Annotated in this window: 38 protein-coding genes, 2 tRNA genes, 1 other RNA gene and 1 pseudogene; 18 read left to right on the top strand and 24 right to left on the bottom strand. The window is 34.0% G+C overall.

What is annotated here, in order from left to right; genetic code table 11:
* Positions 1-744: 744 nt before the first annotated feature.
* Positions 745-2391, bottom strand: a pseudogene (gene metG, locus ERCILAFE3058_RS02985) (methionine--tRNA ligase); the annotation flags it as partial.
* A gap of 1191 nt (positions 2392-3582) precedes the next feature.
* On the opposite strand from metG, the gene trpS reads away from it, so the two are divergent.
* The 4 genes from trpS (at position 3583) to ERCILAFE3058_RS02965 (ending at position 7474) form a co-directional block, all read left to right on the top strand.
* Positions 3583-4587: a tryptophan--tRNA ligase gene (gene trpS / locus ERCILAFE3058_RS02980; RefSeq protein WP_157989958.1), complete on the top strand. Its 1005-nt coding sequence runs from the start codon at positions 3583-3585 to the stop codon at positions 4585-4587.
* 1402 nt (positions 4588-5989) lie between these two features.
* Complete coding sequence (gene rpmB, locus ERCILAFE3058_RS02975; RefSeq protein WP_157989957.1) at positions 5990-6244, top strand: 50S ribosomal protein L28; 255 nt, start codon at positions 5990-5992, stop codon at positions 6242-6244.
* 1 nt (position 6245) lies between these two features.
* On the top strand, positions 6246-6413 hold the full coding sequence (gene rpmG / locus ERCILAFE3058_RS02970) for a 50S ribosomal protein L33 (protein ID WP_157989956.1): 168 nt from the start codon (positions 6246-6248) through the stop codon (positions 6411-6413).
* Positions 6414-6496: 83 nt separating this feature from the next.
* Positions 6497-7474: a DNA polymerase III subunit delta' C-terminal domain-containing protein gene (locus ERCILAFE3058_RS02965; RefSeq protein ID WP_157989955.1), complete on the top strand. Its 978-nt coding sequence runs from the start codon at positions 6497-6499 to the stop codon at positions 7472-7474.
* 1979 nt (positions 7475-9453) lie between these two features.
* Here ERCILAFE3058_RS02965 and lptG read toward each other — a convergent pair.
* The 4 genes from lptG to alaS form a co-directional block, all read right to left on the bottom strand.
* On the bottom strand, positions 9454-10542 hold the full coding sequence (lptG, locus tag ERCILAFE3058_RS02960; RefSeq protein ID WP_157989954.1) for an LPS export ABC transporter permease LptG: 1089 nt from the start codon (positions 10540-10542) through the stop codon (positions 9454-9456).
* Between the two features lies 1 nt (position 10543).
* Positions 10544-11650 (bottom strand): LPS export ABC transporter permease LptF, encoded by a 1107-nt coding sequence (gene lptF / locus ERCILAFE3058_RS02955; protein WP_157989953.1) that lies wholly within the window; start codon positions 11648-11650, stop codon positions 10544-10546.
* 1185 nt (positions 11651-12835) lie between these two features.
* Complete coding sequence (csrA, locus tag ERCILAFE3058_RS02950) at positions 12836-13009, bottom strand: carbon storage regulator CsrA (protein WP_157989952.1); 174 nt, start codon at positions 13007-13009, stop codon at positions 12836-12838.
* Positions 13010-13502: 493 nt separating this feature from the next.
* Positions 13503-16136 (bottom strand): alanine--tRNA ligase, encoded by a 2634-nt coding sequence (gene alaS, locus ERCILAFE3058_RS02945; protein ID WP_157989951.1) that lies wholly within the window; start codon positions 16134-16136, stop codon positions 13503-13505.
* A gap of 1647 nt (positions 16137-17783) precedes the next feature.
* On the opposite strand from alaS, the gene prfC reads away from it, so the two are divergent.
* Positions 17784-19373, top strand: a complete 1590-nt coding sequence (prfC, locus tag ERCILAFE3058_RS02940) for a peptide chain release factor 3 (protein WP_157989950.1) — start codon at positions 17784-17786, stop codon at positions 19371-19373.
* Between the two features lie 1664 nt (positions 19374-21037).
* On the opposite strand, the gene ERCILAFE3058_RS02935 is transcribed toward prfC, so the two are convergent.
* Positions 21038-21304: an RnfH family protein gene (locus ERCILAFE3058_RS02935; RefSeq protein WP_157990078.1), complete on the bottom strand. Its 267-nt coding sequence runs from the start codon at positions 21302-21304 to the stop codon at positions 21038-21040.
* Positions 21297-21734, bottom strand: a complete 438-nt coding sequence (locus ERCILAFE3058_RS02930; RefSeq protein ID WP_157989949.1) for an SRPBCC family protein — start codon at positions 21732-21734, stop codon at positions 21297-21299. Before ERCILAFE3058_RS02930 ends, ERCILAFE3058_RS02935 begins: the two co-directional genes overlap by 8 nt.
* Positions 21735-22468: 734 nt before the next feature.
* Here ERCILAFE3058_RS02930 and smpB point away from each other — a divergent pair.
* The 5 genes from smpB to ERCILAFE3058_RS02905 all read left to right on the top strand — a co-directional run bounded on the left by smpB (position 22469) and on the right by ERCILAFE3058_RS02905 (position 25929).
* Positions 22469-22954, top strand: a complete 486-nt coding sequence (gene smpB / locus ERCILAFE3058_RS02925; RefSeq protein WP_157989948.1) for an SsrA-binding protein SmpB — start codon at positions 22469-22471, stop codon at positions 22952-22954.
* Between the two features lie 39 nt (positions 22955-22993).
* Positions 22994-23375: a transfer-messenger RNA gene (gene ssrA, locus ERCILAFE3058_RS02920) on the top strand.
* 1240 nt (positions 23376-24615) lie between these two features.
* Complete coding sequence (gene purU, locus ERCILAFE3058_RS02915; protein ID WP_157989947.1) at positions 24616-25464, top strand: formyltetrahydrofolate deformylase; 849 nt, start codon at positions 24616-24618, stop codon at positions 25462-25464.
* Positions 25465-25774: 310 nt separating this feature from the next.
* A tRNA-Val gene (locus tag ERCILAFE3058_RS02910) sits at positions 25775-25850 on the top strand.
* A 6-nt stretch (positions 25851-25856) separates the two neighbouring features.
* Positions 25857-25929, top strand: a tRNA-Lys gene (locus ERCILAFE3058_RS02905).
* Between the two features lie 796 nt (positions 25930-26725).
* On the opposite strand, the gene ERCILAFE3058_RS02900 is transcribed toward ERCILAFE3058_RS02905, so the two are convergent.
* From ERCILAFE3058_RS02900 to degP, 5 genes are all read right to left on the bottom strand, one after another.
* Positions 26726-27907 carry a glycosyltransferase family 4 protein gene (locus ERCILAFE3058_RS02900; protein ID WP_157989946.1) on the bottom strand — a complete coding sequence of 394 codons (1182 nt, stop codon included), beginning with the start codon at positions 27905-27907 and terminating at the stop codon, positions 26726-26728.
* Positions 27885-28868, bottom strand: coding sequence for a lipopolysaccharide heptosyltransferase RfaC (gene rfaC / locus ERCILAFE3058_RS02895; RefSeq protein WP_157989945.1), 984 nt, complete (start codon positions 28866-28868; stop codon positions 27885-27887). The genes ERCILAFE3058_RS02900 and rfaC overlap by 23 nt, the downstream gene beginning before the upstream one ends.
* Entirely contained in the window at positions 28869-29921 is a 1053-nt protein-coding gene (gene waaF, locus ERCILAFE3058_RS02890) for a lipopolysaccharide heptosyltransferase II (protein ID WP_157989944.1), read from the bottom strand.
* A gap of 20 nt (positions 29922-29941) precedes the next feature.
* Entirely contained in the window at positions 29942-30874 is a 933-nt protein-coding gene (gene rfaD, locus ERCILAFE3058_RS02885) for an ADP-glyceromanno-heptose 6-epimerase (RefSeq protein ID WP_157989943.1), read from the bottom strand.
* Between the two features lie 241 nt (positions 30875-31115).
* Positions 31116-32558, bottom strand: a complete 1443-nt coding sequence (gene degP / locus ERCILAFE3058_RS02880; protein WP_157989942.1) for a serine endoprotease DegP — start codon at positions 32556-32558, stop codon at positions 31116-31118.
* Between the two features lie 1101 nt (positions 32559-33659).
* Between degP and queC the strand changes: the two genes are divergently transcribed.
* Complete coding sequence (gene queC, locus ERCILAFE3058_RS02875) at positions 33660-34391, top strand: 7-cyano-7-deazaguanine synthase QueC (protein ID WP_157989941.1); 732 nt, start codon at positions 33660-33662, stop codon at positions 34389-34391.
* A gap of 526 nt (positions 34392-34917) precedes the next feature.
* Here the strand turns inward: queC and suhB are convergent.
* Positions 34918-35700 (bottom strand): inositol-1-monophosphatase, encoded by a 783-nt coding sequence (gene suhB, locus ERCILAFE3058_RS02870; protein WP_157989940.1) that lies wholly within the window; start codon positions 35698-35700, stop codon positions 34918-34920.
* A gap of 432 nt (positions 35701-36132) precedes the next feature.
* Here suhB and ERCILAFE3058_RS02865 point away from each other — a divergent pair, with 432 nt between their 5' ends.
* Both ERCILAFE3058_RS02865 and ERCILAFE3058_RS02860 read left to right on the top strand, forming a co-directional pair.
* Positions 36133-36270, top strand: a complete 138-nt coding sequence (locus tag ERCILAFE3058_RS02865) for a hypothetical protein (protein ID WP_157989939.1) — start codon at positions 36133-36135, stop codon at positions 36268-36270.
* A gap of 112 nt (positions 36271-36382) precedes the next feature.
* Positions 36383-36601, top strand: a complete 219-nt coding sequence (locus ERCILAFE3058_RS02860; protein WP_157989938.1) for a DUF2116 family Zn-ribbon domain-containing protein — start codon at positions 36383-36385, stop codon at positions 36599-36601.
* Between the two features lie 423 nt (positions 36602-37024).
* On the opposite strand, the gene kdsB is transcribed toward ERCILAFE3058_RS02860, so the two are convergent.
* From kdsB to cyoA, 9 genes are all read right to left on the bottom strand, one after another.
* Positions 37025-37765, bottom strand: a complete 741-nt coding sequence (gene kdsB / locus ERCILAFE3058_RS02855; protein ID WP_157989937.1) for a 3-deoxy-manno-octulosonate cytidylyltransferase — start codon at positions 37763-37765, stop codon at positions 37025-37027.
* 8 nt (positions 37766-37773) lie between these two features.
* A complete protein-coding gene (locus ERCILAFE3058_RS02850; RefSeq protein ID WP_157989936.1) occupies positions 37774-37950 on the bottom strand; it encodes a Trm112 family protein in 177 nt (58 codons plus the stop codon).
* Positions 37951-38139: 189 nt separating this feature from the next.
* Entirely contained in the window at positions 38140-39078 is a 939-nt protein-coding gene (mdh, locus tag ERCILAFE3058_RS02845) for a malate dehydrogenase (RefSeq protein WP_157989935.1), read from the bottom strand.
* A gap of 475 nt (positions 39079-39553) precedes the next feature.
* On the bottom strand, positions 39554-40912 hold the full coding sequence (locus ERCILAFE3058_RS02840) for an MFS transporter (protein ID WP_157989934.1): 1359 nt from the start codon (positions 40910-40912) through the stop codon (positions 39554-39556).
* Positions 40913-41027: 115 nt separating this feature from the next.
* Complete coding sequence (gene cyoE / locus ERCILAFE3058_RS02835; RefSeq protein ID WP_157989933.1) at positions 41028-41936, bottom strand: heme o synthase; 909 nt, start codon at positions 41934-41936, stop codon at positions 41028-41030.
* 10 nt (positions 41937-41946) lie between these two features.
* Positions 41947-42282 (bottom strand): cytochrome o ubiquinol oxidase subunit IV, encoded by a 336-nt coding sequence (gene cyoD / locus ERCILAFE3058_RS02830; RefSeq protein ID WP_157989932.1) that lies wholly within the window; start codon positions 42280-42282, stop codon positions 41947-41949.
* Positions 42282-42869 (bottom strand): cytochrome o ubiquinol oxidase subunit III, encoded by a 588-nt coding sequence (cyoC, locus tag ERCILAFE3058_RS02825; protein WP_157989931.1) that lies wholly within the window; start codon positions 42867-42869, stop codon positions 42282-42284. Before cyoC ends, cyoD begins: the two co-directional genes overlap by 1 nt.
* Positions 42859-44850, bottom strand: coding sequence for a cytochrome o ubiquinol oxidase subunit I (gene cyoB, locus ERCILAFE3058_RS02820; protein WP_157989930.1), 1992 nt, complete (start codon positions 44848-44850; stop codon positions 42859-42861). The genes cyoC and cyoB overlap by 11 nt, the downstream gene beginning before the upstream one ends.
* 92 nt (positions 44851-44942) lie before the next feature.
* Entirely contained in the window at positions 44943-45875 is a 933-nt protein-coding gene (cyoA, locus tag ERCILAFE3058_RS02815; RefSeq protein ID WP_157989929.1) for a ubiquinol oxidase subunit II, read from the bottom strand.
* Between the two features lie 1549 nt (positions 45876-47424).
* Here cyoA and brnQ point away from each other — a divergent pair.
* A complete protein-coding gene (gene brnQ, locus ERCILAFE3058_RS02810; protein ID WP_157989928.1) occupies positions 47425-48759 on the top strand; it encodes a branched-chain amino acid transport system II carrier protein in 1335 nt (444 codons plus the stop codon).
* Positions 48760-49572: 813 nt separating this feature from the next.
* On the opposite strand, the gene ERCILAFE3058_RS02805 is transcribed toward brnQ, so the two are convergent.
* Positions 49573-50517 (bottom strand): DMT family transporter, encoded by a 945-nt coding sequence (locus ERCILAFE3058_RS02805; protein WP_157989927.1) that lies wholly within the window; start codon positions 50515-50517, stop codon positions 49573-49575.
* A 110-nt stretch (positions 50518-50627) separates the two neighbouring features.
* Between ERCILAFE3058_RS02805 and ERCILAFE3058_RS02800 the strand changes: the two genes are divergently transcribed.
* Genes ERCILAFE3058_RS02800 through ERCILAFE3058_RS02790 form a run of 3 tightly spaced genes read left to right on the top strand, consistent with a single transcriptional unit; the run spans position 50628 to position 54678 of the window.
* Positions 50628-51101, top strand: coding sequence for an Lrp/AsnC family transcriptional regulator (locus ERCILAFE3058_RS02800; RefSeq protein WP_157989926.1), 474 nt, complete (start codon positions 50628-50630; stop codon positions 51099-51101).
* 48 nt (positions 51102-51149) lie between these two features.
* Positions 51150-52919, top strand: a complete 1770-nt coding sequence (locus ERCILAFE3058_RS02795; protein ID WP_157989925.1) for a SmdA family multidrug ABC transporter permease/ATP-binding protein — start codon at positions 51150-51152, stop codon at positions 52917-52919.
* Complete coding sequence (locus ERCILAFE3058_RS02790; RefSeq protein WP_157989924.1) at positions 52912-54678, top strand: SmdB family multidrug efflux ABC transporter permease/ATP-binding protein; 1767 nt, start codon at positions 52912-52914, stop codon at positions 54676-54678. Before ERCILAFE3058_RS02795 ends, ERCILAFE3058_RS02790 begins: the two co-directional genes overlap by 8 nt.
* 160 nt (positions 54679-54838) lie before the next feature.
* On the opposite strand, the gene sstT is transcribed toward ERCILAFE3058_RS02790, so the two are convergent.
* Complete coding sequence (gene sstT, locus ERCILAFE3058_RS02785; RefSeq protein WP_157989923.1) at positions 54839-56104, bottom strand: serine/threonine transporter SstT; 1266 nt, start codon at positions 56102-56104, stop codon at positions 54839-54841.
* A gap of 1000 nt (positions 56105-57104) precedes the next feature.
* Between sstT and ERCILAFE3058_RS02780 the strand changes: the two genes are divergently transcribed.
* The gene (locus tag ERCILAFE3058_RS02780) at positions 57105-57275 is read left to right on the top strand and encodes a hypothetical protein (RefSeq protein WP_157989922.1); all 171 of its coding nucleotides are present in this window, start codon (positions 57105-57107) and stop codon (positions 57273-57275) included.
* Positions 57276-57671 lie beyond the last annotated feature (396 nt).

Below are 57671 nucleotides of genomic sequence, written 5' to 3'. Positions count from 1 at the left end.
AAATAAATATGTATAGTAATATTATCTCTTGTCAAGAGAGTATCTGTTACAGTTTTGATGATTATTATATAGTACTAGATATAATCGTTATTATATAGATCACTAGTATAATTTGAATGTATGGTGTGAGCAGACATATCGTGAATAAATATATTCACTGGCTTACGAGGAACTTTCAAACTACAACTAAATTTTTTAAAATATAAATTTTTCTCATCATAAAGAATGTATAAATTTTGTAGTATTATATTGTTATATTATACAAGTTTATAACAGGAAGATAGGGCGATATATATCTCATAGCGATAGGTGAAATCAAAATCTATTTAATGATGTATGCGATTGATATGATCAGAGATATTATAAGTCGATGGTAATGTTTTTACTGTTGTGATGTTATTTAATTGTTTATTTAATAGGACTTTAGTATATATACACATCTCATATGCCTCGTATCTTAAGTGAGAAGAAGCGCAGTACTACCAGTACCAAGTACATGATCACAATATAAAATATTATTGTGCGCATCTCACGGTTCTTTACGATATCGACTATGTCAGTAACAACATTTTTAATTTAATACATAAAGATACTTTTATGTAATACATACTTGAAGTTCATACGTGGATAATAAATCTTAACTAGGTTTTCTCGTTTAGTATATATAGTACACACGGTGCTGTGTATTTATATATTCATAACATATATGAGATGAGTAGTATACAGCTATTGATTTTTTAGGTTTTCTTCTTTTACAGATGCCATAAGGTGATTAATTTGGCTTATATCAATGCGATTATATAAATTTGTGAATTGGTTAATCTTATGATTGAGCAATGGCCGTCCAATATTTTTCCATATAATTTCATGGTTTAAAAACTGCTCAGATCTCTGAGCAAGTAAAGGGGTGACTGGTTGCAGCCAGTTGATTAATATATAAAACATATTAATACCCATCGAGCATATTTCTTGTAATTCAGTATCTCTTCCTGTTTTTTTTGCTATAATCCAAGGCGTTTTTCTATCAATATAACGATTGGCCATATCAGCTAGTTTCATAATTTCACGTATTGCACGATTAAATTCACGATTATTCCAAAAATGACCAATTGTAGTAGAGGATGTAATAAAGGTGTTATACAGTTCTGGATCGGAAATAGTATTAGATAATTGACCAGAAAACCGCTTGTTAATAAAAGAGGCTGTGCGTGCGGCCAGGTTAACAACTTTATTGACAATATCACTATTTACACGATGCACAAAATCTTCAAGATTTAAGTCAATGTCCTCAATGTGTGATGAAATCTTAGATGCATAGTAGTAGCGCAAACTATCAGAATCAAGATATTTTAGCCACGTCGTCGCTTTAATAAAAGTACCGCGTGATTTAGACATTTTAGTACCATTCACTGTGAGATAGCCGTGAACAAAAATGTTTGTTGGCGTCCGTAGCTGGCTTCCGTTTAGCATTGCAGGCCAGAATAGGCTGTGAAAATAAATAATATCTTTACCGATAAAGTGATATAGTTCTGTATCAGAATTTTTTTTCCAAAAAGATGAAAAATTAATATCTTGACGTTTCCGACATAAGTTTTGAAATGCTGCCATATAGCCAATGGGTGCATCTAGCCAGACGTAAAAATACTTACCTGGTGCGTTAGGTATTTCAAAACCAAAGTATGGTGCATCACGTGAAATATCCCACTCTTGTAGACCAATCTGAAACCACTCTTGCAGTTTATGAATGACTTGTTCTTGTAGCATGCCAGAATTTATCCATTTTTTTAAAAAAGGACTAAATTGTGGCAAATCAAAAAAAAAGTGTTCTGAGTTACGTAAAATAGGTGTGCTGCCGGATAAAACAGATTTAGCATTAAGTAGTTCAGAAGGGTTATACGTTGAAGAGCAGATTATGCAGTGGTCACCATATTGATCCGGCGATTGACAGGATGGGCAGGTGCCTTGTACAAAACGATCTGGAAGAAAGATTCCTATTTCTTCATCATATAGTTGAGTAATCACACGTTTTTTAATAAAACCATTTCTGTTCAAGCGTGTATAAATTAATTCAGATAATTCACGGTTTTCTGGGCTATGAGTTGAATAATAATTATCATAGCTAATATTAAATCTTGAAAAATCTGCTTGGTGTTCTTGGCTAATTTGCGAAATTAACTGTTCTGGGGAAAGTCCTAATTTCTTCGCTTTTAGCATTACAGGTGTCCCATGTGTGTCATCAGCACAGATGAAATACACCTGATGTCCACAAATTTTTTGGTAACGCACCCAAATGTCTGCCTGGATATGTTCCAGCATGTGACCGAGATGGATAGAACCGTTTGCATATGGCAGAGCACATGTTACTAACATTTTTTTTGCAATTGTAGACATAGTAAGATTTAGTATACCTTATTAATAATACAAAGATAAAAGCAATAATAACTGATTATGCATGGCTACGTAAACACCAGGGTGTGCAAAAATAAATATTTGTATATCTGTAATATAGAAAGTACATCATAGGGTAGTGAAGGATATTACGCTAGGATTGGTTACTGATAGTGCATCCATTGAGTTCAGATATGATGTGTTATCCATTTTTACACTAATATGTAGTATAGAAAAAGTTAGAGCACTGTCATAAATTTTTATTAAAGCATTTATGTCTATAAAAGAATTCAAACATCAATTTTTACATATTACATATTTTATGCTCGCTTTGTAAAATATTATTTAAATACATAGCGGTGGTGATAGATGTATCGAGTAGTAGAAGTAATTAGCGTGAAAAACATACTATATAATTTGTAGATAAGTAAATATACCACTATTGGTAAGTAGCAATACTCAACAAGGAGTGTCATGTTTGACTACATATTTGTCGCGTAATTTATATTTTATTATCAATCAGAGTGTGAGATATCAGATGCATAACGATAGACTGTATGCACAGCTACATTTATATGTTATACACCTATAAGTAAGAATGATACTGTATCGAATATTTATTTTAAAAGCATGTATCTGCTTAGAATATTTTTATTAACCATGGATAGAGAGAGGAAAAGTATATCTTTTTATGGCATGAAATACTTTAATCCATTGAATTTTGATGTGCTATATTTGCAATAGAATGTATAAAATATGTCACCTGTTACAAAAGTAAAGATCTAATTTTAGATATACTAAAAAATTTCATTCTAATATACCTTGTATATTATAAATGATTGTTCGATTCAGAGGTGTCCCCATACAGCTCTGAGTAAAATGAAATATATACTTTAGTCTAAGTTAGCAATAATTTTTGATTCTCTTTAATATAAAAGAGACAATAAAAAAAGTATAGACATTGATGATAATATAAGATCGAAGTACAAAAGAAAGTAATGAGTAATCATAAAAACTCGTTTTTTATTTTATGGAATATTTTTATCACTACTATGAGATATCATGAGGTAATTTCAAGTTAAAATTTCTATAAAGATATACAGATAGTATTGCATAAGTATTCCCTTCATACCATTTAACAATATTGTGAATTATTAATAACCATCCTTCAGTTCTAATGATTTAGGTAGCAAGATGAGTAAACCAATTGTATTTAGCGGTGTGCAACCATCAGGTGCATTAACTATCGGGAATTATATTGGTGCATTAAAGCAGTGGGTAAAAATTCAAGATGATTATAACTGTATGTATTGTATTGTTGATTTACACGCTCTTACTGTACGACAAGATCCAAAAGTTTTACGACAGGCTACGTTAGATACAGTAGCATTGTATTTAGCTTGTGGAATTGATCCTCAAAAAAGTATTATTTTTCTGCAATCAAAAGTACCTGAACATACTCAGTTAAGCTGGATTTTAAATTGTTATACTTATGTTGGGGAATTAAATCGTATGACTCAATTTAAAGATAAGTCATCCTGCTATGCAGCGCATATTCATTCTGGGCTGTTTAATTATCCAGTACTCATGGCATCTGATATCCTCTTGCATCAGACCTCAATCGTACCTGTTGGTGAAGATCAAAAGCAGCACGTAGAATTAAGTCGTAACATAGCATCACGTTTTAATAGCTTGTATGGTGATATATTCATCATACCTGAAGCATTATTTCCGCAGCGCGGTGGGCGTGTCATGTCGTTGCTCAACCCAACCACCAAGATGTCTAAAAGTGATCGTAATCATAATAACTTTATTAGCCTTTTAGAAAGCTCACGATCCATTCACAAAAAAATTAAAAAAGCGACCACTGATAGCGATCAACCTCCAGTGATTCGCTATGATCCAAAGGCGAAGCCTGGTATTTCAAATTTATTAGTGATCCTATCAGTTATACGCGGCACATCAATCAGTGTACTAGAAGAAGAATTTTCTGGTAAATTATATGGGCATCTTAAAGCTGAGACAGCAGAGGCAGTGTCCGAGATGTTAGGCACATTAAATAAATTGTATCATACTTATCGTCACGACGAAAGTTTCCTGTATCAGGTAATAGATCTAGGATCAAAAAAAGCACGTACAGGCGCTCAAAAAACATTAAAAAAAGTTTATCATGCTTTAGGTTTGTTTACTGAATATTAAAAGAATTTAATACCTTATGATGAATTTGTCTCCTATGTTATATGTATATACCAGTGTAGCATTTAAATTATTAGCATTTTAAACATTGTATATTTTTTTGTTTTTAAGTTTGTGTTTCAGTATATATTTTATAGTATAAAATCTCGCAGTCGTTTGAATATTTTTATCTTAACAAGAGAAAGTACTTATTGTTATTTCTTACTGTACCTTACTGATTGGTATATATAAACATATAGATTTTTTATATTTTATAGTCTGTCAGAGAAGAATGAATATTTAATGATCAAAATATAAAAATATTGTAATACGAGGAATATCGTTGTGATAAGATGACTTTGCCATATCAGTAACTTTATAGTGTTATTTTCTTTTTTGATGTCCACTTTTATGGAGTATTTCGTTTCTGCTTTTGATTATGCATTCATATGACTCTAAAAATTGTATACTATTGTAGTAGTAATAGATATTTGGTGTGATGTCAATAATATCATTTATATATAACATGGATGCATTTTATTTTCATATCACTAAGTAATAAAATATTACCTGTACTTTATGATTGTTGGAGAGGTTTAGTGGTTATGAGTTAGGCCTGCACTAGTGCATATGATATATTAGAATATAAGTTTTTATCTATACTCTGTTCTGTATTTAAATTGCATTATAAAATATTAAAAACTTCATTTATAATTTAATGTACATAGCATGTTTATAATTATTTATTATTGATATAATTTTTGTTTGTTTTTAATCTTTTATGTATTTTTAATTATATAATATATTATAACGTTTATTGTATATTAAAATTTAATTATTTATTAATATAGTATATTATTATTATATTAAATATGAATATAATCAATTGTTGTTTCTAACATTATTATGATAGGTAAAAATATATATTTATATGAAAATATGAATTGCCAGTAATTACACATATAGGCATATAAAATTACCTCTGAGCACTTTTCAAGCTATTCATTATAGGATTATCATATATTCAATATATCACATACTTAATATATTTTGTCTTAAAAGACCATATAATGAATAGTTTTGTTAAAAAGCATTAGATAATTCACATCTAATGATAAGATACGACATATGAACATGTACGTGCTTTGCTATAATACAGACATTGTTCTGTTAAAGTATTAAAAGGAATATCATTGAGCATCACCGTCAATATTTTTCATAATGATATTGAGATTATTATTGTGTTTTTGTGCGTATTTCGCCGTATTATTTGTTCGGTATTAGAGAGCTATGGGTTTCCATAGCTCTCTAATATAAGGTGAGCTAGAGCGTTGTACTGAAGCGTCATTAATGTAAATAGATAAACGATAACATCTATACTATGCTTTTATATCAATTTTATTTGAGACTGCCGGAGAAAGAAAAAATGTCACAAATTTGCCAAGTTACGGGAAAGCGTCCCATGACCGGTAATAACCGCTCGCACGCTATGAATGCGACAAAACGCCGCTTTCTGCCCAATTTGCACTCTCATCGTTTTTGGGTAGATAGTGAAAAACGTTTCATTAAGTTACGGCTATCCGCTCAAGGTATGCGTATTATTGATAAAAATGGTATTGAACAAGTGTTGACTAAGTTACGGAGATATGGCTCAAATTACAAAAACAATAAGGAAATATAAGATGGCTAAAGGTGTGCGTGAAAAAATAAAGATGCTTTCATCTGCGGGTACAGGTCATTTCTATACTACAACTAAGAATAAGCGCAATAAGACGGATAAATTAGAGCTTAGAAAGTTTGACCCGGTTGTGCGTCAGCATGTACTGTATAAAGAGGCTAAAATTAAATAATATATTGTAGAGTATAAAAGTAGCAGGGATATTTGGAAATTATATAGAACATTCTCCATTCGTTAGTGAGGATATGATTATACATGTGTTGGTATCCGTGGCTGAACTACAGTTACCGTAAAATTCTCATGCAACATACAGCGAATCGAAGTCATCATGCTTTACTGATTCAATCGCTATTAGGTATGGGAGTGGAGTTGTTAATTAGAGAAGTTGGACGATGGTTGATGTGCTGCGATCGACGAGATATAAAAATTTGTGGGCAATGTCATGCCTGCAAGTTGATGCTTTCTGGCACTCATCCTGATGTTTATTACATAGAGTCACAAAACAATACCAATACAATTGGTATTGATATAATACGTAATGTTATAGAAAAACTTTATCATCATTCCTATTTAGGAGGGGCAAAAATTGTTTTTTTGCTAGACGCCAATAAATTAACGGAATCGGCAGCGAACGCGCTTTTAAAAACTCTGGAAGAGCCCTCTCTTAACACCTGGTTTTTTCTCACGGTGTACGAACCTTCATCTCTCTTAATTACATTGCGTAGTCGTTGTCTTTTATTAAAATTATCCACACCTGATGAGGAGTTCAGTTTAAAATGGTTAAACCAGCAGCACCCATCTGAATACAAGAAAGGCTGTACTGCTTTACGTTTATCCGCTGGCGCACCTTTGAAAGCGTTAGCATTACTAACAGGACCATTATGGGAACAGCGTCTGCGTGTCTGCTCTAATTTATCTAAAGCATTAACTGGTGATATTTTTAGCTTACTACCAGTGCTAAACCATAATAATGCAATACAGTGTATTTATTGGCTATGTTCTTTATTGGTTGATGCATCAAAATATCGACAAGGTGCGGAAAATTTCATTAGTAATATTGATCATCTATCGTTAGTAATGAATATTGGAAGATTTTTATCAAGTAATGTTCTTGATACAAGCATTGATACTTGGATCACATGTCATAAAAGATTATCAACCATAGCAGGGGTTAATTCTGAGTTATTGTTAATAGAACAACTATTACGCTGGGAGTACTTGCTAAAAAAATAGTATAGAGGTTCTTTTGTCAACATTAGATGTGGCATATGGATATAGAGGATTTGTATTGAAACAGTGTCGTGAATATATTCTATATGTCTATGAATCCTTTTGTCTTAAAAAGATATTATTTTTTGAACATAGTCAGAGTGGTCACCTATATGACCGATATCAGTGATAAATTAGTTATGATGACAATATTTTGTTGACAAGTAATCAGGTTATTTTCAAAGAAATACTAGAGATATGATGTTAGATAGTTGATGTATAGATAAGAGTGACGTTGTTTTTCTAGACACTACGCAGAGAACTATGACTAAAATCATTTTTCTCGTATGATTAATGACATTGTATATTATTGTTACGAGTGAGCAGAGAAATTATAAAAATGATCAAGAGATAAGTTTACTAAAATTGATCTCATATGACCTGCAAAAAAATATAGATAGAGTCTCCCTGTAGTAATAAGTAGTCTATATGTACCGCCTATATTAGCGTTACATAGTTGTTAACTTTGTATCGCTCTATAGAGAATTTGTTATCTATATCGATAGAGAGGAGAAAATACAATTGGTACGTTAATATCAATACATCAGTGCACTTATTGATAGTTAATAGCAGATAAAATATAATAATAATATTAATTATGTAGTGTAGCTACGCTACGTATTTGATATAACAATAGAGTATTAGTGCACATGTGATAACGATAAGAATTAAAAAAGAATGCATGAGCATTCGCCGTATGATGGAATGTGTAATTCTCCATAAATAAATATTGCTTTTTGTGAGAGAGTTATAACATAGTGATATCATCATTTCAATTCTACGCATTAAGAGCGTGTATTTAGTGCCGTGTGAGTGGACATTCAGTGTTGTATGCTAACTAGCAATGTCATTAAATAAAAAGTAAGACTTGAATGACATGGTCACATATGTCTTACTTTTCGTATAATCTATTATTTTGTCATAAAGCTATACATGTTCTTTTTGCTATCTGCAGTTATCTATTTATGAGTGTATATGTTATTTTCACTGTGTGCATAATAGTATATGATTTTAGTATATATAATTAGGTAACCGTTAGTATACAGCTATTATCATCATTTTTTGAGGTTGATCTAGCAATACAATTGTATAGAAAACTCAAAATTCATAGATATAAGAGGTTTGTGGTGTATCAGTTATTAATAGATGTGAAGTGTATTAACGTATGGTGCTTTATTCAACAGAATATATTATTGTGCAATGTATGTGTTTAAATTGATAATTAAATAAAATAAATGATATATATCATTCTATTTTTCGTATACGTTGTATAGGTGTTATGCAATATGTAAGATTGTCAATATGTTTTTAATAAGAATATACATTTAATGTAATGAATTGAGTGTTACATAGAATGCCAATGATTATTAACATCGTAGATGCGTAGTACTCAACAAAAATGTACTCACTTATATTTTCTATCTGTTTTCCAGAAAATATTATCTATGGATACGAATATTTTACTTTTTAGATGTATCCTTTAGATAATAGTGTATAAGCGAGACTTATCCGTGAACTGTATGATATATATTTAAGCACAAGTACACTTTATGATTTTAGCGGCTGAATAATACAAAAATATTATTAGAATTTAGAGGGTGATAACATTTACGTGCGTTCACGTTACATTACAAGATGAGAGTAGGTTGTTTTTTAATATAGAAAGAGTGAAAGATGATAAGAGTGTATCTAGTGGTGGTTTCTGATGTATTCCATTTCCTTACATTTGAAAAATTTTATATAAAAATATAGCTGTATTTTATTAATGGAGATTTTAGATTATTAGCCATGACATGAATGGTTTTATGAATTTTTGTTAGTAGTGAACAAATAGCATTATAAGTATTATAAATATGAATTCTTTTTAAACGTAACATTACAGTACATTCCATACTTTTTATGTATGAGTGATCTTTATTCATAAGAGTTTCTCCTGAAACGCCTTATATTCTTTGTTTTTTCCATATCACGAGTATAGTAATACTAATTACAAAAAATAATGTGCTTGGTAAAAGAGCTCCTAGTATAGGAGAGGCGTGATACACCAAACTCAATAGGCCGAAAATTTGATTCAGAACATAAAATAGAAAACCAAAACTAATTCCTGTAACGATTTTGACACCCATGGATGTACTTTGTAATGGTCCAAAGATAAGTGACAGTGACATTAACATCATGACTACAAGAGATAGAGGTTGAAATATTTTCCCCCACATGCTTAGCTGATGGCGTGTACCTTGTTGCCCACTTTGATGTAAATATTTTAAATAGCTATATAGCCCTCGGATTGATAGTGTATCGGGGTTAAGAGCAAGTATCCGTAATTTGTTAGGTGTTATGGATGTTTTCCACTCGTTATGTAAGGTATGCGTATTGATAATTTGGTATTTCTGATTGAGATCAGATTGATAGATTTCTGCTAAGTCCCATAATTTTTTATTTATATTATACTTACCAGACTTTGCATATTGCACAGTATGCAAACGTTTATTTTGACTAAATATGTACATGCTAATGCCAGTAATGTGATTATTGTCATGTATTCTTTCAATAAAAATAAAGTTCGTATTCTCCCTGATCCAGACACTACCTGGGGTAGAGTATGCAGTTGTATGCATCAGTTTTTTTATCCGATAGTTACGTGCCATGTCTTCCCCTATCGGGGCGAGGAATTCACCGACCAGCATCATAAGGACGATCAGCGGAAGAGTAATTTTCATTACTGATCCTATAATCTTCATACGTGTGAAGCCCGCCGCTTCCATTGCAATAAGCTCTCTATTTTGAGTTAATAGCCCTAATCCTATCAAAGTGCCTAACAGCGCCCCCATTGGAAAAAATACCTCTATATCCTTCGGTATGCTGAGGATGGTATATAGTGCGGCACTAAGTAAGTTATATTCACCTTGTCCAGTTTTTCGTAATTGATCAACAAATTTAATCATACTAGAAAGTGATGTGAGCATCAGTAAAGTAGAAAGGATATGATAAGCAATAATTTTTCCAATATATTTATCAAAAACACTTACCATATTATACTTTGCCTCTACGAATACACCATTCTCGTAATTGTAGGAATAAAGGGGTATCCCATAAATTTAACAATATTGCGAGTCCTAGATAAGTAAAATTAATAATCCACATTGATATAGCAGGATTAATTTGTCCCTTTCGACCACTAGACTGCATTAAACTCTGTAGCAGAAAAAATATTAGATAGAGTAGCATAGCAGGTAACATAGAGAGTACTCGTCCGTGACGAGGGTTTATTATACTTAATGGTATTACAATTAACCCCATTACTAATATTGAGAATACTAATGTTAAACGCCAATGCAGTTCACTACGATAATTAGGAATATGAGCGTTAATAGCCCACAAAGCAGGAAAGTTCATTTGTTCAGCGTTATTAAAGTCTCGTGTAATGGTAGGAGGATGTATGATCGCCTTATAAGTTTTAAAATTTGTAATGCGGAAGTTATGCAGCAATGGATTACCTTCAAAACGAAACCCAGTGTCTAATGTTACGATTTGTGCACCATCATTTCTTTTATCTATACAACCACGTTCTGCAATAATTATATAAGGTTGAGTATTTCTTTCTTTATGTGACTGTGTAAGAAAGACATTGTTGAACATATACTTATTGATATGTTCAATGAACAACACTGTATTACCATCCGGTGATTTGTGAAATTTTCCTGCCATTAGTGCGGTTACGCTGAGATTTTCTCTAGCATGCTGTATAATTTTATGTTGATATCGAGCAGACCAAGGACCAACCCAACCACTATTGAGTATAGCTAATAGTATGGTTAAAAGTATTAAGATCATAGAAGACCTAATTAGAACGTTTTTACCTAAACCGCAGGCGTGCATAACGATGATTTCACTGTCAGCATATAATCGCCCAAATGTAATTAAAATAGCTAAGAATAAGCTTAACGGTAGGATGAGTTGTGCCATAAGTGGTATACTGAGCCCTAATATTGTGAGCACAATATTGATTGGAATATCACCTTCCACCGTTGCTCCTAATATTCTCACTAATTTTTGACAAAAAAAGATTGATAATAGGATAAACAGGATAGCTATTTGATTTTTTAGTGTTTCCCACACAAGATATCTGATAATAATCACACTAATTATGCTTATCAAAACTTACGTTTTTTAGAACAACATGTGGTTCAACTGTATGTCTACCGTTTAGCGGTATATTTTTTGGCATCCTAGACTCTAATCATCATCATGTATCTCAGTGAGATAAAATACGTTTATACAGGATGTTATGCAATTATAAGACTATAATTGCGATTAAGTTAATACTATAATATCTCTATGTTCATAGTATCAAATATTTTGATCCATCATACTGTACAAGATGCATATTTATTTCAGTACAGTCAGAATATGTGATCACAGTTTCTTTGTATATCCTATGATGGAAGACTCATATGGTAATACTGTGTTACATTGGGGGAGTAGTCTGATTTTTTGGTGATTGACTATGTACTCATTCTCTGTATTTAGTTGTACTTTTTCTCCTTGACATCTTTATTTTTATATTCTACATATAGTGCCATGAAGATTAGGTGCTTTATTACGATTGTACTAGATGCTGCTTAATTTTCTTTTTCTGAAAATAGTGTTTTATAGACTTGCACCATTGGCTATCAGATAGTATATCTTGGTTATATATATTGAGGGTGATAGTATGCCTCTTTTTATGATAGGATAAGAATTAATATTATGTATACTAATAGGAGTAAGCATAAAGATGGTAACGCATTAAGAGCGTGATGATATTCTGATATATTTCTAAGGATTGCAGCGTATATGGACCTGGATGCATATTTTTATTAGTATAATTATATTATCAAATACAGCATTATTCATAAGAATGAATATTGTGATTTTAAATTTACCCTAGGGCACAATCTTATTGTGTCAGAAAGCACTAGACTCATCTATAAATGGAATAATTGCTATTTTAAGTATATACGCTGAGAGAAGATGTACACCAAAGTATTTTTTAAAAAAACTATAGCAATAATTTTTTGATGGTTGCAATGGCTTGCGTAGCCCCTATCTTTTGTAGTTATGATAGGGGTGCTGGTATATATTCTACAATATAGTGATGAAGCTAGCATATGGTTATATTAGATAGATTATACTCAGAATAGTTGTTCATATGATTTAAAAATTTTTATTTTCTTATAGGGAGAGCAAAATCTGAGTACTGTTTTACTATAGTCTAGTGTGCTGAAAAATTTTTATTATTTTTTTTGACATAGCACATACATACATAAGGTATTAGTAATTAGTTTATTTTGTTTTTTCTGATTGTATACGTTGATAGATCTCTTCACGATGAACTGAAATATCTTGAGGGGCATTAACGCCAATACGTATCTGATTACCTTTTACTCCTAGTACAGTGACAGTTACTTGGTCGCCAATCATAAGGGTTTCACCTACTCGGCGAGTTAAAATAAGCATTTTTTTCTCCTAAACAAATTAATATAGTGTCGCATATTCTTCTTGAGAGTACTAGTAACGTATTAGCATATTACGCTATATACTAGATAAGGGATTATATATTGAGTACATATTGGATGATATGCTAATATTTTTAGACTATATAAATATTGGATAATCTAATCATCCATGTCTATTACCATAGAGGCATGTATGTATCTTGGTTTAGGTTAGGCATAAAGGGATCCTTGTAGTATATATAATTATTCTATATGATACTATTTTCTTGTTTTGACGATTCGTACTAGCATGATATGACGTGTATGCAGGTGGTTTTTTACCGCCTGCATACAGAGTGATTAAACGAAATGATTATGCATACTTTAATAAAAACACTAGCTCTCTTAGTGTATAGAGAGTTTTAGGATAACTATGCAGGCTATTATATTGCATGCGCCTCACTCACAGGTGTTATTTAATAGACATTTATGATTAGAGGTGTTTTGTGTGGTGATTATCGTTCTAACTTATCTAACAACCACGACGACACACCAGATAATGCTACGGGTAAAGCTTTTGTATTAATGCCACCTGCATATGCTAGAGATGGAGAGCCACCACTTTTCCCAGTTACTTGGTGTGCCAGTGCATTTGCTAAGTCAGTGGCTGTAATTAGATCAGTGAGATCTGAAGATACACTAATAATTAGAGATACTCTACCATCTGCGACAGTGGCTAACACAATAATAGCAGATGCTAGATGATGCTTGAGATGATCTAATACAATACGTAGCATTCTTGCTTCTAAGTGTTTTAAGTTACTAACCAACAGTGTCACACCTTTTACGGTAATAGCTTGACGACTTAACAGCTTGCTCTCGTTGAGAGCCTGTTGGTTTTTTAGTTTATTAAGGTCCTTTTCTAAAATATGTGTATATTGAATTAAGGAAGCAATTTTTTTCTTTATCTGATACTGATTAGTTTTTATGAGTTGACAGACTTCAGATAGTGTTTGATTTTTCTCATATATTTGAAGTAATGCTTCTTCCCCTGTTGTTGCTTCAACTCTGCGCACGCCTGCAGCAGTACCTGATTCAGAGAGGATAGAAAACAGGCCGATGTTACCAGTATGGTTAACATGTGTTCCTCCGCATAATTCTATAGAAAACCTTCCTATTTCCAGGACTCTTACATATTGAGCATATGTTTCACTAAAAAAAGCCATAGCACCAAGAGATATGGCTTTTTCTAATGCCATGGTGTTTGTTTCAATGGGTAGATTACGACGAATTTGTTCATTAACCATAACTTCCACTTGCTGGATTTCTTTTTGTGTCATTGCTTTATCATGTGAGAAATCAAAGCGTAAAGTGTTTTCGTTGATGAACGACCCCTTCTGCGCTACGTGTGGTCCTAATATCAATCGTAAAGCGGCTTGTAATAGATGAGTTGCTGAATGATTAAGGCAAATACGTGTTCTCCGCTGCTCGCAAACTTGTGCTACGACTTCATCTCCTATACTGAGTGTACCGTTGGTTAATTGACCATGATGACCAATAGCTTTATTATATTTTTGCGTATCACTCACAATAAAATGACTATTATGAGACCCTTTTAATACACCATTATCTCCAACTTGTCCGCCGCCTTCAGGATAAAAAGGAGTAGATGCAAGAATAATAACTCCATTTTGACCTGTATGGATAGTATTCACAATCTGTCCGTTTATTATGATCAGAATAATGACTGTGCGCAGTGTCAAGGATTGATATCCTTTAAATTCAGAACTCTGAGTGATATAAAGTCTATCGGCAGTAGCATGAAAATTACTTGCATTACGCGCTGTTTGACGTTGCTGCTGCATTGCTTTTGCAAATCCAGATTTGTCAATTTTTAGATTACGTTCACGACAGATATCTTCAGCTAACTCCATTGGAAATCCAAAGGTGTCATATAAGCGGAATAGAATTTCACCTGGTATGGTATCAGCTGATAGATGACTGAGCTCTTCCTCTAAAATCTTTAAACCCCTTTCTAAAGTTTTTATGCATTGTTCTTCTTCTATTTTAAGAACGTGTTCTACTTTTTTTTGTTGACGTTGAAGGTCATAACTAGCTGAATCCATAATATGAATTAAGGGATCTACTAATTTAAAGAAAAAACCTTTCTTAGCACCTAGCTTATAGCCATGACGCACCGCTCTTCGAATTAAACGGCGTAATACATATGAGCGGTTTTCATTGGACGGAAGTACACCATCTGCAATCAGGAACGCACAAGATCGGATATGATCAGCAATAACGTGTAAGGATGTGTTGTAGAGGTTCGTTACACCAACTATTTTAGCGACTGCTTGAATCAATTGTTGAAAGATGTCAATGTTATAGTTAGAATGCACATTTTGTAAAACTGCTGCGATGCGCTCAAGCCCCATACCTGTATCTACCGAAGGTTCTGGAAGAGTTAGCATATTTCCATTAGATTGACGATTAAATTGCATAAATACAAGATTCCATATCTCAATATAACGGTCTCCGTCTGCTGTCGTGCTGCCTGGCGGGCCACCTGTAAGGTGTTCGCCGTGATCAAAGAAGATCTCAGAACATGGACCACATGGACCAGTTTCACTCATTTGCCAAAAGTTATCTGATGCATAAGGGGCGCCTTTATTATCACCGATACGAATAATGCGCGCAGAAGGGACACCAATATCTTTTTCCCAAATGTGAAAGCTTTCATCGTCCGTTTCATATACTGTGACTAACAATCTATCTTGAGGTAAATTAAACCATTGGGGGCTAGTTAATAATTCCCAAGCAAAAGAGATAGCCTCTTTTTTGAAATAATCACCAAAGCTAAAGTTGCCAAGCATCTCAAAAAATGTGTGATGACGCGCAGTATAACCAACTTTTTCTAGGTCATTATGTTTACCGCCAGCCCGCACACAGCGTTGTACACTAGTGACACGACTATATTCTCTTTTCTCCTGGCCTAGAAAAATGTTCTTAAATTGGTTCATGCCAGCATTAGTGAACAATACTGTTGCATCAGATGCCGGGACCAGAGAGCTACTAGCTATCACTTGATGCCCTTTACTTTTAAAAAAATCAAGAAATGCTTGACGAATCTCTGCAGTACTGTTTCTCATATGTGTCCTAAGCAATTTTAATGCATAATGCGTGATGTTGTTTACACGTACTGTGAACATCAGAATTATTAATAAGATTAATTTTTATAAAATGAAAAGTAAGCTTCTAGAAAGATAAAAACTAAAATAGTAAATATATTACATATAACCACATATCAGTATTTATTTATTAGTTGTAGTCAGTAAGATACACAGAAGAGATAAGTAGTATATATCAGTGAAGTGAATAGCAAGTATTGTAGCATCTACAGTATTTTATTTTTTTCAGTATTATCTACCGCTTTAAATATAACTTACAGATATAGATAATGGAGCAAGAAATATACTTATTTTATCTTTATGTACCTATGCATTATGACAGCATGCTGAGCGGCAGTATGAAACATCTTGCCACCTAATACATAATTATATGATTATATCATGCTTATGGGTTGTGATGTCAATTACCAACAGTGATTATAAGATATGTAGAAAATATAATAGTTAGCATGATATGCATGGTAAGCTAAGTGTAGTATACAGTATTAATGTTATGTAGGTAACGTGAAAGATTAGTGTAAAAGGCATAATCTTTCTGATACTCTCTACACTGTCTGATAAAGAGGGAGATGATGTTGTATAGGTAAATTCTATGTCTCTGTAATATAAGGTGTGTATCACAAGTATATCACGCTGTATTTGGAAGTGATACAAGGGATAGAAGTGAGCTTCATTCATTAGTGAATTGCATATTTGTGTTTTTATTACGGCAAGATGATGCTTACATTGTATATATTACCATATATTAAACACCATAGTTTATTTGTGGGTATGAAAACATCATAGGCATATGCTATAGATGTTATTTTGAATATGTACATGTACGTAAGGTATAAGTTATGGGAATGAGAATTTACCTATGGGTGCAACTGTGTACTCTAAGAAGTTTATTAGTACTATTCATTACTGATTGAGCAATAGAAACAGTGTAGTATATTTTTATAAGTATTGTGCAGAGAATATTATGATGTTATTCAATCTAAATTATTATTTTATATGAAATATTATTCATATTTTACATACACGAAATTAAATTGTTTCTCTTTCAATATACTTATAATCATTAGCAATACATCTGTGTGTACAGAGTGTTAATAATTATTTTTATAATGATACAAACAATCTTGATACTTAATTTATAATTGCGCATATTAATTAGATAGCTATTATTTATTGCAATGTTTATTCTATAATCGATGTATAAATATTATGGAATTACAAATTACCACATGAGTTTTTATAAGACTCTTCGTATTGTATGGAGATTATTTTATTCATCACTGATCTATCGATATAGAAGTATTTAGTGATACTACTACTTATATGGGTAAGGAACAACTGTTATTATATTTTGGATACAGTAATCGTATGGAAGAGTAAATGCGTTAATAGTTTTTAAAAATTTTTGATATTTTGTGGGTAAGCAGATCATCTATGAGCATATACTGTAGTCGTGGAACATTAATAATGCATAAGAATTTTTTCTCATGCAGAATTTGGTATTATTGCTACAATAAGTGCTGAATTCATATGGCTATTGTAGCTGCTTACGACAGATGTATGATTCAGTATTACTATATATCAATACATAAAATTAGAAGAATCTTTATGTCAAACTTATCTTATCTACAAGAGGTGTTACGTCGACGTACTTTTGCTATTATTTCACATCCCGATGCAGGTAAAACCACCATAACTGAAAAGATATTATTATTCGGGAAAGTCTTGCAAGTTGCTTCAAGGTCTAAGGGTCCGCGCGCTTGTCAATATAAGAGATCGGATTGGATGAAGATAGAGCAGGAGCGCGGTATTTCTATTACTACATCTGTGATGCAGTTTCCTTATCGTGAAAAATTACTTAACCTATTAGATACTCCAGGGCATGAAGATTTCTCTGAAGATACATATCGCACTTTAACAGCTGTAGATTGTTGTTTATTGTTAATTGATTCGGCAAAAGGTGTAGAAGATCGAACAAAACAATTAATGGATGTCACACGGCTACGAAAGACACCGATTCTTACGTTTATGAACAAAGTAGATCGTGACGTCCGTGATCCCATGGGTATACTTGATGAAGTAGAAAATCAGCTAAAAATCACCTGTGTGCCTATTACTTGGCCTATTGGTTGTGGTAAATCCTTTAAGGGTGTTTATCATTTATACAAAGATACGGTATATCTTTATCAATCCGGTCAAGGTCATATTATTCAGAAAATACATGCTATTCCAGGGTTATCTAACCCAGAATTGGATCTTACAATTGGTGATGATTATGCTCATAAGTTACGAGAGGATTTAGCGTTAATTCATGGCGCTTCATATAAATTTAATCATAATGCATTTCTGAATGGTGAGATGACTCCTGTATTTTTTGGTACCGCATTAGGTAATTTTGGTATTGATCATGTGCTAGAAGGGATTATAGAATGGGCACCATCACCCATGTCACGATGTACTAATTCACGCACGGTCGCTGCCACTGATGAAAAATTTAGTGGTTTTATTTTTAAAATTCAAGCTAATATGGATTCGAGACATCGTGATCGAGTAGCCTTTATGCGCGTGGTATCTGGCAAATATAAAAAAGGTATGAAATTATACCATGTCAGGACTAAAAGGGATATATTGATTACATATGCACTAACATTTATGGCAGGCGATCGCTCACAGGCTTGTGAAGCGTACCCAGGAGATATTATTGGACTGCATAACCATGGAACTATTCAGATTGGTGATACCTTTACACAAGGAGAGAAAATAAGGTTTATTGGTATTCCTAATTTTGCTCCAGAACTATTTCGCCGCATTCGGCTGCGAGATCCATTAAAGCAAAAACAATTGCTGAAGGGTTTAGTACAGTTATCTGAAGAAGGTGCTGTGCAAATATTTCGACCTATCTATAATAATGACTTGATTGTAGGGGCCATAGGTGTATTACAATTTGATGTGGTGGCGGCACGTCTACATAGTGAGTACAATGTCAATGCCGTTTATGAAGAAATTCATGTTGTTACCGCCAGATGGGTAGTATGTGATGATGTTAAAGCCATGTTAAAATTTCAACGCCATAATGAGTTAAATCTAGCGTTCGATGGCGGTAACAACCTCACGTATCTAGCTACAACGATGGTTAAGATGCGTATAGTGGAGGAACGTCACCCAGAAGTACTTTTCTTAAAAACTAGAGAACATTAGAGGGGGTGTTTTTGTAGACTTCAGAAAGATGAAATCTTCTTTTATTTATATTTTTATAGCGATAGATGTTTCTATTCTCGAGTAATTACATCATCTTTAATTGTGAGCTTCATATTTTATGATTATATAAACCTCTCATATATATTTACATCAGAGGCTTATATGTGTAGTGAGCAGTTTTCTTCTATCATGATTACGGTGGTTATATGTAATACTATGTATATTGTCATCATGCAGGGATATGATTTAGATTTTAGAATTTAACGCAAAATCAATATGATGATACAGAATAAATTAAGTTACATATTAAACTTGATAATATAGATATACATGCATAATTTCTGTAGTATGATTTTAGCATAACTAGCTTATTTTAGGGAATTGTATAGTGTATAGTTGTTTTAGAAGTCGTTAGTGTTATTTTCTAATTCAGCTATGACTGAGATTATTACTGATATTAGACAGTTGAGTATGAACATGCTTGCAATGTGAATTTTTTGTGGAAGCATTATACAATGATATAATGAATTTTATTTCAAAGAACTACGGAAATATTTTAAGAATGTAAGTATTTGTATGAAATTATGTTCTGGAATAACATTTTATGTTTTAGTTATTACATAGTAAAGCTACATACTTGAATAAAATAATCTCTTTATTGATCTCCTGAACTTTCGGTGTATAAGTATAGTTTTGTGATTAAGGTAAATATAGATTATACTATATAGTAAATCTGATCAAGATGTTCTTACGTTAGGAGCGTAAATCTTTATTACGTGATATATTTCCATTTTTATTATGTGTATCTATCATCTGAGTGATACTTTTGTACTGATAGATGGAATTTTCACTTAAGTGTGGAGAGAGAGTAAAGATAGTTCTGTAACGAACATTTTTCGATGAGTATTATCGAGATCAATATTTAAGCAATAGCTTATCTCTATGCATTACATGATGAGAGGAATGAGATTATCTATATATCAATATTGTATTATAGGTATGGAGTAATATGCATATAATAGGAATTATTCAGGTTTAGTAAAGGATACAAGAGTGTTTATCAGTGGTAACGTTTATTTTGTATATTATAATTCTAGGTGTATTGAAGAATAGTTAATATGATTTTTATTGTTAGAGTATGCAGAGGATAAAAGCGAGTATTGTGGATAATACAGTGAGATTTTCATGTTGTTTATTATAACTCGTAACAGTTTTACATCAGACATTATGTTTTAGATATATACAATATTAAGTGATTATTGAGGTATTATTTTACACTTATAGGCATATAAGATTCCTCTAGAAATATTATACAGCATTACGATGATGTCTTTAGTGGTAGAGCTATATATTTTATATTGTATTAAAAGCATCGGAAAAGTTGGAGTCATATCATTGGGCGTGCACAAAAGACCAGATGCGTGATATATAAATACCTTGAATGGGCGTGTTGATATTATTTTGTAGCTTATAAATCTGACAACTGTGGTATGAATGACCATAACGTTTTATACTTGATTGTAGATCAATTCTGTTTAATATATGTAGATTATAATTTATATTATGATAATAATACATGTGAAGAGACAAGGAAAGGAGAAGCATTATTGTATGGGTATTCTTTAATACATTGTCTCTAGTTTTGCATGTATATCTTCTTCATGTTATTGATTTTGATGTCTATTCTTAGGTTTTGAGATGATAGGACGATATATCTCAATACGATCACCATCATAAATGGTGTCAGATAAGTTTACGAACCTACCAAAAATCCCCACTTTATTCTTTGTGAGGTCTATCTCTGGGCGCAGATGCATAATACCAGACATTATAATAGCTTGCTGTACCGTACTACCCGCAGTAATGTCTATATGGTAAAGATATTGCTTGTTTGGCAGCGCATATACTACATTTATTGCAATATTAGGCAGTGTAAACCTCCCTTGCACGTTTGTTAAATGCTTTTAGTAAACTGCTATGAATTTTATCCAGTGTAGTTTTAAATGCTATTTCCATAAATATATTAGTAAATTCTACATTTAAATGTAGTTGCACCTGACATGTTTCTTTTTTTTTCGCAGTAAAATTCCAAATACCACTTAGTGTTCTAAAAGGTCCTTCAAGTAATTGAATATGAATACTATGGTTGTGAGTGAGAGTATTGCGAGTGATAAATCTTTGACGTATAAATCCTGCTATAGAAATTTCTATAGAAGCAGTCATGAAAAAATCATTTGCATTGAGTACTTGACTAGAAATGCATCCCGATAAGAACTGTGGATAACTACTTACATCATTCACTAAGCGATACATTTTTTCAGTACTAAATGGGACTAATAGAGAATCACTAATTTGAGACATATTGATTCCAGTAATGTTTAATAATGATTTTTGACTTATATTGATCGGTAGTCATAATTATATTATAAGGTATTAAGTAGTGATAGATTTCTTAGATTACGTTGACCTCAACCTTTAATAGTATATTTAGATGCTACATATGTATCTAAGTAGATCGAATGTTTTTATACTGTCAGAGAATGAGTACACAAAATTATAACGCATCATACGTTTCAGCATAACTCCAGTGATGGTAAATTACTTATACATCAACCAGTGGTGGGGTATGATGGTTTTTACAGAGTATTGCATAGAAGTTTTAGTGATTAATTAATTCAGATAATTTTCTAATTTCCAGTAGAGTTATCCTGTATGTTTTTATATTTAGAGCACTAATAAATAGTTATATTATATATAGGGTGTTCAGAATGATCGTCGATGATACTTTTGTGTTTTCGGATACTAATTTATAGCATAAATTATTACTGGTTTTAGTACAGCATATACATAGTTTGTATAGAAGTTTTCTATTATTAGAGCATTGACATATGTATATAATACTATAGGGCTTCTTTTGTCAATGCATCATGGTTTTTGTTCATATAGAGTATTCTTATATTAAGAGCAAGCTCTTTTGTTTATTGTATTGTATGAGAGATTGAGTTTTTAGAGACTGTTTAGATAATAAAATTATCTAATATGTAGTGAGAGAAGTGTATAAAGTATTACTTTTAAATATAGCAGTGGTGCCTTACATGATCAAAAAAGTAAATAACTCTGTGTATAGTGTCATTACAACGAATAAACGTGCTTATTACTCTTATTTTATAGAGAAAGAGTTTAATGCTGGATTATTGCTTGAAGGGTGGGAAGTAAAGTCTCTTCGTGTTGGTCAAGTGAATATTAGTGATAGTTATATTACTATACGTAATAGTGAAGCTTTTTTATTTGGCGCGACATTTCAGGCTCTGAAAGAAACTTCATCTTGTGTAATATGTGATAATTCCCGTAGTCGTAAATTACTTTTAAAAAAAAACGAAATCAATGAGCTATGTATTACAATTTATCAGCATGGATATAGTGCAATAGCATTATCTCTTTTTTGGCAAAACGCTTGGGCCAAACTGAAGGTGGGTGTAGGAAGGGGTAAGAAGCAATTCGATAAACGAAAATCTATTAAAGATCAAGAATGGAAGATAGATAAAGCGCGGATGATGAAGAATAAGCAAATGATTCGCTAGCATAACACTTATTTTTGAGGTATGATGCACATCATATAAGGGGCTGATTATGGATTTGACAGAATATGTAACGCTTTAGGAGCATGCCGAGGGGCGGTTGGCCTCGTTAAAAGCCGTAAAAAATAGATGCAAACGATAATAACTTTGCACCTGCTGCATTAGCCGCTTAATCAGCTTAATACACTGAAGGTGCCCTCTCTCTCACTAGCCCTTTCTCTTAGGGTGAGAAAATAGAGGGGTCAAACTTATAAGAGATCGCACATAGGCTATGCTTAAAGCTAAAGTGTTAAATTTTATCAGGCTAGTTTTTAGTGGCGTGTTCGTTCGCAACTAAACAATGAATCAAATAACCGGACTAAGCATGTAGCGCTGACAGGCAGAGCAATTCTGGACGCGGGTTCAAATCCCGCCAGCTCCACCAAATTCTTTATGACACGCTCAGAGTAATCACTGTTTTCCATAATCTCCGAATGTGTATTTTAGATCTATTATGTTTTTACTTTTATGATCTGAGTTATGGTAGTAAAAACTATTAGTATAATAAACAACTCCTATATAATAGGAGTATATATTATATCCTGCTGATATAATAAGTTTGATGGTAGCATCAAAAAACATATAAATTAAAAATATTACGAACTATATACTAGAGTATCAGTACGTGAATTAATCATATTACTTTTTATTTTTATGATACATATCATACTAATATATTTTAGACATCATTAATAAACATGCATAGATACGTCTTGTGTAGTACTCGTTTTTTCTTACAAAATGCGGATTTTCTTGTTAAAGTCACTAGTTTCTGTATCTTAGTTGTTAGCTGTAAGGATGACTGACTCTATATGTATTGACGTTTTTTCAGTAATCGATATGGCTTTATAAAAATAGACATGATGTTCATGTTTTTATGTTTTTGTTCATTTTTGAAAATTAATAGCAATAATTATTATTGATAAGTTAGAATTTTTTTCTCTCAGGTATCGCACACTAACATTAAGTACATTATGAATATCATTACATGATGTAGGATTTTTTGTGACAGTGAATAATTATAAAACTCTATTTTAGTGATATTGTAGATGTATAGATGCGTAATATGTATTATTTATCTTGATCTGGAATCGAGTATTCGTTAAGTATATACTCTTTAATACATAATATATATGATAGTATTCATAATAAGAATGTGCTAATAGCATATACTAAAGGAGTTGCCTTGCTTGTAATTTGTGGGAAATGTTCTTTATTCTGTATGATGCGGTGGTTAAGTGTTATGATGAATGCATATTGTATATAATATCGATAATTTTATGATCATATCTGTATTGTATCAAAAATATATATAAAATGAATTATAGTAATTGATCATACATTTCCTAACTTGTCTTGTTATTCATATCATGTATTTATAAAATATTAAATCAGATATAATATGCACATATTTTACTCTGGAGAAGATGGACGTAGCTTGTCAAGTATTCTCTATTTTAAGCGGGAAATATATTTATTGTATATCATAAATTTTTTTAAAGTAGGATGATATCATGACTATTTTTTCTTATTTCTCTAAAAATTGGCATGGTGGAGAATAAGAAATTCTATATCTATTGTTTATATTAAAAGCATTTCACTGTATATAAAGGATTATTCGCAGCATGCAGTTAGAAATACAGCCACGCAAAATTTTAAAAATTATTTGCACCGATAGCGCGGGATTACTTGCAAAACTTACAAATATCTTTTATAACCACCAACTTAATATTGTAAACAATAGAGAGTTTGTGGATCACACGACTTCTTTGTTTTTTATGCGCACTGAGTTAGAAGGTGTTTGCGATAATCAAATATTTCTTAAAGACCTTGATACAATTTTACCGAAGGGATCACAGCGGGAATTACACTTTTTAAAACGGTATAAGATTGTGATATTAGTAAGTCAAGAATCCCACTGTCTTGGCGATTTATTAATACAGAGTACCTATGGTGAGTTAGATGTTGATATTGCTGCAGTGATTGGAAGTCATGAAAAGCTCCGTAATTTAGCAGAGAGTTTTGATATACCATTTGTTTTCTTAAGTCCTAAAGGTTGTACACGATTAGACCAAGATAATAACATTGCTTCTAGTATCGATGTTTACCAACCTGATTATATAGTATTAGCAAAATATATGCGTATTTTAACTCCGGAATTTGTTTATCGTTATCCTAATAAAATTATTAATATTCACCACTCCTGTTTACCTGCATTTATTGGTGCAAGACCGTATCACCAAGCTTACGAACGAGGTGTAAAAATGATTGGGGCTACTGCGCATTATGTAAACCATAAGTTAGATGCAGGGCCTATAATTATGCAGGATATGATGCATATTGATCATAGCTATGTAGTAGCGGATATGATAAGAGCTGGTCGTGATATAGAAAAGAATGTACTGAGTCGTGCTTTGCACTTAGTTTTAACACAGCGTGTATTTATACATGGTAATCGTACTATTTTACTGTAATGATTTTACGCTTTTTCGGTAAATGTTCGCACAACCTTATTATCGTTGATCTATATCATAAATAGTGACGACTATGTAAAAAGAATTATCTATGAGTAGATTACTGAATTATCTCTACTGCATGATAGTATATATAATAATACTATGGAGTATGCCACTGATATTATCAGTGGAGGTATACATCAAAAAGTTTGTCTAATGACTAGAGATGTTAGTGCCATATCTAAAATTACCAATATATTTATATTCTAAAATCTTGACTTAGATGATCAGTGTTCTATATAATGATTCATTAAAAATTATCGTTATAGGGTGATTAGCTCAGATGGAAGAGCACCTCCTTTACACGGAGGGGGTCGGCGGTTCGAGCCCGTCATCACCCACCATATTTTGGGTCGTTAGCTCAGTCGGTAGAGCAGTTGACTTTTAATCAATTGGTCGCAGGTTCGAATCCTGCACGACCCATCAAGGATTTCATCTAAAAATATCCTCTATCATAGAATAGAAAAAATATAGAAATAAGAGATATCATAATGATATTGAGAAAACATCTTAACTGGGATGAAAGTTCTATATTATACTTTTGATGAGATTATAATATAGTAACTATAAGCAAGTCATAGATATATGATAATGCGTAGAGATTGTAGGATTTTGTTTCTCTATAAACACAAAATATCATTCTTCGTGAAAGGTATAATATACATTATATTCTTTTCTTGCAAAATACTTACATGAAGTATTTATATCAATCTCATACAATAAATGGTTTTTAGGTCACTTTTATTTACTCAATAATATCGTAGCAGAGTACATCTTATTGATTATAGAATGTTCTCTAAATTTTTTGAGAGTCTCTTTTGTTCATTTTACAAATTGAGAATTCACTTTATAAATTGATTATTATGAGTAAATTCATCTATATCATTAAATAATATGATGGTGTTCATCTCAAAAATTTTATAGTGCTAATATAAATAGATAGATTCTAGTAGTATAAGTGATGAAAGTTTCTTGAAAAAGTTATTAAACACAACTTGCATCATAATCTTGTATAAGAGTATCTCTATTACTGGAAAATATGTATTTCCATTAAGTAAAATAGAAAAAACAGTTCTTTGTAAAGGTAAGTTATGTCTCGACGTTTTTAATGCATAATATGTACTATTGTTAGCATGATATCAGCACATACACCGCTGTAATAAGCGGTACTAATATAACATCATGTGTATGACATCAGGATTGTTGTTATTTTTTATAGTTATAGAGGAGAATTATTTTGATTTTTGAAATATCGTATGGTGTTCTTTAAATTTTCTTGAAAGAGATTATAATCTAACTGAGTGGTAGCATATTTTTGTGCATTATAGCTAAATGTATTATAGGTATGAAGAACCATTAATCTTTCCACCGCATTCGAACATTCAAAATGTGAGAGAAATTTGGGTTTCACTAAAGTATCAGTGATCGGATTATATACATAATGAGGAAAATTAATATGCATTCCTATAAGATTCTGGTGGTTTTGTATAGATACTGTTGGATGCAGCCCTAGTCCACATACATTGTTTGGAATTGCTTCTGGTTGCCCATCAATCAGAGGGAAAATTACTGGAACTCCATAATATAATGCTTCCATGCAAGATAAACCAAATGGTTCAGTGATCGGCGTACTCATATAAATATCAATACGATTAAAAAAACTAGACATTTCCTGCTGAAAACCACTGAATATTACACGGTCACTTAGTTGTAGTTTTTGTGTTAATAGCTCCAGTGATTTTTTATATTCTCCCTTTCCAGCAATCTCTATTGTAATATCATGCCCACGAAGCATTAATTCATGGACCGTGAGTAGAGATACAGTAATCCCTTTGATATCAACCAAACGCGATGCAGTCCCAAGGCGCACAGGTTTATGAAGCGTTTTTTTTGCATTGTGTATGCCACATGGATTTTTAATACGGTTCAGCACTATAAGATGACGGCATGGTAAGTTAAAACGTAATTCCATCATTCTTTTTGATGCCAGTGATGCCGCGATAACGCCATCTAACATTGAAAAAAATACACTTGTTTTATTGTCTCTAGTAAAGCGCCATGATGCACCATGATCATAATAGAGGAGTATGGTGTCTTTTGGTTTTGAAGGGAGCTCGATAACAAGATTCCACATAATGATAACATCGGCAGATATTTTAGACATTTGCCATAAAATCCAATATTTGCGTAAAAACTTTGGACAACGTAGAGATAGATGTTTAGATAATCTATTCACAAATTGTACCCTATGATACAGAATGGGGCTGTGAATTTCAGTACCAATCTTATTACTACAACACATGATCACATGATTATCATCAGAAGGTGTATCTATATGCTGTAAAAAAAGGCGCTCAACGCCACCCATCTTTGCTAAGTTAATCACATGCAGTTGTTTCATATAAAAGTTGTTCCAGAGAAAGTTGAACTGTGTCGGAGGTAAGAGTGGTCATGTTTTTTTCTAATGAACATAGTACTATTTGGTTTCGACCATACGTACCAATTAATTTGACGTTAGTGGGTCCATAGAGAGTGATATTATGGCAGTTTAGTGCAGCAGCTAGATGGCTTAATCCTGTATCTACAGAAATGACTGCGCGTGCACCAGCTAGTATGTGTGCAATTTTTTCTAATGTCATTTTAGGCAAGATCTCTACATGACTAAAGCCTTGTGCCAACCGTTTTGCACGTAAAAATTCATGTTGAATGCCCCATGGCAATTTAACATAAAGACCAGTGGTTTGTATAAACTTAATAAGCCTTCTCCATTGCATCTCTGGCCATTCTTTATCACGTCGTGTAGTGGCATGTATACAAACAAGATATTGACCCGAATCTAGTGGCAGGTTTTTATTAAAGCGTTGTGCAATCGCATAATTTCCGATGATTGTTGGTAAATCATAACGCAAACTTTTTGCAAAAAGTATACGAGTCCGTTGTACAGCATGTTTTTTTTGGGGGATATTATAACGTTTATCATACCAAAAACTTGCACAAGGTTCTTTTGTACTATGGATATCACCTCCGTGTGTAATACCTTTAGCTAAACGACTTACGAGAGTAGCGCTTTTCATTAACCCCTGAGCATCAATCACAGCATCATATGAATATAATTGAAGAGATTTTTTAAATTCTTGGTATTCTTTACGCACCAGACTTCGAAACCAATTTTTACGCCACCGACGTATAGCTACTGGAATTACTCGATTAACTGCTGGATGCCAGGATGGTATTTGTGCAAAATCCTCTTCTATCACCCATTCAAAAGAAACATTAGGAACAGATAACATAGCATCAGTAAGTGCAGGCAGCGAGTGTAGTATATCCCCCATGGAGGAGGTTTTTACTATTAAAACTCGCATTTAACCCTTTATGGTGTTGTCATGGAGTTCTTCCATTTCATACATAACTCGATCTGGTTTTATATTGACTAGACTCTGGTGATAACCTGTAGAAGCACTTTTTCTTCTAAGTCGATGATATTTATTCATGGCATGTATAATGCGTGCTTTTTTTGATAAAGGTGGTGTGAATTCTGGATTACTAAGTCCGTATAATGCAATTAGTGGACGATCGAGTGCAGCTGTAATATGCATTAGTCCAGAGTCGTTGCTAATTACAGTATGACAGCATGAGAGCATAATAATTGCTTCTTCAAGATGAGTATAGCCAACAAGGTTATGATAATAGTTACGCATCGTATTAGGGATGCTAAGAAGAATTTTTTGACTAGTGCTTTGTTCATGCATAGAACCTAATGTTAGGATTTGGTATCCTTTTGCAATTAAATTTTTTGCTAGTGTTGCATAATGATAATATGGCCATTGTTTAGATAGACCTGATGCTGCTCCAGGGCATAAGCCTATAATGGGTCTGTCTGTATTGCATAGTCCAAAAGTTTTTAGGGTAATATGTTTTTCTTCCTCATGCACTTTCAGTTTTGGCATGGGAAAGGGTTGCGGAAGATTTTTAGCATTGTCAGTGTATGATTTTTGATAACTCAATGCTACATAACGCTGTACCATCAGCGGCAACGCGGTACGGTTTAATATCCGTATATCATTTAAAAGCCCGTAACGCATTTCCCCTCTCCAGCCAGTACGCTGTGGAATAGCAGCGAAGAAAGGAATAATAGCGGATTTAAATGAACCAGGGAGGACAAAGGCTTGGTCGTAATGCTTGATGCGTAATTTTTTACTTAAACTCCAGCGTTCCATTAATTTGATTACCCCATGTCCTAGTGGCATTAATAATGCTTCATTTACCTCTGGCATGCGCAAAAGCAAGGGGTGTGACCAAGAAGGAGCCATTACATCAATAATTATGTTAGGATTTGCGCTCTTAAGATTTTGATAGAGACTATGTGACATCATCATATCACCAATCCAAGAGGGTCCTATAACTAGGATCTTCATTTTATCTGTGCTTATTTATATTATATAGAATTTAGCCACTCCATATAATCTAGAATACCTTCGGAAATACTTTGGAATGGCTGATTGTATCCTACTAATCGTAATTGAGAGAGGTTAGCTTCTGTAAATTCTTGGTAGCATCCTTTAAGATTATCTGGAAATGGAGTGTATTCAATAATATTTTTTTTATGATAGCCAAGCAAAATATTAGCTACATCTTGGAATGATGTAGCGTAACCGGATCCACAATTAAAAATACCAGATATAGCATTCTCCAAACACCATAAATTCACTAATGTTACATCTTTTACATAAGTAAAATCACGTTTAAATTTTTGACTTCCAGTAAATAGTTTTGGATTCTTTCCATTTTTAAGTTGTTGATAAAAATGAAAAATTACGCTAGCCATTGCACCCTTATGACTTTCACGCGCTCCATAGACATTGAAATAACGCAAACCGCATACTGGTGAGTATGCGGTTGGTAATTTACAGCGAACGTAGTGGTCAAAGAGCATCTTCGAGTATCCGTACATATTAAGCGGTTTTTCATATTTACGTGCTTCAATGAAGTTTTCATTGCAACGACCGTATATCGCAGCAGAAGATGCATATAGGAATGGAATTTTGTGCTTTAAGCACCAGTTAAGTAGTTCTTTTGAGTATTGATAGTTGTTATCCATCATATATTTACCATTCCACTGTGTGGTATCCGAGCATGCACCTTCATGGAATACGGCTTCTATGTTAGGAAAATAACGTGTGTGTTCTAAAATCGACATTCGGAAGTCTATTTTATCCATGTAATCGGAAATATTGAGATCTGAAATATTAGAATATTTAGAGCCATTAGTAAGATTATCTACTACTAGAATATCGGTATGGCCTTGTTGATTTAAAGCATGGATAATATTACTTCCAATGAACCCAGCTCCGCCTGTAACAATAATCATTCGTTTGTACCCAGAAAATGAGTTGTGGCATAAGATAAATAAAATACAAATAGTTTTTAAGACATGATTTACTATCTTCGTAAATATTGATTATCAGCTACTATCTTTTATGATGTCTTTGTTATGCATTTTATATTCATTCTCTCTTAAAAGTGCATAGATGATAGTATCTGATGTAGTATTTTAGTCAATCTAATGAGAACTAAAACTATAGATACCTCTGTAGTTTTACATGACATGATCATTGCATGAGCAGGTAAAGAGAGTTATCACCACGTTTAATATTGAGTGCTAATACCGCAGGTTTATTTTCAAGGACTTTTCGTAGCTCACCTAAATTGGTAATAGGTTGCTGATTTACTCCAAGAATAATGTCATCTTTTTTAAGTCCAATGCGTGCTGCAGCTGAACCAGGTTTCAGATTTTCAACTTTAACTCCTTTTACTCCATAAGTGTCATAATTCTTAAGATCTGCGCCTTCAATGCCACTATAAATACTACCAGAGTCTACTTTCTCTGTATTGCTTTGTTGTAAAGCTAGGTGTGTTTCCATGGGTTTACCATCTCGGATGAATCCAAGTTTCATTGTCGTGCCCACTGGAAGTGAACCAATCTGAGCGCGTAGCGCTGAAAAGCTAGCAATAGGTTTATTGTTGATTGAAACAATCACATCTCCTGCATGAATGCCTGCTCGATCGGCTGAAGATTGTGGTAAAACTTGACTTACAAAAGCACCTCTCTGCACATCGACCTTTATTGCTTTAGCGAGCTCAGAATTGAGTTCAGTTCCAATAATACCTAGTTCCCCTCGTTTAACTTGACCATAAGTAATCATTTGATCACATAAGTTTTTTACCATATTAGATGGAATGGCGAATCCAATACCGATGTTGCCCCCATCCGGTGCTAAAATAGCAGTGTTAATTCCGATTAATTCTCCATGCAGGTTAACTAATGCTCCACCTGAGTTACCGCGATTGATTGCAGCATCAGTTTGGATGAAATTTTCATAGTTTTCAAGGTTTAAACCACTGCGTCCTAAAGCAGAAATAATTCCTGCTGTTACTGTTTCTCCCAGGCCATAAGGATTTCCGATAGCTACAGTATAATCACCGACATGGAGATTCTCAGAGTCTGCCATTATAACAGCTGTTAAGTGTTTAGCTTCTAAGATCTGAATTAATGCAATATCAGAGCGTGGGTCTTTACCGATAATCTTAGCATCATATTTCCCCCCATCACTGAGTTGTACTTGTATTTTTGTTGCATTATCTACTACATGATTATTTGTTACTACATAGCCTTTTATGGCGTCAATAATGACACCTGAACCCAAAGCTCGGAATTTTTGTTGAGGATTTTCTATGCCGTAGTTATCATTAGATCCATTACCTTGACATAATGGCGATCCAAGGAATGGGGAACCTTCTTGACATAAAGGGGATTGGCTAAAAAAAGGCGAAAATTGTGGAAATTGCTCGATTCTATGTGGTATCAGGCCCTCAACATTGATGCTCACTACGGATGGCATAACCGTTTCTAGCATAGGCGCTAGGCTCATGAATTGTGGCGAACTCAAGGGATGGTAAGATCCTTCAGAAAGGGTAGAAGACAAGGCAGGCAGCGCGATACTGAGGCTCAGGCTAAGTGCTAATGCGTTAAATACTAAAATATTTTTTTTCATGAGAGTATGTCTCTAGTCATTTTATAAAATAGTCATAGCGTTTTTTTCCACAAAGAACTGGATACATCATTATTCTATTTATCTAAATATATATGAGTATAATGAGACTCGCTAAGTAATGGGTAAAATACAGTATGTTGTTCATAATAATTCATGGATTCATTGTAGTTATTTTTATAATGAACATGAAGATATTATGTGAATATTTTAGTTAATTTTTACATGTTGAGTGATATTCTCATTATATTTTTAGTAGTCTGATAGATAAAATCTACCTCATTTTATCGGCAATGATAGATTTTTTATTTCGGTTTGATCTGATATAATTTAATGAGAATTAAATTTGTACCAAGTATTTATGTGATCGCTGTAAATAAAGTTTTTTATATAGTATTACATCAATAAAATATTCCTAGTATGTCAATACGATAGTGTAATAGTTCATAGGATTCATAGTACCATTGCCATAAATTCGAAGGAGATCAAGCTGATGCAAGCTATACGAACTTCTACCATAATATCACTGGCTTACGTGCAATTATATAGATGTATATATGAGAGAAATGCTTTTACGATTCTATCGTGCTGGGTAAGTAATGATACCATAGATATTTTATCGGATTTTTCTTAATATTTTTCTCGTGTGTGTATTATATGACTAGTTTTTATATATATCAAAAGATATTGGTATATTTTATACCTACATACTTTTTTGTGTTGGTAAAATTATATCTTTCTTTTGTCTGAAAGTTAATTATAGAACTGTAATCTTTCAGTTAAAAAAGAATTTATATTATATTTATATATCAACATGTATGTATTATACATAGACAATATTATTATTTTCATACACCATAGGGTTTCTACGCACTCTAGTTTTTCACAGATTGATACGGCGATTCATTGAAATATATTTTTATTGAATAAGTATTGAGGACTTTTTAACATAGTAGACAACCTAGCATAAAGCATGAGCATTGAGCACTATTGCATATTTTATAATAGTATTGAACTTGCAAACCTTAATCATATACTGAGTGTCCAGACGAATAGCGCTGTTTATATCAGTGAGAATATAGACCATTAATTAAGGATGTACGCATGAAACAAGCCACTGTAGTAGTTTTTAGTGGTGGACAAGATTCAACAATATGCCTTATACAGGCTATCCAAGAATATCAATTCGTTCATTGTATTACTTTTGATTATGGACAACGTCATAGTTACGAGATCGATATAGCACGAGATATTGTAAAAAAACTAGGAGTATGTTCACATAAAATTATCAATATTTCGATTTTGAATGATCTCGTCGCTTCTTGTCTTACAAGGGAAAATACATCAGTGCCTTTATCTGGTATGCGACAAGATACTCGTATACCTATCACTTTTGTTCCTGGTCGTAATATATTATTTTTAACACTAGCCTCCATATATGCTTATCAGTTACAGGCAAAAACAGTGATTATAGGAGTGTGTGAAACAGATTTTTCAGGGTATCCAGATTGTCGTCAGGAGTTTATAGTAGCCATGAACAAAGCTATATCATTAGGCATGGAGACGACATTAATTTTAAAAACTCCATTGATGTGGTTAACTAAAGCTGAAACTTGGGCATTAGCAGATACGTTCGGTATGCTGCAATTTATAATTGATGAAACTATGACATGTTATAACGGAATTAAGAGTTATGGATGCAGAAACTGTTATGCTTGTGATTTACGAAATAGAGGGCTTAGGGAATATTTAAGTAATAAAAGTGTTATAAAAAAACAATTATATGATAAACAAAATATATACAACGTAGATAATGCAAGCACTGTAAAGACTTAAAACGTCAGTGTGGCGCACATAATCATTTTATGTAATTTTTAGCAGAATATATTATGCATGTTATTATTGGGTGGATATATAGAGAAATCTTATATTTTTGATTTTATTTATATGTTTTTACACTCCTTAAGAAAGAGTCTGCTAGTTTATCTTTTATCTTTCAATAGCATTAAGAGAATATATACTAGTGACCTCGTGTGTCGAATATCCGTATGTGATATTCATGTGGTATTCTTAGGGGTATTGAGATGGAATATGCATACACATAATGATGCCATATAGTCACTTCACTGATTTGAGTTATGTGTTATTAACCGTTATTATAAGCTATTTTATCGGTCTTTATACTAAAGAAATTCTTATGCCTGTATTATATGTGAAGAGTACTACTAAGATATGCGCATATAGCCGCCATGTTAATTAAGTTATGATATCTAATGTATAGAGAGATACATCTTTTTTCAAATACATGTATAAAAATATCGTTGCGTAGATGTATTTACAAAAATAGAGGATGAGATTTTATCTATTTAACACGTATGTGAGCTAAGAGAGCTTTCACAATGCGTACGTTACCAGAGACAAAGTTTCCATTATAAAAATAGTCGTGCGAACCAGTCAAGTCCGTTACTAGTCCGCCAGCTTCTCGAATAAGTAGCTCACCTGCAGCAAAATCACATGGTGCAAGGTTTATGGCAAGATATCCATCTATTCGACCAGAAGCTATATAGGCGAGATCTAGCGCCACTGACCCATGACGTCTAAAATCAGCACACTGTGTAAAAATTTTTTCGATAATTTTGATATAAGGTGAAGCGTTTGGGTTCATTTTGAAAGAGCAGTTAGTAGATAATATGGCTTTTTCGAGGTCGCGTACCATTCCTCCACGTAGGCGATAACCATTTAATTGAGTACCATGACCACGCCAAGCACGAAATAATTCATTACGTATTGGATCGTATACCACTGCAATTTCACTGCGTCCTTTAATTCTTATAGCGATAGAAATACTAAAATGTGGTAAACGTTTAATGTAGTTGATGCTTCCATCCAGTGCATTGATAATCCATTGCACATGCTGATCTCCGGTGTGCATCGTATTATTGTCTGTTGTAATAATTGTATGTTGTGGATACGATTTGAGGATGATTGCAATCATCTGATATCGTGTTTCTTTCTCAACATATGTCATAAATTCATGATAACCTTTCTGTTTAGACTCAATCGAATCCATTTTTTCATAGTATTTAGTCATAATGTTTCCGGCCTGACGTACAGCACGGATGGCAATATTGAGCATTGGATGCATAGATGATATAATCTCAATAAATATTAAAAATCAATAATTGTTAATAATAGCGTTCTATAGCTTCAAGGGGTGATGTACGTTATACAATTGATAACCTAATGGTCCATCCTACTATAAGTAATGAATGAATGATGCATAAATACACATAGTATGTAGTATAACTAGAAATTTTAGTAAAATACTTTGCATGCATTTCTATTTTTTATTTAATAAGTTAGTGCGCTATATAACGAAGTCTTCCTGACAGATAAAAAGCGTGTTATATAGTAGTGAGTCTCCTCAGTATATCTATAGATGATCTTATAATTCTCTAGAATGTACTCAGGCTAGTATTACTATCTAATATGGCTGTATATAATTAGAGGGATTAAAATATCTCTCATCCAACATATATTGAATTTTAATACAGCGAATGAAGTTGGGTGTTCTTGTATGATAACTTCTTTATATCATGATTTTACTTTAGTGCGTTTGTGTTTGCGATCTGAATCTATCCAAATATTTCGCCTTATTTTATATAGAGAGCTCCTTGCTGTGTTTTCTTATGTTAAAGAAGAACACCTCACCTGATTTAATGTACACGGAATATGATTTGTGAATATAGGTTATAATGCCATAGATTTTATGGGTATTAGAGGGATGTAATAACATTCCAATACGTAAATTTATATAGGAGTTGATAATGGATGAAGCAGATTTAGCTCAAAAGCGTGAACAGGATATCATTAAAGCAGCGCTATCTGCCCGAGAAAAAAGCCTGCAAAGTCCTAATGGGAAATGCATTTGGTGTAAGGAGGAAGCGATTGTCGTAGACACGGCATTTTGTTCAGCAGAATGTGGGGATGATTATAATAAATACCAGAGAGAAATGAAACAAAGGTTAGGTCGGCAATACCAATAATGGTATCCCTCAACATCCAAAATAAGCAAACCTATGTCTGAATGGCAATATTGTAATTAAAATGGGAGAGTTTATCACAAGGAGGTGTGTTTTACAAAATATTTATATATTGATCATCAGCAAGGGGTGGTGTGTATCATTATATATGATAAACATCAGTATATTTGGATTTCTATGAGAACGTGCTCTATAGTAAAGCAACAGGTTAGGATGACGATTTCTTCTGATTAAAATATAGTTTTATGCTTAATAAAACAGAGAGGAATCAATACATATTGCTGCTCATTGCATGTAGTCAGAATATCGCCAGGCTTATTATAGTGCATCTAACTATAATGGAGACATAAGAGTTTTTATGAGTCAGGGTATTATTGTTATATGAGATAAAATCTATATTGCAAAAGATTTACTTGTCATAGATGGTTATTGTTTGTTTAGGTATATGAGGTCTTCTTCTGTATCTACAGAAGTTTCAGGGTGCACTTTTGCAATGTCAACGTGTATTTTTTCTCCATACCATAATACTCGTAATTGCTCTAGGTTTTCATATCTTTCCAATAAACTTGTCTCCCATCTGACATAGCGACGAATAAATCCAGCATAATAGCTATATATTCCAATATGACGTAGAAATTGGTTGTTCATGTGATATTTTTTTATAGTACCATGCTCTTGACTCCATGGAATCAAGGAACGAGAAAAATAAAGAGCATATCCTTGTATGTTACGTACTACTTTAACTACATGAGGGCTGTGTGATTCTTGCGTGGAAAGAATCTGTGTCGCCAACGTAGCTATGCGCACATTATGCCGAGAGAGATTTTCCGCTACCTGGCTGATAAGTGCTGGAGGTATCATAGGTTCATCACCCTGTACATTGACGATAATCGTTTCGTCAGAAAAATGATAAAAATCGACAACCTCAGACAAGCGTTCAGTACCAGATTGATGGTTTTGTCGAGTCATACAGACCTCTATGTTGTAAGCATGCATGAGACATGCTATATCAGTATGATCGGTGGCGACAATGACTTTCTGAGCACCAGATCTTAAAGCTTTCTCTACTACATGTAAAACCATCGGTTTACCATGCAAGTAAGATAATGGCTTTCCTGGCATTCTTTGAGAAGAAAAACGTGCCGGAATAATAACAATAAACTTCATGGATAGTCCTATGTTGATGTTATTGGACAGGCTTTATCGGTAAGGAGAACGGGAATTCCCTCTCGAATAGGATAGGAGACCATGTCAGAATGACAAATGAGTTCTAATTTCTCTGTAGAATGAGAGAGTGTTAACTGTTTGTAACAAATTGGACACGCTATGAGATCAAGAAGAAGAGGATGCATGTTTTACCAACCCATTATAGTTAGTGTAAGAACATCAGAGCGGCATAACTCTGAATAGTATTATTCTAGGAACGTATCATGTTGTTACCCGTTCCTAGAATAAATATTAGATTTGTGCTAGTTATTTTAGTAAGTGATAACTCTAAGATTTTTATAAGTACTCGTAGAGTGGCATGATGTCAGTATTATTTATTTAACAAATTCTTCCCCTATTTTAATGTCATATTTCAGTTGATCTAACATATTATTTAGCGCACACATTTCAAATTCGCTCAATATACCAATTGAGAGATATTCAGTAATGCCGTTTTTACCTAGTATAAGAGGTTGCGAGAAGAAACGAGCATATTCTCCCGTGCCTTCCACGTATGCATATTCAAGAATGTGATTCTCACCGTTTAATGCGCGTACTAAAGAAAGGCAAAAAGACGTAGCCGCATATGCCATAGAGAGCGTTGCAGAGCCACCACCAGATTTTGCCTCAAGAACTTTTGTGCCTGCAGTTTGAACACAATATGTGACATCATGAATTTGCGTTGTATTTAATTTAATACCATTATTAATTTGAGATAAGAGGGGGAGAATGGTAACACCTGAGTGACCTCCAATAACTGGGATATTTAATTCTTCTGGAGTTTTATCTATTAACGCAGAAACAAAAGTATTAGCGCGTATTACATCTAATGTAGTGACTCCAAAAAGTTTATTTTTGTTATATACTTTTTCTTTTTTGAGAACCTCAGCAGCAATGGGAACAGTTGTATTCACTGGATTTGTAATGATGGCTATCAGGGCTTGTGGGCTATTTATGGCCACCTGCTCCATTAAAGTGTAAATAATACTTGCATTAAGTTTAAATAGATCAGAACGATCCATACCTGGCTTTCTAGCAAAGCCAGCAGTAATTAATACTATATCAGCATCTTTTAGTGCTAAGGCAGGGTCATTTCCGCTAAATCCATGAACATCAATGGAAGTAGGTATATGACTTAAATCAATAGCAATTCCTGGGGTAACAGATGAGACATCGTATAGAGATAGCTCGCTATTTTTCGGTAGCTGAAGTTTAAGCAGTAAAGATAAAGATTGTCCAATACCTCCTGCTGCACCAAGGATGGCGATTTTCATCTAATACTCCTGAATGTATATTGAATGTGAAATATATGAGTCTGGTAAGACGAATATTATATAGTGTTAAATTTTGTTACATGGTTGTTTTACTTTAGTGCTTTGTGTACAAGAGAATCAGGGATTGAAAGTAGAACCATGGTGAAGATTGTGTACTGTTAGAACCTGTATGGATATATATGCTCAAATGACATCCATCATGCATTTTTTCCCAGTATCACATCATGATTTTGTTAAAATGCAACAATCATATTAAATTGACATTATAGATTGATATTGCATATGTCTCAAGGTGTATTGATTTGAATTGGTGTTTATTGTTAAGATAAGACTATATAATTTTATTTTTGCGGCAGATTACTGGTAATAGACGAGTAACGATAGCCTGTATTTTACAGGCAGATAAATATTTTGATTATGTTAATCATGTATTGTAAACAAAATTAGTTGGGTCATTCAGGTGATGACAGTGTCTTTACTTAGAGAGTAAGTTTTCTATTGTAGCTCTATTTATCACTTGATCATCAACTTTCATATACATGCTATGTTCTTCTGGAAGGATTAATAGATCAAATACACCTTCTTGTTTTTTGAGATACGCTTCTAGCGGAAATTTTTCTGCGGAATCTTTAAGGGTAAATCGTAAGCTACTGAGATAAAGAGGCTCTTTCAGGCTAAAGCTCATGCCAAACCACGCTAATGTTATCAAAACGTTAAATAAAAATACGCCATGAGGACCTACGTGCCCCAGCATCCATCCGCTAATGCCACCTCCAATAGCTACACCAATGCATTGACTAGTAGTGTATACGCCCATCGCCGTTCCTTTGTAACCAGCACGAGATTGTTTACTAACTAATGACGGTAGCATAGCTTCCATCAGATTAAAACCGATTAGAAAAAGTTCCAGACCTATAAAAAGTACCCATATAGAGTTATTCACCGCCCACAATAGCGTTTCAGTGAAAAGCATTAAACCTATACAGGAGATAAAAATATTTTTCATCTTACGTTTTATTTCAGCATAGATTAGCAATGGTGTAGCGATTGCTAAAGCCATTAACATAGCGAAGAAGTAAACTTTCCAATGCTCGTGAGCGAGCCATCCTATTTGTATTAATTGAGTTGGTATAGTGATAAAACTGGACATTAGTAGAACGTGTAGGCAGAGTACGCTCATATTAAGTTTAGTAAGATTGCTATCAGTAATAACGTAGCGCAAATTACTTGTGACGACCTTAGATTCACGGTTAAAAATTTGCGTGGATGTTGACGGTACAATAAATAGTGTCACGAAGATTGCTAGCACAGCAAGGATAGAGATTATCCAGAAAAGTTCTTGCAGACCAAATTTATGAGTAATGATCGGGCCAAGTACTATAGCGATAGCAAAGGTAACACCAAAGCTAATTCCAATAACACTCATGGCTTTAGTGTAGTTTTGTTCACGTGTTAGGTCAGATAACAAAGCCATAACTGCCGCCGCTATTGCACCGGCTCCCTGTAAAGCGCGCCCTAGTATAATACCCCAGATAGATTGCGTTAGCGCAGCGATCACGCTACCAATAGCGAAAATGCATAAACCGCTAATAATTAATGGTTTACGTCCAAATCGATCAGAAAGCATCCCGATGGGAATTTGAAAAATAGCTTGAGATACACCATATATACCAATAGCTATGCCTGTTAGTGTTTCATTGGCATCATGAAATTGTGTCCCATATGTAGTGAGAATGGGTAAGACCATAAACATACCTAGCATGCGCAGTGAGAAGACTATTCCAAGCCCCCAGCTAGCATATAACTCAACTGTAGTCATTTTATGATCCGACATGATTAGATGCTCAATACTATTTCGTGATTGTCATTAGATGTGATTATATTGAAAATTTTAGTAAAATACAAAATGATTTTTATACTATACAATAATTACAATATTACATTATCTATTAATTTTTATTGTGAAGCATCTTGTCATTAAGATAAAAAATAGTTTTTTGATGATCACGTGTCCCGTCAATGGAGATCATCACACTAATTGTTGTGATGGCTATAATAGAGAAAAGAAATACCTTTCGTGCCCAAATATCATTATTTTTGGTGTGATAGCCAGATAAAGCTATACATAACCACAAAATATTTACTGCAGAAACAATAACAAGATACTTATACCCAGTATACCCGTACATTGTTAGAAGCAGCGTAGCGAAAATAAATGCAATAATATAAAAAATAATACGATGTTTTGTCGTTAACACACCTCGTACTACTGGTAAAATAGGAATACAGGTTTTTTTATAATCCTGTAGTCGAAAAATAGCTATGGAATAGGAATGAGGTATCTGCCATAGACTAAATATAATTAGAAGAATGAGGTTGATAGGTTCTAAGTGGCCAGATACTGCAACGTAGCCAATAATTGGTGGGGTTGCTCCAGACAAACTTCCAATCAGTGTGCCATAAATTGAGTGTCGCTTCATGTACAGGCTATAGACACCAACATAAATAATAAATCCAATAATAGCTATTAACATAGCTAGTACGTTCACACCAACATATAAAGTTATAACGCCAATGAATCCCAGTATAGTAGCGTACAGCAGGCCACATTGTGAAGAGATGAGGCCTTTTGCTAATACACGGTTCTTAGTGCGTTCAGTTTTTTTATCAATATCGCGGTCTATATAGTTGTTGTAGACACAACTAGATGCAATTACGAAGGCCATACCAGTAACTGTGGAGAGAAGTAGGGAGTAGTGAATATGACCTTGAGAAGCTAAGAGAAAACCTCCAATAACGGAAATTAGGTTGCCAAAAATGATGCCTGGTTTTGTGGCTTGTATATATAGTTTAATCATTTTAATGTCTTCAGTGAAGAGAAGCTCTCATATTATAGTTGAGATTCCACATGATCCACAATGAACCGATGATAATAATCAGAATAATTAGTGTGGCAAATGATATAGCAATTAAATTCCAACCGCCCTCTGATTTGCTGTCTAGGTGAAGAAAATATACTAAATGTATAATAATTTGCATGATGGCACAGATCAGTACAAGAGATAGAAGAGCAGCCTGTGATCCTATATGGTTCATAACCATCCAAAAAGGGATCACTGTTAAAACAACTGATACAAGAAAACCTATTAGGTAAGACTTGAGATCTTTAGGAATACAATTGTATTTTTTTACAGTATCACTCATTAAATTTCCCCAATTAGATACACAATAGTAAATACACAGATCCATATTATATCTAGAAAATGCCAAAAGAGACTAAGGCACATAAGACGTGTGCGATTAATTAATGTAAGACCTCTGATAGCTACTTGTAACATCAGCAATAACATCCAGAGCATGCCAGCTATCACATGTAAACCATGTGTGCCAACTAGAGTAAAGAATCCAGAAAGAAAGCCGCTTATTTGAGGGCTTACTCCTTGGGAAATAAGGTGTAGGAATTCATAAATTTCCATTCCTATAAACCCTAGTCCTAACAAAAAAGTTAATCCTAGGTATCCGATTACTGCGTTTTTATGTCCATTATGCATCTGAATGAGGGCTAACCCATGCGTTATGGAACTTAATAAAAGCAAGAACGTTTCTAATAACACAAAGGGTAAGCTAAAAAAATCACGACCTGCAGGACCGCTGGCAATATTATTAACCATGACACCATATGTGGCAAAAAGTGTTGCAAAAATAATGCAGTCACTCATTATGTATAGCCAGAATCCAAATATTTTATTAGTACCTACATTGTGGCATGGACTTAGAGTTTCAGTTGACATGATGCATCCTACTTTTTTTTATTTCATGAAAGTGCAATTTTTCAATGGCTACGATCTCTGCAACAGGAACGTAGTAATCAATGTCTTGATCGAAGCTTTTAGCCCCCCAAGATAGAAGAATACTTAGAAATGATGGGATAGATATCCACCAAATATGCCAGATGACAGAAAAGCCAAAGATCAGGCTAAAAAATGCGATTACTATACCAGCGCAACTATTTTTCGGCATGTGAATGTCAACATACTGCGGGGGTTGTGGGCTGCACTTATTTTTTTCTTTCATATCCCAAAATGCATCACGTTCATTCACTTGAGGCAGAACAGCAAAGTTATAGAAAGGTGCAGGGGATGCAGTAGACCACTCTAATGTACGACCTCCCCATGGATCACCAGTGAGATCACGATTCTGCATGCGATCACGGATAGTGACATAAAACTGAATCACTTGACAAATCACTCCACAGGTGATAAGCGCGGCCCCACTGGCAGCCACTACTAGTAATAAATGAAACTGTGGATCAATATCCTGACTAAGCCGACGTGTCATACCCATGAATCCTAATATATATAATGGTAGGAAGGACACAAAAAAACCAATTATCCAGAACCAGAATGCTCGAATTCCCCATGTCTCATTTAGTATAAAACCACATGCTTTTGGAAACCAGTAAGTGATTCCAGCAAAACAACCAAAAACAACACCCCCAATAATGACATTATGAAAGTGAGCCACTAAAAACAAGCTATTATGCAGTACAAAATCCGCCCCTGGTATGGCTAATAAGACACCTGTCATACCACCAACAGAGAAAGTTATTAAAAAACCAATTGTCCATAGCATAGCGGAATGTAGTTGAATGCGCCCTTGGTACATTGTGAATAACCAATTAAAGATTTTTACACCAGTAGGTATAGCAATAATCATGGTCATAATCCCAAAGAAAGCATTAACGTTGGCACCAGCACCCATGGTAAAGAAGTGGTGTAACCATACGATAAAAGAGAGAATAGTGATCACTACCGTTGCCCAAACTAATGAAGTATAACCAAACAAGCGTTTGTGAGAAAAAGTAGCAACTACTTCTGAGAATATACCAAAAACTGGTAAAACAAGAATGTAAACCTCTGGATGACCCCAAATCCAAATTAAGTTTACATACATCATCATATTTCCGCCCATGTCATTACTAAAAAAATGGAAATCAAGGTATCGATCTAATGTAAGTAATGTCAATGTGGCTGTTAATACGGGAAATGCTGCTAAAATTAGAACGCTAGTACATAAAGATGTCCAAGTGAAGACTGGCATTTTAAACATAGTCATACCGAGTGTGCGCATTTTTAAGATAGTGACAATAAAGTTAATTCCTGTGAGGGTCGTTCCTACACCAGAAATTTGTAGACTCCATATCCAGTAGTCAACACCTACACCGGGGCTATACTCTAGCCCAGATAATGGCGGATAAGCTAACCAACCAGTTTGTGCAAATTCACCAATACCAAGTGATAAGTTAATCAATAAGACGCCTACAACTGTTAACCAAAAACTCACATTATTGAGGAAAGGGAATGCGACATCTCGTGCGCCAATTTGTAATGGAATAGCAATATTCATTAAACCAACCACAAATGGCATAGCGACGAAGAAAATCATAATTACACCATGAGCAGTAAAAATTTGATCGTAGTGGTGTGCTGGTAAGAAACCTGCCCCCCCAGAAGAGGCAAGTACTTGTTGGCTACGCATCATAATTGCATCAGCAAAACCTCTGAATAGCATGATAAAAGCCATAATTATATACATAATACCAATTTTTTTATGATCAACAGACGTGAACCATGTGTACCAAAGGTATTTCCATTTTCCAAGGTAGCTAATTACCCCCGCAATACTGATGGTACTGAGAATAATAGTGGCAATTGTCACCATAATAATAGGTTCATGGATGGGTATAGCATCTAGGGTTAGTTTTCCTAACATTATATGGTTCCTCATTTCTTGCATAGTATTGCGTAGGTTATGTTATTCTGGTTATACATAGTTCTAAATATCACAAAAGATGCGGGAGGATGCTATCTTTCTGAAGATGTCGTTTTTTTTAAATCTAAGCTAAGGTCATTTGTGTTATGAGAGACATTCAGGTTTACATTATGATGCTTCATTTTGAATTGATTCATAATATCGTTAAATAACCTTGGCTTTACACGAGAGAAGAGAACTTGCGAGTAACTATTTTTTAAGGCGGTTAGATGATAAAAATCATCCATAGTTAAGAGAGTATTGGAAGATTTTTTTGCTTCTGTAATCCAGTTGGTAAATTCCTTCATATCATGAGTTGCAATGGCTTGAAACTTCATGTGTGAAAATCCATGTCCACTGTAATTAGCAGAGATACCATGAAACGTCCCTGCTTCGTTTGCGATTAAATTTAATTGAGTTTGCATCCCTGCCATGGCATACATTTGGCTGCCGAGGGTAGGAATAAAAAAAGAGTTCATCACAGTGTGTGAAGTAATCTTAAAGTGTATAGGGTAGTGGGCTGGGAAAACTATTTTATTAATCGTAGCAATTCCTTGCTCAGGATAAATAAAGAGCCACTTCCAGTCAAGTGATACAACTTCGATTTGTATAGGGCGCATAAGTGATTTTAATGGGTTACGTGGTTCCAGCGTGTGAGTAGATTTCCATGTCAGTATACCAAGGAAGCTAATAATTAAGATCGGTATAGTCCACACTACGGCTTCTATTTTATTTGAATGATCCCAGTGCGGGTTATATGTTGCGTTTATATTAGATTCTCGATATCTATAGGTAAAGTAGACAGCCATAAATATTGCAGGAAGGACCACAATCATCATTAGTCCGAAGGCTGTAAGAATTAATGAACGCTGTTCTATTGCAATTTGTCCTTTAGGATATAGCAATGCACTATCACAACCATTGCATAATAATATGATTACGATCAATGAAATAAGATTTATCATTTGTCTTAAACTGAGTGTCATTTAATCACCTTAATAACTAGGGGTGTGTTCTTTTTTATAAGCAAGGTATGATCTTGCTGGTAAGGTTGTAAGAAGATGAACGGATCAACTAGTAACCCTAATCATGACCTGATCTTTATATATATTTGGTAGTTAATAGTATTATAATTCTAGAATGTTGATTGAGAATTACATATGTGAATTATTTTAATTATGCTATCTAAGAATAAACATAGTACTTAGGTTTACTAGCCGCTATCGTAAGATTATTCTCTGTTTTTAACTACGCCATCAGTTAAAAAGGAAAGGAAAATATGCAAGCGTATTATATTGTGATGCATGTGTTCTATTATGAACTACAATATATTTTTATAGATTCATCTTAGGTATGATAGTAATAATAGCATTCTCATGTGACGGCTATAGTCTAAAAATAATATAGTCATTACTATACAGCAGTAGTAAGCATTTATGTTTAAATGCGGGATCTTGAGATACTATGTGTTAGTTATTTAGTCTTATGGAAGTATTATAGTCTCTCATAGCATACCTGGTAATCTCTATTGAGAAATGATCTTCTCCTCTGTAAATTGCTGCTTCTAGTGACTTCACGTATATTAAGTAATATATGACTTTATTTTTTTAACAGTAAAGCTACGTGTAGGATTTTATAATCCTTACAATATTTCACATCATATTTTATATCATCATATGATAAAATTTTTTAATATTGCATTATTGTGGATACAAGATGCCGTTGCTCTTAAGCTTGAAGGATAGAGTGTTCATGCTATGACTCTAGAGTTATCTAGACACAAATCATGAATTAGATTCTTTATATTTACAAGTATTATATGTGTACTATACATTACTTACCGCCAACTTTAATTTATTCAGGTATAAGCGGTATGAATGTCAGTAAGATGTTATACGTGATAGCGTCAAGATTGAGCACCCAAGTGTTATAATGATTGATTGAATCATAATCATATTTAGGTTTTTATAGAAAAGTGGTTGCAAAAATCGAGTAACACAGATTAAAAATGAAGAGAATCAGTTTATGCAAATATAGTTTATAATGTAAGTCATGTGTGAGAAATTTGACCACGCTATTAAATATTTTATTATAAATACGCAAGATGATTATGCATAGGGAGTTTTTCACCATTTTTTATTTTTGTATTATGCTGTTATTGTATATGCTGCCGTCATTACAGTGTGTGGGTGATATGAATACCCACATTAGGAATTCTCCTAATCTAGCTCTATTTTTTATCTTTTTGCATACATTTACACAAGCGTGGGTTAAGGGTTATAACACAACTATAACAATCATGCTATCAAGAGCAGTGTATGCATTAGAGAAGTGTTTTTGTACATTGCATGGTGTTCAATTTATGGAAATAGTATTGTAAATGATAAGTGATGCATTTATCTATTTTCCAAGATGGTGCGTTGTTATTCTTTTCGTTAATTTGTAGTGCCAGGGTTATCATTATTAAAATTAACATGTACCTTTTGCTGAGCAAAAGCAGAAAACAAGTATTAGATATAAGGAAGTATGTGTCTGATGATTCATCCTTTAACTATAAAAGATTTACTGATTATAAGCGGTATAATTTTCGCTCTATTTGTAGGCGCCGGGAATATTATATTTCCACCTATGGTAGGTATTCAAGCCGGCGAATATATTTGGTATGCAGCTTTAGGTTTTCTTACAACCTCCGTTGGACTGCCATTAATAACATTAGTCGCACTCGCGCGTGTAGGCGGTAGGATAGATGACTTTAGTGCGCCTATTGGTAAGTTAGCGGGATGTATGCTTGCAATGATTTGTTATTTAATTGTTGGTCCTCTATTTGCTATACCTCGCACCTCCACGGTGTCGTTCGACATAGGATTAGCGCCGCTTATAGGTGATGGTCAACTTCCTCTTTTCATTTATAGCTTGATTTATTTTGGTGTGGTCATTTTTCTCTCTCTTAACCCTGGTGCTTTATTAGAGACTTTGGGGAACATTTTAGCGCCATTAAAAATAGTAGTCTTGAGTGTATTAGGTCTGACCGCGGTATGTTGGCCAGTTGGGGATGCTTTGATATCCACTCCTAACCTAGCTACTTCTAGCCTTAGTCAATTATGCACATATAAAAGTGAGGCATTTTCTCATGGTTTGGTAAGTGGTTATCTGACGATGGATACCTTAGGTGTCTTAGTATTTAGCGTGGTGATTATTAATGCAGTTCGCGCGCGTATTATTGGAGAAGTAGCATTATTGACTCGCTATACTATTATTTCTGGCATGATTGCCAGTATTGGTTTAATAATTATTTATTTAGCGCTTATAAAGATTGGTGCTAATAGTTATCACATGATCGAGCAGAATGCAAATGGTGCTATAATTTTACATGAATATATTCAGCATATATATGGGAGAATAGGCATTCTTTTTCTTTCTTTTTTTATGGGTATCTCGTGTATTGTTACAGCGGTCGGTTTAACATGTGCTTGCGCTGATTTTTTTGCAAGATACTTTCTTCTGAGTTATCGTCACTGTGTGTATATTGTTAGTATTTCTTCCCTAGTTTTTTCTAACTTTGGTTTGAATTACCTTATTACAATATTTACTCCCATATTAATAGCGATTTATCCACCATGTATTGTATTAGTCTTCTTAAGTTTTACTCTACGATGGTGGAATAACAGTAAAAGAATAGTCTTACCAGTAATGTTAGTGAGTCTTATGTTTGGTATTTTGGATGCAGCAAAAAAAATGAATGTCCAGATTTGTCTTCCTAAATATCTTCTTTGTCAACTTCCACTTACTGAGCAGGGTTTAGAATGGGTATTGCCTGTATTACTAGTGTTAGTATTTGTGGGTGTTTATGATCGTCTGTCTACTCATTAAGTGTGTATTATTATTAATAATATAGGGCGGATGATCAATGATGATTGATCGAGAATGTTCTAAAAATATCATGATTATCCCCATAAATAAGAGAGCTAAGTAGTGTTTTTACCGCATAAAAATCAATAAGGAAAATTAATTGCTGATGGTTAACCACATGTTAGGTCTAACGCAGGTTACGTGTATATTACTTGTATGGTAGATAGTAGTATGGTTATGTATCAGCATGCGTTAATTAGTTAGTCATACAGAACCGGTATACAATTAGGTTTCATGGATTATAATATTGATGCATTTTTTATAAAGATAGACTATATAATCTCTATGTTGTCGATATGTTTAAAGACAGTGAACATTAATATATGGACCAATTAGTTAATAAGCGATCATCTGATATGCACTGAATACGTATACTGTAGTATATTATGCATTTTGTGGAGAATGACGACAAAGGGGCCATAGTCAACAGTACTATATTGTTATGAAACCACATCATGATTCGAGTGGTATATGTATGGTAGTCATTATTTTTAAAAGAGCTGTGAAATAACGTGAGAGGTTTTGGTAGCTTATTCATCACGCTAGAATATGGCTAGGTCATATAAATATTTATGATAATAAAAAAGAAATATAACTATGACGAATAGTGCTAAGTATACTCTCCATGCGGAATGATTAATGTTGTGATCCAGAAGATTGCGTGGCATCTGTCTTTATCTGTGTGATAATGTCATGATCCCTAGAAGGTCATAATAATATTACGAATTTTCTAAAGAGCTTAACATACACCTCACACATGTATCTCTGGATTGTTTATTTTGGAATAAGATTTTTGAAGATTGCTCTTATGGGTTTTCTGTCCAGTTGTGGGGGAATGCGATACAATATTAATACCATGCCAAGCAGGAAGGGCGCTAACAACATTAGAGAATAAGAACTCATCATACAGCTTCCATTTATTATACGTTCTAAGATAACAGCAATAAGTGGAAAAATCATAAATACCATAGAAGCTTGAAATGGTTTTGTAATTTGTTGTAAAGAAAAATAGGCAAGCACACCGCCTACACCGGCAATAATACCAAGATAAATTATCGCTAAAAGTGCTTGTAGAGTAAAATTCTGTAAATGTGGTGATTCACATAAACCAGCGAATGTAAGAAGAGTCCCTGCACCTAAGGAAGGTAAGGCATTATAGCTAAGGACTGACATCCCCACGCAGCGTTTCTTGCATTGTACGTACATAATTCCATGCATGCAAACGGCTACTAAAAGTGCCACCATACCACGAAGTTGATTAGTTCCAGTAGTATGATGCATTTCGTGCCATAAAATAATGCTTAAGGCACTAATACTCATTCCTAGGCCTAGTATTTGCTGAATAGATGTACGTTCCCGCAGAACCAAAAGAGATAATATGAGTATGATAGCAGGCATTGTTGCAAAAATAATGGATGCTAAACTAGAAGAAGTGTAACGTTCTCCATAAATCATTAATGTAAATGGTAGAGCAAAGTAGAATAGTGTTACGTACACTTGAAAACTCCACTGGCCTGATGGGAACAGTAGTGGAACTTTTTTATAACGCGCCAGTAGTAATAAGAGTGGGGCAGAACAGAGAAATCGTAGTCCAGTCGCAAAAATAGGTGGCACTGCAGAGACGGCGATTTTCATCGCCATCCAGGTTGTACCCCAAGTAAGCGAGACGGCGGTAAATAAACCTACGATGAGAAGATGATGATAAGTTTTTTTGTGCATCAGGTCTCCGCTTAATAAGCAGTAAGTTAGGTATATGAATCAGATTACCGAGATGCTGGGAGAAAAGGTTACTAAAATATTATTTTTAAGATTAGTAAAAGGAGAATACTTTGCTACCAGAAACACTGGATAAAAAAGATCGTTTATTATTGAGCTTTCTGCAGAAGGATTGTAGTGTATCTCTACAGACACTATCAGAAACCGTCTGTTTGACGACTACTCCTTGCTGGAAACGCCTAAAACGATTGGAGGATGAAGGTTACATTCGGGCCAGGGTAGCTTTGTTAGATAGCAAAAAGCTCGGATTAGACTTAACTGCTTTTGTTTTAATTAAAACACACCAACATAGCTGGGATTGGTTTAACCAATTTGTGCATGTAGTACAAGCAATGCCAGAGGTGATGGGTTTTTATCGCACGACTGGGGAGCATGATTATCTTCTTCGAGTACAGGTGGCTGATATGAAAAGTTATGATGGTTTTTACAAAAAACTACTAAACAGTGTTCCTCCATTGCTTGACGTAACTTCTAGTTTTGCTATGGAAGAGATAAAGTATACTACTGCTTTACCGGTTTCTCCTTAAGCGGAGATTGCAACTTACTGATTCAGATGATAATCAGGGTGTTTTTTCGTGCAACTTTTTAGCCAATTAAGCTGGTATTTTTTACGCGAATGGCGCCGTTATCTCGGCGCAGTGTTACTCCTTCTTATGATTGCCGTTCTGAAACTTTTTCCACCACACATTGTTGGAAAAATTGTGGATGGTGTTAGTCAAGGTTGTATTACCAATAATCAGTTGATTATGTGGGTCAGCGCGATGCTTTTTATAGCAATCATTGTGTATTTTCTCCATTATATATGGCGCATATTATTGTTTGGAGCATCTTATTATCTTGCAGTAGAGCTACGTGCAGGTTTGTATCAAAAACTCAGCCGGCAGAATCCTGAGTTTTACTTACGTCATCGTACGGGTGACTTAATTGCGCGGGCAACTAATGATGTAGATCGTGTTGTTTTTGCTGCTGGGGAAGGGTTTCTTACTTTAGTAGATTCCCTTGTCATGGGTATAACGGTTTTAATAGTTATGAGTAAGCAAATTAGTTTTACGCTTACTATATTAGCTTTATTTCCAATGCCGGTCATGGCTCTAGTTATTAAATGCTATGGACATCAACTACATCGTCGATTTAAAAATGTACAGGCTGCTTTTTCGTCATTAAACGATCAAACCCAAGAAAGCTTAAGCAGTATTCGCATGATTAAAGCATTCGGTCTAGAGGGTCATCAGTCAGATAAATTTGCTGTTATCGCTAAAAATACAGGATCAGAAAATTTACGTGTAGCACGTATTGATGCGCGTTTTGACCCTACAATTTATATTTTTGTAGCGTTGTCTAACCTCTTAGCAATTGTTGGAGGTAGTTGGATGGTATGGCATGGATCGATGACTTTAGGGCAGCTAACTAGTTTTATTATGTATTTAGGATTGATGATTTGGCCAATGTTAGCATTCGCTTGGATGTTTAATATTGTTGAGCGTGGAAGTGCAGCTTGGAGTCGTATTTCTATACTATTATCTGAAGCTCCTGTAGTACCAGATGGTAATCAGGTGTTACCGGAAGAACGTGGTTTATTAAAAATTTCTATAAGAAAATTTTCGTATCCTGGTTCTCAGAAAAGTGCATTATCTAACTTTGATGTAACCGTCAAACCAGGCCATATGTTAGGTTTATGTGGCCCAACAGGATCAGGGAAAAGTACTGTATTAAGTTTAGTACAACGTCATTTTGATCTCAACCAAGGAGAGATTCGTTTTCATAATATTCTATTATCTCGACTACGTCTAGACATTTGGCGTAGTAGATTAGCAGTTGCCAGTCAAACTCCCTTTCTTTTTTCTGACAGTGTAGCGCAAAATATTGCATTAGGACGGCCTAATGCTACACAACGTGAAATCGAGGATGTAGCTCGGCTTGCTCATGTGCATGAAGATATATTACGCTTACCTCATGGGTACCACACAGAAGTGGGTGAACGTGGAATCATGTTGTCTGGGGGGCAAAAACAGCGAATCGCTATTGCACGAGCGTTACTATTAAATGCTGAAATTCTTGTATTAGATGATGCTCTTTCTGCTGTCGATGGTCGTACAGAACACCAAATTATGCATAATTTACGGCATTGGGGGGAGAAGCGCACAGTGATCATTACTGCTCATCGTTTATCTGTCCTATCTGAAGCGAACGAGATTCTAGTTTTACAGAATGGTTCGATTCTTCAACGTGGAGATCATGACACGCTGCTTGCACGTAAAGGATGGTATCGGGAAATGTATCGATATCAGCAGTTAGAAGAGGTGCTCCATGAAGATGAGATAACAGGCGGTGTGCCTAATGGGTGATATAGTACGGCTGTGGCCAACTATTAAACGTTTGCTATCTTATGGTTCCCCATGGCGAACATCACTGATTTTAGCAGTTATTATGTTATGGATTGCTGCTGCGGCAGAAGTTGTTGGATCGGTGCTTATTAGCTGTTTTATTGATCAGATTGACCAACATCACATGCCTTTTAATTTTTTTTCTGGACTGATCATTTGCAGCTACCTGATCTTACAAATATTAGCAGCATTATTATATTATTGGCAGGCATTATGGTTTAATCAGGTTGCAGTTGGAGTAGTACAACATTTACGTACTAGCGTCATGGATGCTGCTTTGCGACAACCATTAAGTGCTTTTGACACACAGCCAGTAGGGCAAATTATTTCGCGCGTAACTAATGACACTGAAGTTGTACGTGATTTATATGTAACTGTTGTTTCTACTGCGCTCCGCAGTCTTGCATTAGTTGGAGCGATGCTTGTTGCAATGTTTAGTCTAAATTGGCGCATGGCTTTAGTAGCCATAACGATTTTTCCAGCAGTTTTAATAGTGATGCTAATCTATCAACGGTGTAGCACACCCATTGTTCGGCGATTGCGTAGTTGTTTAGCTGATATCAACAATAGTTTTAATGAAATTATTAATGGTATGAGTATTATTCAGCAATTTCGCCAACAAGAACGTTTTGGTCAACGCATGGGCACAGCAAGCTCTATGCATTATTTAGCGCGTATGGAAACTCTTCGGTTAGAGGGTTTTTTATTGAGACCATTGTTAAGTTTATTTTCAGGTCTAATATTATGCGGATTAATGATCTTATATGGCTTATCTTCAAGAGAGACAATAGACGTTGGGGTGCTGTATGCTTTTATCAACTATCTTGCTCGTCTTAATGAACCTCTGATTGAAATCACCACTCAACAGTCAATTTTACAGCAGGCTGTTGTGGCGGGTGAGCGTATTTTTGAGCTAATGGATTCCCCACGTCAGCCTTATGGAGATGATATACAGCCATTAAAGAGTGGTAAAATTGATATTCGTAATGTAACTTTTTCTTATCAATCAGGTTTTCCAGTATTAAAAAACATAAGCATATCGATACCAGCGCGTCATTTTATTGCTTTAGTAGGGCATACTGGAAGTGGTAAAAGTACATTAGCAAATCTCTTGATGGGGTATTACCCCTTGAAACAAGGTGAAATATTACTTGATTCTAGACCACTTCCTTCATTAAGTCATGCCGTCTTGCGTCATAGTGTAGCTATGGTTCAACAGGATCCAGTAGTATTAGCTGATACTTTTTTTGCTAATGTTACGCTGGGAAGAGATCTGAGTGAGCAGGCTGTGTGGAAGGTCTTAGATGCAGTTCAGTTATCCAAGTTAGCACGTTCGATGCCTCAAGGTATTTATACACAATTAGGAGAGCAGGGTAATTTTCTTTCTGTGGGGCAGAAGCAATTATTGGCAATAGCACGCGTTCTAGCGATTACACCTCAGATATTAATTTTAGATGAAGCGACAGCTAATATTGATTCTGGGACCGAACAAGCCATTCAACAAGCTTTACGTATTTTACGACAGCGTACAACATTAGTCGTAATTGCACATCGATTATCCACGATTACTGAGGCGGATAGCATTCTTGTATTACATCGAGGTCAAGTAGTAGAAAGAGGTAGTCATCAGACATTACTAGAAGGACAAGGGCGTTATTGGCAAATGTATCGATTACAACTTCTCGCGGGCACAGGCGCTTCTTTTGCTTCAAAAAAATAAGAGAGACATGATCATCATCGGCGATTTTTATACGCAAAGACAAATATAAAGTAAAGATTAGGTGATAATACTAAGAAGCATAACTGAGATGAGCATTAGGCATCAGTTTTTGTTTGAATTTTTTATTTTAATACCACTTGCTGCTTAGCAAGTGGTATTATCAAGGTTTTTTATCTATAAATATAGGTATATCTCTAAGATACTCTGCTTTTTCTGTAGGTTGATATTGAGAAGACATGCATACCGCTGCGGTGAACAAGATATCTGTTGATGAGTTAAGCGCAGTTTCAGCTGAATCTTGCAAGATATTAATAATAAAACCAATCCCGACTACTTGCATAGCAATTTCATCTGGAATACCAAATATATGACAGACTACTGGCATCAAAAGCAGTGAGCCCCCAGCTATACCGGAGGCCCCACAAGCGCAGATAGAGGCGACAATGCTCAGTAAGATCGCTGTAGATATATTTAAATTGATATTTAAGGTATGCATGGTCGCTAAAGTAAGTACTGTAATAGTAATAGATGCACCTGCCATGCTAATGTTAGCCCCAATTGGGATGGATACTGTATAAGTATCAGGGTTTAAACCTAGTTTTTTTGCTAAAGCCATATTTACTGGAATATTAGCGGCGGAACTACGGGTAAAAAAAGCAGTAATACCACTTTCACGTAAACATGTAAATACTAGTGGATATGGATTACGACGAATATACCACCAGACTAAAAAAGGATTAAAGAGAAATATTATAAGAAGCATACAGCCAAGCAGTAAGCCGAGAAGGTGTGTATACTGCCATAGTACATCAAATCCAGTAGACGCCAAAGTAGACGAGACTAATCCAAAAATACCAATTGGTGCGCATTTCATCACAACACGGACTATTTTTGTTATTGCACTAGAGATATCATTAAGTACCATATGTGTAGGATGACTACTGTTTCGAAAGGCAAAACCTAATCCTATACCCCAGAGTAGAAGACTGATATAGTTAGCTTGCATTAATGCTTCAATAGGGTTAGTGACCATACTCATTAGAAAACCATTTAGCACTTCTAATATGCTAGAAGGTGAGACTGTAACACCGAGAAGAGATGTGTTTAATGTCAGATGTTGTGGTATAAGATAGCTAGCAATCAATGCTAATATGGAGGCGCTAAACGTGCTGAGTAAATAAAGTATAATAATACGGCGAATGGTATGTTTTTGTCCTTGGTGATAGCTAGAAATAGATGTCAGTATCAGGATGAGAACTAATAGAGGGGCGATGGCTTTTAATGCATTAATAAATAATTCTCCAAGAATGCCGGCTTCTATAGCATATCTCTGTGATACATAAGCAAAAGCTATTCCAGATACCAGGCTAAGTATAATTTGTGTTACGAGACTATCTGGAATATATCTGCTCTGTGTTTTTTTCATAATTTTAGATCGCTTTTATAATGTTTGATTATCTATCACTATATGCTGACAGCATAATTCTTGCGTAGAATTAAGAAGAAAATAAGGGTGTGCCTTGCGTTAGCAAATACTCTATGTAGATGATGCAATCTATTATAGATGTATAGGTTAAGGATGCATGATGATGTTGCCCTATGATTTACAGATATATACCGAAGACAAATAGAAAAGATTATTTCTTGTCTAGTACTAACTTATTACAATGTATAACTAGTACCGTTCGGTACAGAATTTGTCGCGATATTTCGATCAACAATTTAACGTGATTAAGTAAAATAGTATTTTATGCTGTTCTTTTATAGGTTTTGATCTTTCAGTATAACATATTTGCGATGTTGTCTCCAAGTCTCATAAGTAGTTTTTTATGTTAAAACACCCGCTCTAAACCTAAATATTTTTATGCATTCAATCCCAGCATAAAGGAGAAGGTCATTGATCATTCAGTGATTACTATCAATCTGGTTTTAAAATTTTATAATCTATACGCTCTTAACATATTTATGACAAAAATCATATCTTTTTTATCGTAGTTATGTAGTTATTTTTAAGTAATTGCATTTTTACAATGTTAGTAAGTACCTTACCTGAAGATGTTTTTTAGTAGTTTGATGCTCTTGAATGTTATAGACTCAAAATCTTGTAAGATTCATTTAGGCGTGTTTGATATTATAGGAAAATTTTATTTTTCTAGTTTTGATATAGTAATATCATGGATAAGTAGTAGTTTCACGCGTTAAAGCGTTCAGAACATAGGTTTCTCCGTTAAAATACTATTGTATAAGAATATATTAGGCTAAGAAGCCAACCTAACATGTATACTTCGTCATTATGTTTAGGCGAAATACGTGAGTAGGTAACTATATTCATAACCTATGATTTTTACAATTTTATATTTCTTTAGCTATTTTAATAGTGTTATGAAAGGGTATTAAATAGTATTGAGAGAAGAGATAAAGCATTGATGCGTTTCTTTCTGCGGTGTAATATTCTAGAAGAGGCTCTGAATGATATAGATATATCTTGTACTGTTCAAGTAGGGGTTTTTGAGTTCACGATAATTGTTCGTAGTATAGATATTACTGAACTATATAGTTTTTCTGTGCATCCAGGTCATAATATTTGGATTGTGTAGTGCTTTATTCGTATGGACTGGTATGTACTACTAGGTTATGGTAATGATATGAATGCTAAATAATAATATATGTTGAGTACGTTCCGGTATCACTTTCTTAAAAATACTGCAAGGTCTATCCAATAAAACATCATATTCTATTTTCATGTAGTGACTCTAGTTCTCTAGATATTCTATAGTAAGATATAATCTTGACAATCTTGTATGATGTGATAACACAGATCATCATGAAGTATTATTTCTAGGCTGTTTTACACGTTGTGTAGTTTGATGTCTACTACATAAGAGGAATTATAAAGATTATAAACTGACTGGATACATCCTTATAGTGTAAAGTTAAAATCACCCGCTAGAATAATAATAAATGATGATCAAATAAAAAAAATAAGGGTTACG

This window comes from Candidatus Erwinia haradaeae (genome assembly GCF_900698955.1).
Lineage (GTDB): Bacteria > Pseudomonadota > Gammaproteobacteria > Enterobacterales > Enterobacteriaceae > Erwinia_E > Erwinia_E haradaeae_G.
The sequence above is the reverse complement of the archived record's forward strand: the minus strand, read 5'-3'. Positions and strand labels throughout refer to the sequence as shown.

Excerpts from the sequence above, each read along its gene's own strand:
- ERCILAFE3058_RS02780 (WP_157989922.1), top strand. The coding sequence starts at position 57,105 with ATGCGTTTCTTTCTGCGGTGTAATATTCTAGAAGAGGCTCTGAATGAT.
- cyoB (WP_157989930.1), bottom strand. The coding sequence starts at position 44,850 with ATGTTAGGAAAACTAACCCTAGATGCTATACCCATCCATGAACCTATT.
- kdsB (WP_157989937.1), bottom strand. The coding sequence starts at position 37,765 with ATGAAGTTTATTGTTATTATTCCGGCACGTTTTTCTTCTCAAAGAATG.
- ERCILAFE3058_RS02790 (WP_157989924.1), top strand. The coding sequence starts at position 52,912 with ATGGGTGATATAGTACGGCTGTGGCCAACTATTAAACGTTTGCTATCT.
- prfC (WP_157989950.1), top strand. The coding sequence starts at position 17,784 with ATGTCAAACTTATCTTATCTACAAGAGGTGTTACGTCGACGTACTTTT.
- brnQ (WP_157989928.1), top strand. The coding sequence starts at position 47,425 with ATGATTCATCCTTTAACTATAAAAGATTTACTGATTATAAGCGGTATA.
- trpS (WP_157989958.1), top strand. The coding sequence starts at position 3,583 with ATGAGTAAACCAATTGTATTTAGCGGTGTGCAACCATCAGGTGCATTA.
- ERCILAFE3058_RS02930 (WP_157989949.1), bottom strand. The coding sequence starts at position 21,734 with ATGTCTCAAATTAGTGATTCTCTATTAGTCCCATTTAGTACTGAAAAA.
- lptG (WP_157989954.1), bottom strand. The coding sequence starts at position 10,542 with ATGGTAAGTGTTTTTGATAAATATATTGGAAAAATTATTGCTTATCAT.
- suhB (WP_157989940.1), bottom strand. The coding sequence starts at position 35,700 with ATGCATCCAATGCTCAATATTGCCATCCGTGCTGTACGTCAGGCCGGA.
- ERCILAFE3058_RS02805 (WP_157989927.1), bottom strand. The coding sequence starts at position 50,517 with ATGCACAAAAAAACTTATCATCATCTTCTCATCGTAGGTTTATTTACC.
- cyoC (WP_157989931.1), bottom strand. The coding sequence starts at position 42,869 with ATGTCAACTGAAACTCTAAGTCCATGCCACAATGTAGGTACTAATAAA.
- ERCILAFE3058_RS02850 (WP_157989936.1), bottom strand. The coding sequence starts at position 37,950 with ATGCATCCTCTTCTTCTTGATCTCATAGCGTGTCCAATTTGTTACAAA.
- rfaC (WP_157989945.1), bottom strand. The coding sequence starts at position 28,868 with ATGCGAGTTTTAATAGTAAAAACCTCCTCCATGGGGGATATACTACAC.
- waaF (WP_157989944.1), bottom strand. The coding sequence starts at position 29,921 with ATGAAGATCCTAGTTATAGGACCCTCTTGGATTGGTGATATGATGATG.
- ERCILAFE3058_RS02900 (WP_157989946.1), bottom strand. The coding sequence starts at position 27,907 with ATGAAACAACTGCATGTGATTAACTTAGCAAAGATGGGTGGCGTTGAG.
- purU (WP_157989947.1), top strand. The coding sequence starts at position 24,616 with ATGCAGTTAGAAATACAGCCACGCAAAATTTTAAAAATTATTTGCACC.
- smpB (WP_157989948.1), top strand. The coding sequence starts at position 22,469 with ATGATCAAAAAAGTAAATAACTCTGTGTATAGTGTCATTACAACGAAT.
- csrA (WP_157989952.1), bottom strand. The coding sequence starts at position 13,009 with ATGCTTATTTTAACTCGCCGAGTAGGTGAAACCCTTATGATTGGCGAC.
- ERCILAFE3058_RS02860 (WP_157989938.1), top strand. The coding sequence starts at position 36,383 with ATGGATGAAGCAGATTTAGCTCAAAAGCGTGAACAGGATATCATTAAA.
- ERCILAFE3058_RS02840 (WP_157989934.1), bottom strand. The coding sequence starts at position 40,912 with ATGTCGGATCATAAAATGACTACAGTTGAGTTATATGCTAGCTGGGGG.
- sstT (WP_157989923.1), bottom strand. The coding sequence starts at position 56,104 with ATGAAAAAAACACAGAGCAGATATATTCCAGATAGTCTCGTAACACAA.
- rpmG (WP_157989956.1), top strand. The coding sequence starts at position 6,246 with ATGGCTAAAGGTGTGCGTGAAAAAATAAAGATGCTTTCATCTGCGGGT.
- cyoD (WP_157989932.1), bottom strand. The coding sequence starts at position 42,282 with ATGAGTGATACTGTAAAAAAATACAATTGTATTCCTAAAGATCTCAAG.
- mdh (WP_157989935.1), bottom strand. The coding sequence starts at position 39,078 with ATGAAAATCGCCATCCTTGGTGCAGCAGGAGGTATTGGACAATCTTTA.
- alaS (WP_157989951.1), bottom strand. The coding sequence starts at position 16,136 with ATGAGAAACAGTACTGCAGAGATTCGTCAAGCATTTCTTGATTTTTTT.
- cyoA (WP_157989929.1), bottom strand. The coding sequence starts at position 45,875 with ATGACACTCAGTTTAAGACAAATGATAAATCTTATTTCATTGATCGTA.
- rpmB (WP_157989957.1), top strand. The coding sequence starts at position 5,990 with ATGTCACAAATTTGCCAAGTTACGGGAAAGCGTCCCATGACCGGTAAT.
- ERCILAFE3058_RS02865 (WP_157989939.1), top strand. The coding sequence starts at position 36,133 with ATGATAACTTCTTTATATCATGATTTTACTTTAGTGCGTTTGTGTTTG.
- rfaD (WP_157989943.1), bottom strand. The coding sequence starts at position 30,874 with ATGATTATTGTTACAGGCGGAGCTGGGTTCATTGGAAGTAATATTATC.
- ERCILAFE3058_RS02965 (WP_157989955.1), top strand. The coding sequence starts at position 6,497 with ATGTGTTGGTATCCGTGGCTGAACTACAGTTACCGTAAAATTCTCATG.
- degP (WP_157989942.1), bottom strand. The coding sequence starts at position 32,558 with ATGAAAAAAAATATTTTAGTATTTAACGCATTAGCACTTAGCCTGAGC.
- cyoE (WP_157989933.1), bottom strand. The coding sequence starts at position 41,936 with ATGATTAAACTATATATACAAGCCACAAAACCAGGCATCATTTTTGGC.
- queC (WP_157989941.1), top strand. The coding sequence starts at position 33,660 with ATGAAACAAGCCACTGTAGTAGTTTTTAGTGGTGGACAAGATTCAACA.